Annotated in this window: 56 protein-coding genes, 1 tRNA gene and 1 pseudogene (1 of these 58 cut by a window edge); 24 read left to right on the top strand and 34 right to left on the bottom strand. The window is 63.7% G+C overall.

Annotated features, from left to right (window positions below; genetic code table 11):
- On the top strand, window positions 1-633 hold the 3' portion of the coding sequence (locus tag AC1RT2_RS28620; protein ID WP_493107418.1) for an FAD binding domain-containing protein. It extends 165 nt beyond the left edge of the window; 633 of the gene's 798 nt are visible here — the last part of the coding sequence; its start codon lies beyond the left edge, outside the window; it ends in the stop codon at window positions 631-633.
- A 244-nt stretch (window positions 634-877) separates the two neighbouring features.
- Window positions 878-2092, top strand: a complete 1215-nt coding sequence (hemA, locus tag AC1RT2_RS28615; RefSeq protein ID WP_493107416.1) for a 5-aminolevulinate synthase — start codon at window positions 878-880, stop codon at window positions 2090-2092.
- Between the two features lie 16 nt (window positions 2093-2108).
- On the opposite strand, the gene dxr is transcribed toward hemA, so the two are convergent.
- Window positions 2109-3284 carry a 1-deoxy-D-xylulose-5-phosphate reductoisomerase gene (dxr, locus tag AC1RT2_RS28610; RefSeq protein ID WP_493107414.1) on the bottom strand — a complete coding sequence of 392 codons (1176 nt, stop codon included), beginning with the start codon at window positions 3282-3284 and terminating at the stop codon, window positions 2109-2111.
- A 189-nt stretch (window positions 3285-3473) separates the two neighbouring features.
- On the opposite strand from dxr, the gene AC1RT2_RS28605 reads away from it, so the two are divergent.
- Complete coding sequence (locus AC1RT2_RS28605; RefSeq protein ID WP_493107412.1) at window positions 3474-4190, top strand: META domain-containing protein; 717 nt, start codon at window positions 3474-3476, stop codon at window positions 4188-4190.
- A gap of 24 nt (window positions 4191-4214) precedes the next feature.
- Window positions 4215-4595 (top strand): CAP-Gly domain protein, encoded by a 381-nt coding sequence (locus AC1RT2_RS28600; RefSeq protein WP_069060864.1) that lies wholly within the window; start codon window positions 4215-4217, stop codon window positions 4593-4595.
- A 22-nt stretch (window positions 4596-4617) separates the two neighbouring features.
- On the opposite strand, the gene AC1RT2_RS28595 is transcribed toward AC1RT2_RS28600, so the two are convergent.
- Window positions 4618-5532: a LysR substrate-binding domain-containing protein gene (locus AC1RT2_RS28595; protein ID WP_493107410.1), complete on the bottom strand. Its 915-nt coding sequence runs from the start codon at window positions 5530-5532 to the stop codon at window positions 4618-4620.
- Between the two features lie 198 nt (window positions 5533-5730).
- Here AC1RT2_RS28595 and katG point away from each other — a divergent pair, with 198 nt between their 5' ends.
- Window positions 5731-7947: a catalase/peroxidase HPI gene (gene katG, locus AC1RT2_RS28590; RefSeq protein WP_493107408.1), complete on the top strand. Its 2217-nt coding sequence runs from the start codon at window positions 5731-5733 to the stop codon at window positions 7945-7947.
- Between the two features lie 51 nt (window positions 7948-7998).
- Here the strand turns inward: katG and AC1RT2_RS28585 are convergent, their stop codons facing one another.
- The 7 genes from AC1RT2_RS28585 to AC1RT2_RS28555 form a co-directional block, all read right to left on the bottom strand.
- Window positions 7999-9093, bottom strand: a complete 1095-nt coding sequence (locus tag AC1RT2_RS28585) for an ABC transporter ATP-binding protein (protein ID WP_493107406.1) — start codon at window positions 9091-9093, stop codon at window positions 7999-8001.
- A 3-nt stretch (window positions 9094-9096) separates the two neighbouring features.
- On the bottom strand, window positions 9097-10140 hold the full coding sequence (locus AC1RT2_RS28580; RefSeq protein ID WP_493107404.1) for an NAD(P)-dependent alcohol dehydrogenase: 1044 nt from the start codon (window positions 10138-10140) through the stop codon (window positions 9097-9099).
- Between the two features lie 18 nt (window positions 10141-10158).
- Window positions 10159-10971 carry a carbohydrate ABC transporter permease gene (locus AC1RT2_RS28575; RefSeq protein ID WP_493107402.1) on the bottom strand — a complete coding sequence of 271 codons (813 nt, stop codon included), beginning with the start codon at window positions 10969-10971 and terminating at the stop codon, window positions 10159-10161.
- Complete coding sequence (locus tag AC1RT2_RS28570) at window positions 10968-11831, bottom strand: carbohydrate ABC transporter permease (protein ID WP_493107400.1); 864 nt, start codon at window positions 11829-11831, stop codon at window positions 10968-10970. Before AC1RT2_RS28570 ends, AC1RT2_RS28575 begins: the two co-directional genes overlap by 4 nt.
- Before the next feature lie 66 nt (window positions 11832-11897).
- Window positions 11898-13175, bottom strand: coding sequence for an ABC transporter substrate-binding protein (locus tag AC1RT2_RS28565; RefSeq protein WP_493107478.1), 1278 nt, complete (start codon window positions 13173-13175; stop codon window positions 11898-11900).
- Window positions 13176-13378: 203 nt separating this feature from the next.
- Window positions 13379-14368 carry an AraC family transcriptional regulator gene (locus AC1RT2_RS28560; RefSeq protein ID WP_493107398.1) on the bottom strand — a complete coding sequence of 330 codons (990 nt, stop codon included), beginning with the start codon at window positions 14366-14368 and terminating at the stop codon, window positions 13379-13381.
- Between the two features lie 7 nt (window positions 14369-14375).
- Window positions 14376-14452, bottom strand: a tRNA-Arg gene (locus AC1RT2_RS28555).
- 160 nt (window positions 14453-14612) lie between these two features.
- Between AC1RT2_RS28555 and AC1RT2_RS28550 the strand changes: the two genes are divergently transcribed.
- On the top strand, window positions 14613-14843 hold the full coding sequence (locus AC1RT2_RS28550; protein WP_261005638.1) for a hypothetical protein: 231 nt from the start codon (window positions 14613-14615) through the stop codon (window positions 14841-14843).
- A gap of 63 nt (window positions 14844-14906) precedes the next feature.
- Here the strand turns inward: AC1RT2_RS28550 and AC1RT2_RS28545 are convergent, their stop codons facing one another.
- Complete coding sequence (locus AC1RT2_RS28545; RefSeq protein WP_493107396.1) at window positions 14907-16067, bottom strand: M20 aminoacylase family protein; 1161 nt, start codon at window positions 16065-16067, stop codon at window positions 14907-14909.
- 131 nt (window positions 16068-16198) lie between these two features.
- Here AC1RT2_RS28545 and AC1RT2_RS28540 point away from each other — a divergent pair, with 131 nt between their 5' ends.
- Entirely contained in the window at window positions 16199-17311 is a 1113-nt protein-coding gene (locus AC1RT2_RS28540; protein ID WP_069060854.1) for a D-alanyl-D-alanine carboxypeptidase family protein, read from the top strand.
- Window positions 17312-17326: 15 nt separating this feature from the next.
- Entirely contained in the window at window positions 17327-18496 is a 1170-nt protein-coding gene (locus AC1RT2_RS28535) for a CobW family GTP-binding protein (protein WP_493107394.1), read from the top strand.
- Between the two features lie 3 nt (window positions 18497-18499).
- On the opposite strand, the gene AC1RT2_RS28530 is transcribed toward AC1RT2_RS28535, so the two are convergent.
- The 5 genes from AC1RT2_RS28530 to AC1RT2_RS28510 form a co-directional block, all read right to left on the bottom strand.
- Complete coding sequence (locus AC1RT2_RS28530) at window positions 18500-18748, bottom strand: sulfurtransferase TusA family protein (RefSeq protein WP_493107392.1); 249 nt, start codon at window positions 18746-18748, stop codon at window positions 18500-18502.
- Window positions 18745-20274: a L,D-transpeptidase family protein gene (locus AC1RT2_RS28525; protein WP_493107390.1), complete on the bottom strand. Its 1530-nt coding sequence runs from the start codon at window positions 20272-20274 to the stop codon at window positions 18745-18747. Before AC1RT2_RS28525 ends, AC1RT2_RS28530 begins: the two co-directional genes overlap by 4 nt.
- A gap of 253 nt (window positions 20275-20527) precedes the next feature.
- On the bottom strand, window positions 20528-21481 hold the full coding sequence (locus tag AC1RT2_RS28520) for an acetyl-CoA carboxylase carboxyltransferase subunit alpha (RefSeq protein WP_069060850.1): 954 nt from the start codon (window positions 21479-21481) through the stop codon (window positions 20528-20530).
- Between the two features lie 76 nt (window positions 21482-21557).
- Window positions 21558-22505: a site-specific tyrosine recombinase XerD gene (locus tag AC1RT2_RS28515; protein WP_493107387.1), complete on the bottom strand. Its 948-nt coding sequence runs from the start codon at window positions 22503-22505 to the stop codon at window positions 21558-21560.
- Window positions 22502-22651 (bottom strand): hypothetical protein, encoded by a 150-nt coding sequence (locus tag AC1RT2_RS28510; RefSeq protein ID WP_150129992.1) that lies wholly within the window; start codon window positions 22649-22651, stop codon window positions 22502-22504. The genes AC1RT2_RS28515 and AC1RT2_RS28510 overlap by 4 nt, the downstream gene beginning before the upstream one ends.
- A gap of 153 nt (window positions 22652-22804) precedes the next feature.
- On the opposite strand from AC1RT2_RS28510, the gene AC1RT2_RS28505 reads away from it, so the two are divergent.
- The 3 genes and pseudogenes from AC1RT2_RS28505 to AC1RT2_RS28495 form a co-directional block, all read left to right on the top strand.
- Window positions 22805-23383, top strand: coding sequence for a shikimate kinase (locus tag AC1RT2_RS28505; protein ID WP_493107385.1), 579 nt, complete (start codon window positions 22805-22807; stop codon window positions 23381-23383).
- A 10-nt stretch (window positions 23384-23393) separates the two neighbouring features.
- Window positions 23394-24521, top strand: coding sequence for a 3-dehydroquinate synthase (gene aroB / locus AC1RT2_RS28500; RefSeq protein ID WP_493107383.1), 1128 nt, complete (start codon window positions 23394-23396; stop codon window positions 24519-24521).
- A gap of 209 nt (window positions 24522-24730) precedes the next feature.
- Window positions 24731-25438: pseudogene (locus tag AC1RT2_RS28495) on the top strand (transporter associated domain-containing protein); the annotation flags it as partial.
- Here AC1RT2_RS28495 and AC1RT2_RS28490 read toward each other — a convergent pair.
- Window positions 25439-25720, bottom strand: a complete 282-nt coding sequence (locus AC1RT2_RS28490; protein ID WP_493107381.1) for a BolA family protein — start codon at window positions 25718-25720, stop codon at window positions 25439-25441. It lies immediately after the preceding pseudogene.
- A 120-nt stretch (window positions 25721-25840) separates the two neighbouring features.
- Here AC1RT2_RS28490 and AC1RT2_RS28485 point away from each other — a divergent pair, with 120 nt between their 5' ends.
- From AC1RT2_RS28485 to AC1RT2_RS28470, 4 genes are all read left to right on the top strand, one after another.
- Window positions 25841-26464: a J domain-containing protein gene (locus tag AC1RT2_RS28485; protein ID WP_493107379.1), complete on the top strand. Its 624-nt coding sequence runs from the start codon at window positions 25841-25843 to the stop codon at window positions 26462-26464.
- A 123-nt stretch (window positions 26465-26587) separates the two neighbouring features.
- Window positions 26588-27586, top strand: a complete 999-nt coding sequence (cobS, locus tag AC1RT2_RS28480) for a cobaltochelatase subunit CobS (RefSeq protein WP_069060844.1) — start codon at window positions 26588-26590, stop codon at window positions 27584-27586.
- A gap of 18 nt (window positions 27587-27604) precedes the next feature.
- Window positions 27605-29506, top strand: coding sequence for a cobaltochelatase subunit CobT (gene cobT / locus AC1RT2_RS28475; protein ID WP_069060843.1), 1902 nt, complete (start codon window positions 27605-27607; stop codon window positions 29504-29506).
- 31 nt (window positions 29507-29537) lie between these two features.
- Window positions 29538-30539, top strand: coding sequence for an esterase-like activity of phytase family protein (locus tag AC1RT2_RS28470; RefSeq protein WP_493107376.1), 1002 nt, complete (start codon window positions 29538-29540; stop codon window positions 30537-30539).
- Between the two features lie 190 nt (window positions 30540-30729).
- Here the strand turns inward: AC1RT2_RS28470 and AC1RT2_RS28465 are convergent, their stop codons facing one another.
- The gene (locus tag AC1RT2_RS28465; protein ID WP_493107374.1) at window positions 30730-31368 is read right to left on the bottom strand and encodes a VUT family protein; all 639 of its coding nucleotides are present in this window, start codon (window positions 31366-31368) and stop codon (window positions 30730-30732) included.
- Between the two features lie 171 nt (window positions 31369-31539).
- Window positions 31540-31839 (bottom strand): 50S ribosomal protein L28, encoded by a 300-nt coding sequence (gene rpmB / locus AC1RT2_RS28460; RefSeq protein ID WP_069060840.1) that lies wholly within the window; start codon window positions 31837-31839, stop codon window positions 31540-31542.
- Between the two features lie 257 nt (window positions 31840-32096).
- Here rpmB and AC1RT2_RS28455 point away from each other — a divergent pair, with 257 nt between their 5' ends.
- Both AC1RT2_RS28455 and yddG read left to right on the top strand, forming a co-directional pair.
- Window positions 32097-32873 carry a DUF3108 domain-containing protein gene (locus tag AC1RT2_RS28455; protein WP_493107372.1) on the top strand — a complete coding sequence of 259 codons (777 nt, stop codon included), beginning with the start codon at window positions 32097-32099 and terminating at the stop codon, window positions 32871-32873.
- Between the two features lie 35 nt (window positions 32874-32908).
- Window positions 32909-33787: an aromatic amino acid exporter YddG gene (gene yddG, locus AC1RT2_RS28450; protein ID WP_069060838.1), complete on the top strand. Its 879-nt coding sequence runs from the start codon at window positions 32909-32911 to the stop codon at window positions 33785-33787.
- A gap of 1 nt (window position 33788) precedes the next feature.
- Here the strand turns inward: yddG and AC1RT2_RS28445 are convergent, their stop codons facing one another.
- Both AC1RT2_RS28445 and gloB read right to left on the bottom strand, forming a co-directional pair.
- A complete protein-coding gene (locus AC1RT2_RS28445; protein ID WP_493107369.1) occupies window positions 33789-34211 on the bottom strand; it encodes a cupin domain-containing protein in 423 nt (140 codons plus the stop codon).
- A complete protein-coding gene (gene gloB, locus AC1RT2_RS28440; protein WP_493107367.1) occupies window positions 34211-34981 on the bottom strand; it encodes a hydroxyacylglutathione hydrolase in 771 nt (256 codons plus the stop codon). The genes AC1RT2_RS28445 and gloB overlap by 1 nt, the downstream gene beginning before the upstream one ends.
- Window positions 34982-35072: 91 nt before the next feature.
- Between gloB and AC1RT2_RS28435 the strand changes: the two genes are divergently transcribed.
- Together AC1RT2_RS28435 and AC1RT2_RS28430 are read left to right on the top strand one after the other, a co-directional pair.
- Window positions 35073-35822: a class I SAM-dependent methyltransferase gene (locus tag AC1RT2_RS28435; RefSeq protein WP_069060835.1), complete on the top strand. Its 750-nt coding sequence runs from the start codon at window positions 35073-35075 to the stop codon at window positions 35820-35822.
- A gap of 64 nt (window positions 35823-35886) precedes the next feature.
- Window positions 35887-36822, top strand: coding sequence for a prephenate/arogenate dehydrogenase family protein (locus AC1RT2_RS28430; RefSeq protein ID WP_493107365.1), 936 nt, complete (start codon window positions 35887-35889; stop codon window positions 36820-36822).
- On the opposite strand, the gene AC1RT2_RS28425 is transcribed toward AC1RT2_RS28430, so the two are convergent.
- On the bottom strand, window positions 36819-37826 hold the full coding sequence (locus tag AC1RT2_RS28425; protein ID WP_493107363.1) for a DUF2125 domain-containing protein: 1008 nt from the start codon (window positions 37824-37826) through the stop codon (window positions 36819-36821). The two genes, AC1RT2_RS28430 and AC1RT2_RS28425, sit on opposite strands and share 4 nt — an antisense overlap.
- 182 nt (window positions 37827-38008) lie before the next feature.
- On the opposite strand from AC1RT2_RS28425, the gene AC1RT2_RS28420 reads away from it, so the two are divergent.
- On the top strand, window positions 38009-38560 hold the full coding sequence (locus AC1RT2_RS28420) for a gamma-glutamylcyclotransferase (protein ID WP_493107361.1): 552 nt from the start codon (window positions 38009-38011) through the stop codon (window positions 38558-38560).
- On the opposite strand, the gene AC1RT2_RS28415 is transcribed toward AC1RT2_RS28420, so the two are convergent.
- The 4 genes from AC1RT2_RS28415 to ftsE all read right to left on the bottom strand — a co-directional run bounded on the left by AC1RT2_RS28415 (window position 38561) and on the right by ftsE (window position 41890).
- The gene (locus tag AC1RT2_RS28415; RefSeq protein ID WP_493107359.1) at window positions 38561-39349 is read right to left on the bottom strand and encodes a lysophospholipid acyltransferase family protein; all 789 of its coding nucleotides are present in this window, start codon (window positions 39347-39349) and stop codon (window positions 38561-38563) included. It lies immediately after the preceding gene.
- A 77-nt stretch (window positions 39350-39426) separates the two neighbouring features.
- Window positions 39427-40143, bottom strand: coding sequence for a YdcF family protein (locus AC1RT2_RS28410; RefSeq protein WP_069061603.1), 717 nt, complete (start codon window positions 40141-40143; stop codon window positions 39427-39429).
- A gap of 84 nt (window positions 40144-40227) precedes the next feature.
- A complete protein-coding gene (locus AC1RT2_RS28405) occupies window positions 40228-41235 on the bottom strand; it encodes a cell division protein FtsX (protein WP_493107357.1) in 1008 nt (335 codons plus the stop codon).
- Window positions 41228-41890: a cell division ATP-binding protein FtsE gene (ftsE, locus tag AC1RT2_RS28400; protein ID WP_083242940.1), complete on the bottom strand. Its 663-nt coding sequence runs from the start codon at window positions 41888-41890 to the stop codon at window positions 41228-41230. The genes AC1RT2_RS28405 and ftsE overlap by 8 nt, the downstream gene beginning before the upstream one ends.
- 199 nt (window positions 41891-42089) lie before the next feature.
- Between ftsE and AC1RT2_RS28395 the strand changes: the two genes are divergently transcribed.
- The 3 genes from AC1RT2_RS28395 (at window position 42090) to AC1RT2_RS28385 (ending at window position 43920) form a co-directional block, all read left to right on the top strand.
- Window positions 42090-42758, top strand: coding sequence for a hypothetical protein (locus AC1RT2_RS28395; RefSeq protein ID WP_493107355.1), 669 nt, complete (start codon window positions 42090-42092; stop codon window positions 42756-42758).
- A 99-nt stretch (window positions 42759-42857) separates the two neighbouring features.
- The gene (gene hpt, locus AC1RT2_RS28390) at window positions 42858-43403 is read left to right on the top strand and encodes a hypoxanthine phosphoribosyltransferase (protein WP_069060828.1); all 546 of its coding nucleotides are present in this window, start codon (window positions 42858-42860) and stop codon (window positions 43401-43403) included.
- 157 nt (window positions 43404-43560) lie between these two features.
- On the top strand, window positions 43561-43920 hold the full coding sequence (locus AC1RT2_RS28385) for a response regulator (RefSeq protein ID WP_069060827.1): 360 nt from the start codon (window positions 43561-43563) through the stop codon (window positions 43918-43920).
- A 55-nt stretch (window positions 43921-43975) separates the two neighbouring features.
- Here the strand turns inward: AC1RT2_RS28385 and AC1RT2_RS28380 are convergent, their stop codons facing one another.
- From AC1RT2_RS28380 to argH, 4 genes are all read right to left on the bottom strand, one after another.
- On the bottom strand, window positions 43976-46612 hold the full coding sequence (locus tag AC1RT2_RS28380; RefSeq protein ID WP_493107353.1) for a TIGR02302 family protein: 2637 nt from the start codon (window positions 46610-46612) through the stop codon (window positions 43976-43978).
- Window positions 46613-46732: 120 nt separating this feature from the next.
- On the bottom strand, window positions 46733-48001 hold the full coding sequence (lysA, locus tag AC1RT2_RS28375) for a diaminopimelate decarboxylase (RefSeq protein ID WP_069060825.1): 1269 nt from the start codon (window positions 47999-48001) through the stop codon (window positions 46733-46735).
- A gap of 12 nt (window positions 48002-48013) precedes the next feature.
- Entirely contained in the window at window positions 48014-48199 is a 186-nt protein-coding gene (gene lptM / locus AC1RT2_RS28370) for an LPS translocon maturation chaperone LptM (RefSeq protein WP_444799497.1), read from the bottom strand.
- A 105-nt stretch (window positions 48200-48304) separates the two neighbouring features.
- Complete coding sequence (gene argH / locus AC1RT2_RS28365) at window positions 48305-49708, bottom strand: argininosuccinate lyase (protein ID WP_493107350.1); 1404 nt, start codon at window positions 49706-49708, stop codon at window positions 48305-48307.
- A 24-nt stretch (window positions 49709-49732) separates the two neighbouring features.
- Between argH and tlpA the strand changes: the two genes are divergently transcribed.
- Complete coding sequence (tlpA, locus tag AC1RT2_RS28360) at window positions 49733-50407, top strand: thiol:disulfide interchange protein TlpA (protein WP_493107348.1); 675 nt, start codon at window positions 49733-49735, stop codon at window positions 50405-50407.
- 167 nt (window positions 50408-50574) lie between these two features.
- Here the strand turns inward: tlpA and AC1RT2_RS28355 are convergent, their stop codons facing one another.
- The 5 genes from AC1RT2_RS28355 to AC1RT2_RS28335 all read right to left on the bottom strand — a co-directional run bounded on the left by AC1RT2_RS28355 (window position 50575) and on the right by AC1RT2_RS28335 (window position 55448).
- Window positions 50575-51597, bottom strand: coding sequence for a sulfate/molybdate ABC transporter ATP-binding protein (locus tag AC1RT2_RS28355; protein WP_444799494.1), 1023 nt, complete (start codon window positions 51595-51597; stop codon window positions 50575-50577).
- Complete coding sequence (gene cysW, locus AC1RT2_RS28350; protein ID WP_493107345.1) at window positions 51594-52490, bottom strand: sulfate ABC transporter permease subunit CysW; 897 nt, start codon at window positions 52488-52490, stop codon at window positions 51594-51596. Before cysW ends, AC1RT2_RS28355 begins: the two co-directional genes overlap by 4 nt.
- A gap of 2 nt (window positions 52491-52492) precedes the next feature.
- Entirely contained in the window at window positions 52493-53323 is an 831-nt protein-coding gene (cysT, locus tag AC1RT2_RS28345; protein ID WP_493107343.1) for a sulfate ABC transporter permease subunit CysT, read from the bottom strand.
- A 123-nt stretch (window positions 53324-53446) separates the two neighbouring features.
- A complete protein-coding gene (gene cysP / locus AC1RT2_RS28340; protein WP_069060818.1) occupies window positions 53447-54430 on the bottom strand; it encodes a thiosulfate ABC transporter substrate-binding protein CysP in 984 nt (327 codons plus the stop codon).
- Between the two features lie 145 nt (window positions 54431-54575).
- Window positions 54576-55448 (bottom strand): 3-hydroxybutyryl-CoA dehydrogenase, encoded by an 873-nt coding sequence (locus tag AC1RT2_RS28335; RefSeq protein ID WP_069060817.1) that lies wholly within the window; start codon window positions 55446-55448, stop codon window positions 54576-54578.
- Window positions 55449-55678 lie beyond the last annotated feature (230 nt).

Below are 55678 nucleotides of genomic sequence, written 5' to 3'. Positions count from 1 at the left end.
GACCTCAAGGGCATCTCCGTCAATGACAGCCGGGTCCGCATCGGTGCCGGCACGACGCATGCCGAGGTCGCTGCCTCGGGCGAGCTCAAAGCCGCCTGCCCGGCTGTCTGCCACCTCGCATCCCTTATCGGCGACCCGCATGTGCGCCATATGGGAACGATCGGCGGCTCGACCGCCAACAACGATCCCGCTGCCGACTACCCCTCCGCCATGCTGGCGCTGGGGGCGACGATCGTCACCAATGCGCGGGAAATTCCCGCCGACGACTTCTTCACCGGGCTCTTCGAGACGGCGCTGGAGGACGGCGAGATCGTCGTGGCGGTCACCTTCGACGCGCCCGCCAAGGCCGGCTACGCCAAATTCCCGAACCCGGCCTCGCGCTATGCGATGACGGGCGTCTTCGTGGCAAAGGCGGGAGATGGCGGCGTGCGGGTGGCGGTGACCGGTGCCGGCTCCGACGGCGTGTTCCGTCATGCCGGACTGGAACAGGCGCTTTCCGCCAACTGGTCGGCGGATGCCGCATCCGGTGTGACTGTCGATGCCTCCAACCTGCTCTCCGATATCCACGGCAGCGCAGAGTATCGGGCGAACCTCGTGAAGGTCATGGCCAAGCGGGCGGTCGCGGCCGCCTGACTTCCACGAAAAAGCTGAAACTGGTTCGATTAAAAGGGCGGTTGAGGCCGTCCTTTTTTCATGCAGACTTGACATGCATCAACAGGAAATGGCCTTTGGGTGCCTAAGATACTTTGGAATGGTTCAAAGGTGGCGCCGATTTGCCGCAGCGGATACCGTTGCAGCGAAAGGGCGTCTGATATAGCCGATTGAACGACCGCCAACGACGATGGTGTCCGGCATCTGACCGGACAGGAGACTTCGGATGGACTTCGAGACCTACTTCAAGAACGAGCTGGATGGCCTGCATCAGGAAGGCCGCTACCGCGTTTTCGCCGACCTGGAACGCCAGAAGGGCAGCTTTCCGAAAGCGACCCGCTACACGGCGGATGGTCCGAAGGACGTCACGGTCTGGTGCTCGAACGACTATCTCGGCATGGGCCAGCACCCGAAGGTCATCGAGGCGATGAAGCTCGCAATCGACCAGTGTGGCGCCGGTGCCGGCGGCACCCGCAACATCTCCGGCACCAATCATCATCATGTCCTGCTCGAGCGCGAACTCGCCGACCTGCACGGCAAGGAATCGGCGCTGCTCTTCACCTCGGGCTACGTATCCAACTGGGCCGCCCTCGGCACGCTCTGTTCGAAGATCCCCGGCATCATCTGTTTCTCCGATGCCGGAAACCATGCTTCGATGATCGAGGGCATCCGCCACTCGAAATGCGAGCGGGTGATCTGGAAGCATAACGACCTGAAGGATCTTGAAGCCAAGCTCGCTAGCGCCGACCCGAAGGCGCCGAAAATGATCGCCTTCGAATCGGTCTATTCGATGGATGGCGACATCGCTCCCATCAAGGACATCTGCGACCTTGCCGACAAATACGGCGCAATGACCTATCTCGACGAAGTGCACGCCGTCGGCATGTACGGCCCGCGCGGCGGCGGCATTGCCGAACGCGAAGGCCTGATGCACCGCCTGACCATCATCGAAGGCACGCTCGGCAAGGCGTTTGGCGTGATGGGCGGTTATATTACCGGCTCGACCGCGCTTTGCGATTTCGTCCGCTCGTTTGCCTCGGGCTTCATCTTCACGACCTCCCTACCGCCGGCGATTGCAGCCGGTGCCTGCGCCGCCATCCGCCATCTCAAGGAAAGCCAGGTCGAACGTTTCGCCCATCAGGAGCGTGTACGCCGCCTGCGCTCGGCGCTTGACCGCAACGGCATCCCGCACATGCCGAACCCCAGCCACATCGTGCCGGTGATGGTGGGTGATGCCGCCAAGTGCAAGTGGATCTCGGACCTGATGCTCGACAATTTCGGCATCTACGTACAGCCGATCAACTATCCGACCGTGCCGAAGAAGACCGAGCGCCTGCGCATCACGCCGACGCCGCTCCACACGGACGCCGACATCGACCACCTCGTGAGCGCGCTGCATTCGCTCTGGTCGCGCTGCGCGCTGGCCCGCGCCGTCGCCTAAGCGAACGTAAGCGAAATTATCCGATAAGCCCGGCGGCGACCCGTCGGGCTTCTTCGTCTGCGGCAAAGACATCATCCATGGAAGAGGCCACCGGCAGATGGGTGAGCCTGTCCATCACCTGCTCGGCAATATCGGCCATCGACAGGAAACCGAGACGCCTGCCGACGAAGGCGTGGAAGGCGACTTCCTCCGCCGCATTCATGATCGCGCCCTGCAAGCCACCACGTTCCAGCGCTGTGCGAGCGAGACGCAAGGCCGGGAACCGGTCCTCGTCTGGCGCCTCGAAATCGAGCCGCGAGAGTTTTGCAAAATCCAGCCGGTCGACATTCAGCGCCGAGCGCGTCGGATAGGTCAGCGCATAGCCGATCGCCGTGCGCATGTCCGGTGCACCGAGCTGCGCCAGCACCGAACCGTCGACATACCCGACCATCGAATGGATGATCGACTGCGGATGCACGACAACCTCGATCTGGTCCGGGCGCACATCGAAGAGGTGCTTCGCCTCGATCATCTCCAGCGCCTTGTTGAACATCGAGGCGCTGCCGATCGAGATTTTCAGGCCCATCGACCAGTTGGGATGGGCGCGTGCGATATCGGCCGTGACGCCTGCCATCTGCTCGCGGCTCCAGGTGCGGAACGGGCCACCGGAGGCTGTCAGCACGATGCGCTCGACGGCGTGGCGCTGGTCGTCTTCCAAGGCCTGGAAGATCGCACTGTGTTCGCTGTCGACCGGGATCAGCCGCCCGCCGCCCTGCGCGACGGCCTGCACGAAGAGATCACCGGCGGAGACGAGGCATTCCTTGTTAGCGAGCGCGATATCCGCGCCGCGCTTCGCCGCCGCAAGCGTCGGCGCAAGACCCGCCGTGCCGACGATCGCCGCCATGACCCAGTCCGCATCGCCGGACGCCGCTTCCAGCAGTGCCGAGCGCCCGGCCGCCGCCTCGATACCGCTGCCGGAAAGTGCGTCCTTCAGATCCGCGTACCGACTCTCGTCCGCCGTCACCACGAGGCGCGCACCGCAGTCGCGCGCCTGCGCGGCGAGCAGCTCGATATTGCCGTTGCCGGTCAGCGCCACGACCTCGTAGCGCTCGCGCCCGCCGAGCTGGCGCACCACGTCGAGCGTGCTGGTGCCGATGGAACCTGTCGAGCCGAGAATGGTGATGCGGCGTTTCTGCCGCGCGTCCGGAGCCATGATGTTTTCCGCGGTTTTCTTGTTTTCTACAAATGGCTCTACAGGCGAAAGACGCCTGCAACAAGTCATCGAAATGCTGTAAAGCGAAGGCATGGCCGGTCTTCTGGAACCCGCGACTTGACCTTTTCGCCCGGTCGGCCATAACGTCCCGGCAAAGCGGTCTTCCGCCTGACGCGATTGGAGAAATCTGTGCACCGACGCCTGAGAGTATGGACCCTCGCATGCCTCGCCCTTTGGGCGGTGGCCCCGGCCTATGCCGACGAGCCGGTCCCGGGTGGTCTCGGCGGCACCTGGCTTGCCGAAGATATCGGCGGCAACGGTGTGATCGACGACCTTCAGACGACGCTGGAAATCAAGCCGGATGGATCCTATGGCGGCAATGGCGGCTGCAACACCTATCGCGGCAAGCTGAAGGTACAGAATGGCAATATCGCCTTCGCCCCCGCCGCCGCGACGCGCAAGATGTGCGCGCCCGCCATCATGGACCAGGAGCAGAAGTTCTTCGACACGCTCGGCACCGTGACCTCGTGGCGCCTCGAAAACGGCATCCTACACCTGACCGGCAAGGAAGGCGCCCCGGCGATCCGCCTTGCAGCCCTCAAGAACAACACTGACATCGTCATCCGCCTGCCCGGACCGGAACAGAGCGTGGCGCGCGAGACGCTGAACTACCAGTGTGACGCCGACCAGCGTGTGGTGGTCGAATACATCAATGTCGGCGCCAATTCGCTCGCCGTTCTGCGCATCGCAGACGAGACGATCATTGCCTCCAACGTCATGGCCGCCTCCGGCGCCAAATATACCGGCGGCCGCTACGAATGGTGGACCAAGGGTGACGAGGCGACGCTTTACGACCTGACCAAGGGCGAGAACGCGCCGGGCGTCAACTGTAAGAAGACCGGCTGAACCGGAACCGAAGAGGGACACGACATGCCCACATTCCAGGTCGGACAGAAGGTCGTCTGCGTCAACGATCGCTTCAAGAACGTCTCCATCGACCAGGGCATTCGCAAGGGGCAGGTCTACACGGTCCGCTGGGCCGGGCACTATCGCCACTATGTCGATGGCGATTTCTACGGCATCAAGCTGATGGAACTCTATCGCGGCAACGATGACGGGCCGGAGGGCTATGGCGCCACCGACATGCCCTTCCGCGCCAGCCGCTTCCGCCCGCTGGTCAGCGACCGCATCCGCAGCATGCTCGGCATAAAGGCGCCCACGCCGAAGGTCGTCGCCAAACCATCGGTCGTTCCGTCGATCAAGACCAAGCCGCGTGTCGTGACGCCCGAGCGCGAGAAGGAAGACGTCTGATCGTCTTCGTCCGGCGCGCACCTCACGCCTGCAAACCCGGCCTGACGACGTCGCCGGCCGACTGACGCACCACTTCGGAAATCTGCAAAAGCTGTTCTGCAAGAGGGCTGGTCTTACGCCAGATCATGCCGATCGTCCTGGACGGTTGCGGAGCATTGAAGCGCGCGATCGAAACGGTCGCCGAACGGGTTTCCACCGCCACGGCCATCTCCGGAATCAAGGTGATGCCGATACCGGCGCCGACCATCTGAACCAGTGTCGACAGCGAACTCCCATCCATCAATTCCCGCGGGCGCTCCGTGTTCACCTTGCAGAAGGACAGCGCCTGCTCGCGAAAACAATGCCCTTCCTCAAGCAGGAGCAACCGCATTTCGCTCAGCATGTCGCGATTGGGAACCGGCTTCCCCTCGTCCTTGCCGGGCCGCACGAGCACGAAATCCTCGTTGAACAGCGCCACTTCGGTCAGCGATGGCTCGGAGACCGGCAAAGCGACGATTGCGGTATCGAGGCGGCCCTCCGTCAATTCCTGGACCAGTTTCGCGGTTTGCGTTTCCCGCACATGGATGTCGAGCCCGTCATAAAGCCGGGTGAGATTGCCGATGATCGCAGGCAGCATATAGGGCGCGACGGTCGGGATGATGCCGATCCTAAGGCGCCCCGCCAGCTGGTTCCTGGCCGCCCGCGCCACGTCACCCAGTTCGTCGACCGAACGCAGGATTTCCCGCACGCGCACGAGAAAGGCCTCGCCAAAGTTGGTGAGCCGGACCTGCCGCGCGCCGCGCTCGAAGAGGTCGCTGCCGAGCTCCTTTTCGAGTTCCTTGATCTGCGTCGATAGTGCCGGCTGGGAAATCGAGCAGGCATCGGCGGCTCGTCCGAAATGATTGTGGCGCGCCATCGCTTCAAAATAGCGCAGTTGCCTGAGGGTAAAGTTCATCATAACCTTATCTTATCGCGCCCATCAATAAATCAAACTTAAATTTATGCCGGCCTTTTGCTAAGTCCCTATGTAAGGAGATGAACCTCAGGTCATCGCCCAGGGCGGGCGCGTCTTTTCGCATCCGCCAACACAACTCGGCCCCGGAGACGTGCCAAGGCCTCCGGCGGAACACCATTCAGATCAGACGGGAGAACAATCATGGATACGAAAGTCGAAACCGCGGGCAAGTGTCCGGTCGCCCATGGCGGGCGCATCGCAGCAGATTCGTCCATGCGGTCGAACCGCGACTGGTGGCCGAACCAGCTGAACATCAAGCTGCTGCACCAGTATTCCGCCCTGTCCAACCCGCTGGGTGAACAGTTCGATTATGCCGCCGAATTCAAGACCCTCGACTACGAGGCCCTCAAGGCGGACCTGCGCGCCCTGATGACCGATTCGCAGGATTGGTGGCCGGCAGACTTCGGGCACTACGGCCCGCTCTTCATCCGCATGGCCTGGCACAGCGCCGGCACCTACCGCATCTTCGACGGCCGCGGCGGCGGCGGCCAGGGCCAGCAGCGTTTCGCGCCGCTGAACAGCTGGCCGGACAACGTCAACCTCGACAAGGCCCGTCGCCTGCTCTGGCCGATCAAGCAGAAATACGGCCGGAAAATCTCTTGGGCCGACCTGTTCATCCTCACCGGCAACGTCGCATTGGAATCGATGGGCTTCAAGACCTTCGGCTTCGCCGGCGGCCGCGCCGACGTCTGGGAGCCAGATGAAAGCACCTATTGGGGTTCCGAGACCACCTGGCTCGGCAGCGACAAGCGCTTCACCGGCGAGCGCCAGCTCGACAAGCCGCTGTCGGCTACGCATATGGGCCTGATCTACGTTAACCCGGAAGGCCCGGAAGGTGTTCCCGACCCGCTGGCAGCCGCACGCGACATCCGCGACACCTTCGCCCGCATGGCAATGGATGACGAGGAAACCGTAGCCCTCATCGCCGGCGGCCACACCTTCGGCAAGACCCATGGTGCGGGTGACGCAAGCCTCGTCGGTTCCGACCCGGAAGCTGGCACGATCGAACAGCAGGGCCTCGGCTGGGACAACAAGTTCGGCACCGGCAAGGGCGCCGACGCGATCGGCAGCGGCCTGGAAGTCACCTGGACGTCGACGCCGACGCGCTGGACCAACAACTTCTTCTGGAACCTTTTCGGCTACGAATGGGAACTGACGAAGAGCCCGGCCGGCGCCCACCAGTGGAAGCCCAAGCACGATGCCGGTGCGAACTCGGTGCCGGACGCCCACGATCCGTCGAAGCGCCATGCCCCCGCGATGCTCACCACCGATATCGCGCTGCGCGCCGACCCGGCCTACGAGAAGATCGCCCGCCGCTTCTACGAAAACCCGGATGCGTTTGCCGACGCCTTCGCTCGCGCCTGGTTCAAGCTGACCCACCGCGACATGGGCCCGCGCGCCCGCTACCTCGGCCCGGAAGTGCCGCAGGAAGAGCTGATCTGGCAGGACCCGGTCCCCGCCGTCGATCATCCGCTGATCGATGCCGCCGATATCGCTAGCCTGAAGCAGACGATCCTTGCTTCGGGCCTCAGCGTATCCGAACTCGTCTCGACCGCCTGGGCCTCCGCCTCGACCTTCCGCGGTTCGGACAAGCGCGGCGGTGCAAACGGCGCCCGCGTCCGCCTCAGCCCGCAGAAGGACTGGGCGGTCAACCAGCCGGCCCAGCTTGCCAAGGTTCTCGAAACGCTGGAAGGCATCCAGAAGGCGTTCAATGACGCGGCGAGTGGCGGCAAGAAGGTCTCGCTGGCCGATCTGATCGTGCTCGGCGGTTCCGCGGGTATCGAGACGGCGGCAAAAGCTGCCGGCCACGCTGTCGACGTGCCCTTCACGCCCGGCCGCACCGATGCGACGCAGGACCAGACCGACGTCGAATCCTTCTCCGTGCTTGAGCCGGTTGCGGACGGTTTCCGCAACTACGACACGTCGGATGCGAGCATTCCGGCAGAAGCCCTGCTCATCGACAAGGCCAATCTCCTGACCCTCACCGGTCCGGAACTGACGGTGCTGCTCGGCGGCCTGCGCGTGCTCGACATCAACCATGGCCAGTCCCAGCACGGCGTCTTCACCAAGCGCCCGGGCGCCCTCACGAACGACTTCTTCGTGAACCTGCTCGACATGGGAACCGCCTGGAAGGCCGCATCGGACGACCAGACCGTCTTCGAAGGACGCGACCGCCAGACCGGCGACGTCAAGTGGACGGCCACCCGCGCCGACCTCGTCTTCGGCTCGAACTCGCAGCTGCGCGCCTTCGCCGAAGTTTACGGCGAAAGCGACGCACAGGAGAAGTTCGTCAAGGACTTCGTTTCGGCCTGGAACAAGGTGGTCAACGCCGACCGCTTCGATCTCATCCGGTCTTAAAGAAAAGCGGGCGCGGCTGGTCTCCAGCCGCGCCCGTCTTATTTACCGCGATTACACAGCCCGCAGCAGAGACATGCCCGAGGCCCGGTCGAAGAGATGCAGGGCCTCTTCCTTTGCGGAAAATGCGACCGGCGTGCCCGCCTTCGGCCGCACCGTTGCCGGAACCAGCGCGCTGACCTCCTTGCCGCCGACACGGAAGGACACGAGGGCGTCGTCCCCGTGGAACTCGACGAGGTCGATGACACCCGCAAGCCTGTTGGCAGCGCCTTCCACGTCCTCGCCTGCGACGAGCGCCGAGGGCCGCACACCTAGCGTGACAGCCTGCCCCTCCCTGAGATCGAAGCGCGCGCGGGACACCGTGAAGCGGACACCATCGCCGTCGAGCCGCCATGTCTGCGCATCCGCATGCGCTGTCACATCGACAAAGTTCATGTTGGGCGTGCCAATGAAGCCGGCAACGAAAAGCGTGCGCGGCCGCTCGTAGATTTCCGCCGGCGTGCCGACCTGCTCGATTGCGCCGCCCTTCATCAGCACGATCCGGTCGGCCAGCGTCATCGCCTCCAGCTGGTCGTGCGTGACATAGACGGTCGTCGTCTTCAGCGCCTGGTGCAGGCGCGCGATCTCGACGCGCATGTGGTTGCGCAGCTTGGCGTCGAGATTGGAGAGCGGTTCGTCGAACAGGAAGACCCGCGGCGTCTTGATCATGGCGCGCGCAATCGCCACGCGCTGCTGCTGGCCGCCGGAAAGCTCCGTCGGCTTGCGCGAAAGGTATGGTTCCAGCCCGAGCGTTCCGGCCACGGCCTGGATGCGACTGTCGATCTCCGCCTTGTCGACCTTCATGCGCTTCAGGCCAAAGGCGATGTTGTCGTAGATCGTCATATGCGGATAGAGCGCGTAGTTCTGGAAGACCATCGCCACGCCGCGGTCGCGCGGCTCGAGATCATTGACGACGCGGCCGGCAATCGAGACCTCACCGCCGGAAATGTCCTCCAGTCCCGCGATCATGCGCAGCAGCGTGGATTTCCCGCAGCCGGATGGCCCGAGGAAGACGACGAATTCGTGGTCCGCGATCTCCAGGTTGAAATCGCGGATGACGTTGACGACCCCATAGGCCTTGTCCACCCCGGCACAGACAATGTTCGCCATCAGTCAATTTCCCCCTTGTACGCGGATTTGCAGCTTCACATCCGTTGGCCGCGCCTCGGCCGCGCGCTCGAAGGCAGCGACGCTGTCGTGAAAGGCATAGGTGCCGGTGATCAGCGGCTTCAAGTCAACCTTGCCGGAAGCGATCAGCTCCAGCGCGCGGTCGAAGACATTGGCGTAGCGAAACACCGTCTCGACGCGGACCTCCTTGGAGATGGCGCCCGGCACGTCGAAGCGCACGGCATCGACCGGCAGCCCGACCAGCACGACGGCGCCGCCCGGCCGCACGAGATCGAACAGGCCCTCGAAGGCTTTTGCGCTGCCGCTCGCCTCGAATACCACGTCCGCACCCCAGCCCGTGGTCGCCTTGCCGATAGCCGCGGCGAAGGTTGTTTCCCTGAGGTTCACCGGCTCGATGCCCGGATAGGCCGCAGCAATAGCTAGTTTTTCCGCGCTGAAATCGGAGATCAGCACGCGGCTGCAACCGCCAGCCAACGCCGCCAGCGCAACCATGATGCCGATCGGCCCGGCACCGATGACCGCTGCCACATCCCCCGGCACGATGCGCGCGCGCGCCGCCGCCTGCATGCCGATGGCGAAGGGTTCGACCATAGCTCCCTCTGCAAACGAGACGTTGTCCGGCAGGCGATAGCTGAAAGCGGCGGGATGCACCGCATAGGGCGTAAGAATGCCATGCACCGGCGGCGTCGCCCAGAAGCGCACCGCCGGATCGACATTGTAGAGGCCGAGTTTCGAGGCGCGGGAGGACAGGTCCGGGATGCCCGGTTCCATGCAGACCCGGTCGCCGACTGCAAGGTGACAGACGTTTTCGCCAACCGCGACGATCGTGCCCGCCGCCTCATGGCCGAGCACCATGGGCGCGCGCACCACATAGGGACCGATCGCGCCATGGGTATAGTAATGCACGTCGCTGCCGCAGACGCCAACCGTGTGGATGGCGATCTTCACATCGTCCGGCCCGATTGCCAGCGGAAGATCGATATCACGAAGGGCAAGCACACCCTTTTCTTCGAGAACCAAGGCTTGCATGGTTTAACTATCCTGTCGTCAATTGCTCTTGCGCCGGAAGGCATTGTTGAGGAGGCCGCTCAGGATGCCGATGAGCAGGAGCGGCGGGATGGAAAGCAGCACCACCGAGGCATTGAGGATGCCCCAGGGCACGTCACGGCCGAGCTGAGTGAGTTCCGAGGCGACGATCGGCAGCGTCTTGGCGTCCGAGGTCGTCAGCATCAGCGCGATCAGGAACTCGTTCCAGACCAGCACGAAGGCGAACGCGACGGCTCCGATCAGCGAACGTGAGGCAATCGGCAGCGCGACCAGCAGGAAGACCGCATAGGGGCCGTAGCCATCGACACGCGCGGCCTCCTCAACCTCCTTCGGCACCCTGGCAAAGGCCGGCACGCCGAGCCAGATGACGGTCGCCAGCGTCAGCAGCGTATAGGTGACGATCAGCGACAGCCGCGTGTCGTAGAAGCCGAGATCGAGCCAGATGACCATCAGCGGGATGGCGACGGCCACCGGCGGCAGGAAGCGCAGCGACAGCACGAAGAACTGGATGTCGGCGGACCAGCGGTTCGGATAGCGCGCGATGGCGTAGGCCGCCGGCAGGCCGAGCAGGGCACCGATGAGGACCGAGCCGCCGGCGATGACAAGCGAGTTGACGAGGCCGGCCGAAACGCTCTCCCGCCCCAGCACATAGGCGAAATTGTCGAGCGTCGGCGTGAAGAAGAAGAGCGGCGTCGGGGTGACGATATCCACCCGGTTCTTGAAGGCATTGATCACCGTCCAGACCATGGGGAACACCGCGGAGAAGACGGCCAGATAAAGCACCGACCTGCCGAGGAAGCGCGAGAGGCTCATGGCTTCACCCTCTTCCAGATCACCGTGAAGATCACCGTCGTCGCGACCATCATCAGCACCGCCATGCTCGAGGCATAGGAGATGCGGCCCGACTCGATGAAGCCCTGCGAGAACGCGTACATGTCGAGCGTTTCCGTCGCGATGCCGGGGCCGCCACGGGTCATGACATAGATGAGGTCGAAGGCGCGCAGCGACTCGATCATCTTGATGAAGGTGAGCGAGATGAGCGGCGCCTTCAGCATGGGAATGGCGATGTGGGCATAGATTTCCCAGCTGCGCGCATGGTCGAGCCGGGCGGCCTCGAAAGGCTGCGGCGGTAGGGTTTCCAAGAGCTTCAGCACGATGACGGCGAAGAACAGGCCCCATTGCCAGACATCGACCAGCGCCACCGTCATCAGCGCGGTCACCGGGCTCGACAGGAGGTCGAGCGGCTGGCCGGTGATTGCCTTGTAGGGATAGGTGACGATGCCATAGAGCGGATGGAAGGCGAACTTCCACACGAAGGCCGCCGAGACACGCGGCAGGATGACCGGCACGAGGAAGAGCAGCGTCATCACGGTGCGCATGCGGGCGGAGGCGAACTCGAAGAGCAGGATGCCGAGCCCGACCGCGACGAGAAGGGTCAGCGTCACCGTGACGACCTCCCAGGTCAGCGACACGCCGACGGCATTGAGGAAACGGCGATCAGAAAACAGATCGAGATAGTTCTGGAGCCCGACGAAGCTGCCGTCGGGACGGCTGAGCTCGCGGTTGCGGAAGGAAATGTAGATGGCATAGGCCGTCGGCACGAAGGCAAGCACCGCGAGAATGGCAAGCGGCGGCACTAGGAAGACGGCGGGCAGGCTGGTTCTGGTTTTCATGGATGTTCCCTCAGGATTGCGCGGCCGCCGTCTCGGGAGGCGAAAGCGGCCGCGCGGCTCAAAGGCTTACTGGCTGCGGGCGACGAGGTCCTTGGCGAAGCCTTCGAGTTCGTTCAGGCCATCCTTGATGTCCGTGCGCGAGCCGGCGATCAACTCTTCCAGAATGATGCCCCAGCGGTCGCCGAGATCCGGCCACAGCGGGCTCTGCCAGAAGTTGACGGCGGTGACCTTGCCGGTATCGGCCAGTGCCTGGCCGAGATCCGGGCCATAGAGTTTGGCGAAGGTGTCGCTCGTCATGATGCTTGTGCGATTCAGCTCGCTGAACTGGTTGGCTTCAAGACGTCGCTGCTCGTTTTCCTTCGAGGTCGCCCAGGCGATGAACAGGCCGGCACAGGCCTTAGAAGCCTCGTCCGCATTGGCCTTAGTGCCGATCGCGAGGCCGTGGCCGTAACCACCCCCGGTCAGCGGCGTCGGCGGCGGCAGGTAGCCCACCTTGCCGGCAACCTGCGAGGACTTCGGATCGATCGCCATGCCGACGAGCGGTGTGGATTCGATCAGGATCGCAACCTGGCCGGAGGTGAAGGCGCCGGTGGATTCGTCCCAGCCGCCGGTCTTCGTGCCGGGTGCGGAATACTGGAAGAGGTCGAGATAGGTTTCCGTTGCCTTGATCGCCGCCTCGCTGTTGAACTTCGGCGTGGTGCCATCGAACCACTCCCCGCCGAAGCCCTTGAAATAGGGCATCCAGCGCCAGACATTGGCACCCGAACCGCGCTGGCCACGCAGTGCGATACCGTAGATGCCCTTGTCCGGCTGATGCAGGGCCTTGACCGCGGCCTTCAGCTCATCGAGCGTCGTCGGCGGCTTGATGCCGGCAGCCTCGAGCAGGTCCTTGCGGTAGACCATCAGGTCGCCGCCCCCGGTAATCGGCGCAAACCAGACCTTGCCGTCATAGGTCGCAACCTTCTGCCGGCCGGGGTCGAAATCGGCATAGTCGTATTCGCTCGGATAATAGTCCGTGAGCGGCGCGACCCAGCCGGAGGACGCGAAGAGCGCGATGTTCGCCTCGTCAACATAGTACACATTGTATTTTCCGATGGTGGATGCGTCCGCCTTGGTCTTGGCGCGGCGATCGTTCTCGTTGAGATAGTCGATTTCGAAGGACGCGCCGCCGCTGAGCTTGGCGAATTCGTCCTTGTAGTCTTCGAGAAGCGTCAGCCCGTCGCGCGGCTGGGCAAGAACGCGGATCGTGTCGGAGCACTCCGCGGCGAGCGCGATCGACGAGACCGAGCTGGCAAGAAGGCATGCGTAGGCGATGCTCGAAACGAGCGTCTTCACGGTTTTCATGGACATGAACCTCCCCTAAGGATTCGATGGTTGGCGCGACGCAACCTCCTCGCGCCGGCGTCAATCTGACAGCGAATATCTTCGCTAATGCTGATACTAGCGGAGGAAATGCGGCGAGCTAGCGCGCGCCATGCGGCGATTCTATACTTTAATGCGAATTGTTATGCTGCACTGCGGAAAAACCCTCCTGCATGCGCAAGGTTTCATCGGATTGCGACGACATCGTCGCGCAATGACCGGCGATGCGGCGCGAGCCGCCGATAGGCCGACGGCGTCATGCGGTGTTGCCGCAGGAAGGTGCGGTTGAAGTTGGAAATGTTCAAATAGCCGACCTCGAAACAGATGTCGGTGATCGGCATCTCGCTTTCGGCCAGGAGCTTGCAGGCCTGCCAGATGCGCAGCTTGTTGACGTGGTCAGTAAAGGTATTGCCAGTGTTCTTCTTGAAGAAGCGGGAAAAGGCACTTTCGCTCATGCCGGCAAGGTCCGCCACGTCGGAGAGGCGGATGTCGGATGCGAAGTTGCGATAGATAAACACCAGCGCCCGCTGCAGCACGTCCAGCGTTTCCGCATCGAGCTTCGGCGAATATTCCGGGGACGAGAGGATATCGAACTCGGAAGAACTACCCAGCAAATCGAGCAGTTGCAGGAACAGGGCAAGCCGCGCCATCCCCCTCGTCTCGCCCATGCGCTCGACAAGATCGACACCCTTCGCCAGCGTCCCGCCATGGAAGACGAGCCCACGCTGGGCGCGCGCAAAAAATGTCTCGAGCTGGGCGAATTCCGGCAGAAGCCGTGTCGCCTCGCGGATCCGGTCGGGATGAAACTGGACGACGATATCGCGCCCCTCGATGATCTCCCCGGGCGCCGTCATCGTCACCCAGTCATGCGGCAGATCGCTGCCGATGACCGTGAGATAGTTCGCGGAAAAGGCCCCGATATAGTCGCCGACAAAGGCGACGCCGCCGCCCTTGCGGATCAGATGGATCTCGAACTCGGGATGAAAGTTCCAGACATTGCGCTCCCACGGATAATCATCGAGCCGCCAGAGAAAACTCTCGTCGGCCCCGGTGATGATGTGCTCGAAGGTCGGCGGGCTCGACGCCAACGGAGACGGCCTTGCCTCCGGCTCGTCATCACGGTCGCGTTTTCCACCCAGGATCTGCAAGGCCTGCTCCGCAATATCGGGCGCCATGTTTCTTTGGTGATCCCGCCGCGATTCGAACGCGGGACCCCCAGATTAGGAATCTGGTGCTCTATCCTGCTGAGCTACGGGACCACTAACTGCACCCATACAAAAGCCGGGGCTCGAAGCCAAGAGATTTTCCGCGCGAACGTTCACGCGTTCCATGCGGAACAGCGCGACGGGACGCGCCATGCGACAGTCAGGTCATCGGATGGAGATGGCTCCACCCAACAAAACCCCAAGGAGACTGTCGATGCGCAAGATCATGCTTTCCGCGGTCGTCGCAACCGTAGCGGCACTTTCCTTCGCCGCGCCCTCGCAGGCCGGCGGCTTTTCGATCGGTTTCGGCTTCGGCCATGGCTGGGGCCACGGCGCCCACGTCACCATCAGCGACGACTATGGCTACGACTGCTTCTGGAAGAAGGTGAAGCGCTACGACAAGTGGGGCAACCTGGTGATCAAGAAGATCCGTGTCTGCCACTGATCGCACGTGTCCAATCCCCCCCGCCTCGCCCGGCTGACGTCCCTGCAGCCGGGCTCTTTTTTGTCAGGCAGCGAGCCGGCTTTCGGCGAGTTTCACCCAATAGGTCACGCCATGCGGGATGGCGTCGTCGTTGAAATCGTAGGCCGGATGGTGGAGGCCTGCCGTATCGCCGTTGCCGATAAAGATGAAGGCGCCGGGACGGGACAGCAGCATGTAGGAAAAATCCTCGCCGCCCATCATCGGATCAAGCGCCGGATCGACGGCGGCCTCGCCGGCAATCTCCTGAGCGACGGCGACCGCATGGCCGGTTTCTTCCGGATGGTTTGCCGTGACGGGGTAGTTGCGATGATAGCCGACCGTAATCTCCGCGCCGTGCGCAGCCGCAAGACCCGCGCAAATCTGGCGGATACGGGCCTCGGCCTCCTCGCGCATCTCCGCGCTCAGCGTTCGCACCGTGCCGGCAAGCTGCGCCTGCTCGGGAATGACGTTGTGGGCGAAGCCGGCGTTGAACTTGGTGACGGAGACGACGAGCGAGGCGATCGGATCGGCAACACGCGACACGATGGTCTGGAGCGCCGTCACGACATAGGCGCCGATGACGATCGGATCGACCGTCTTGTGCGGCAGCGCCGCATGGCCGCCGCGGCCCTTGACCGCGATGACGAACTCGTCGGTCGCCGCCATGATCGGCCCCGGACGCGTGCCGAAGGAGCCGACCGCCATGCCCGGCAGGTTGTGCATGCCATAGACCTCGGCAATGCCGAAGCGCTCCATCATGCCGTCCTTGACCATTTCGTTGCCGCCACCACCGCCTTCTTCGGCCGGCTGGAAGATGACCGCGACATTTCCGGAGAAGTTGCGCGTCTCGGCAAGATATTTTGCCGCGCCTAGCAGCATGGCCGTGTGGCCGTCATGACCGCAGGCATGCATCTTGCCCTTGACCGTCGAGGACCATGGCTTGCCGCTGGTCTCCTCGATCGGCAGCGCATCCATATCGGCGCGAAGGCCGATCGTACGTCCCTCGCCCTTGCCGCGGATGAGGCCAACGACACCGGTGCCGCCGATGCCAGTCACGATTTCGTCCACGCCGAACGCGCGCAGCTTCTCCGCCACGAAGGCAGCCGTTTTCTCCACCGCGAAGAGGATTTCCGGCTCGCGATGGATTGTTCGGCGCCATTCAGCGATTTCGTCCTGCATTTCTGCGGCGCGGTTGAGAATGGGCATACGTTTTTCCTGTCCTACTTGGCCGGAAATTTGGCCATCTGCATTCGATGGCTTTGCCATCACCGTGCCATATAGGTTAAATAGGGCGACGGTTCGAGACAACTCCCGATTTCGAGGACACACCCTTGCAGATGAACGGACGAACGACGCGCCGGAGCGCACGGCTTTTGAGCCCCGCCCTGCTCCTGGCAGCCTCCCTTCTGGCCACGACAGCAACGGCCGCCCCGCGCATGCTGGTGGACGTCAACACGCTCCAGGTCATCGAGCACGAAGATGCCTTCCAGCGCTGGTATCCCGCCTCCCTCACCAAGCTGATGACGGCGTACACGGTGTTCCGCGCCATCAAGGCCGGCGAGCTGTCGCTGGAAAGCCCGGTCGTGATGAGCAAACATGCCGCCGCCGAGCCGCCGAGCAAGATGTATTTCAAGCCCGGCCAGAAGATGACGCTCGACAGCGCACTGAAGATCATTCTCGTCAAATCGGCAAACGACGTGTCGGTCGCCATCGCCGAATCGATCGCCGGTTCCGAGCAGGGTTTCGTCGACCGCATGAATGCCGAGGCCGCCCGCATCGGCATGAGCTCGTCGCACTTCATCAATCCCAACGGCCTGCCCGGCAAGGGCCAGTACACGACAGCGCGCGACCTTGCCGTTCTCGCCGTGACGCTGAAGCGCGAATTCCCGCAATACGCGCCCTATTTCGCACTGGAAGGGTTTACGACCGGCAAGAAGCAGTACCCGAATTTCAACATGCTGATCGGCCGCTTCGATGGCGCCGACGGCATGAAGACCGGCTTCATCTGCGCCTCTGGCTTCAACCAGGTGTCCTCCGCCACCCGCAACGGCCGCAGCGTCGTTTCCGTGGTGCTTGGTTCGGACAGCCTCGGCGCTCGCGCCGACATCTCGGCCGGCATGCTGGAGAAGGGCTTGACGATGCGCGCGGGCAAAGTGCCGACGCTCGGCCAGCTCCGCCCCTATGGCGAAACACGCGACATCGTCACCGACGTCTCGCAGGAGATCTGCTCGAAGCACGCCGCCAAGGTGCGCAGCGAAGGCCGCGACGAAGCCGGTCGCCAGAAGCTGGTGTCACCCTATATCCACGAGCTGGACCGGCCGCTGAAGTTCGTCTTCGCCGGCCTTCTGAACGGCGAAGCGGCGAAGACGGCCGGCAACGACAAAGTTGCCTCAGGCGACATGGGCGATGTCGCCAATGTGCCGATCCCGATCCCGCGGCCCACTTACTGATTGACAGGAAAGACCATGACCCTCGCTGAGCGGCGCGTGCCGGTTTCCGTGCTCACCGGATTTCTGGGCGCAGGCAAGACGACTTTGCTCAATCGCCTGCTGAAGGACCCGTCGCTCACCGACACGGCCGTCATCATCAACGAATTCGGCGAAGTGGGCATCGATCATCTGCTCGTCGAGCAGTCGAGCGACGGCATCATCGAACTGTCCGACGGATGCCTGTGCTGCACGATCCGCGGCGAGCTGGTCGACACGCTGGCCGACCTGATGGACCGCATGCAGACGGGCAAGATCCAGCCGCTGAAGCGCGTGGTGATCGAAACCACCGGCCTTGCCGATCCTGCTCCCGTGCTGCAATCGGTCATGGGCAATCCGGTGCTCAGCCATTCCTTCACTCTCGATGGGGTGATCACCGTCGTTGACGCCGCAAACGGCCTGTCGACGCTCGCCAACCATCCGGAAGCGGTCAAGCAGGTCGCCGTCGCGGACCGTATTCTGATCAGCAAGACCTCACTTGTCGACGCGGCGACGGTGGAGGCGGTGAAGCGGGAGATCGCCGCGCTCAATCCGCGCGCGACCGTATCAGACGCCGATACGCCCGGCCTGGTCGGTCCGGACCTGCTGGCCAACGGCCTTTACGATCCCGGCAGCAAGATCCCGGACGTCCGACGCTGGCTGCACGAGGAAACGCACGAGCATCATGATCATCATGATCATGGGCATCACCATCATCACGACCACCATCATGACCATGGGCATCACCATCACGGCCATAGCCATCAGCACGCCCATGACGTGACCCGCCACGATGCCACGATCCGCTCCTTCAGCATCGTGCACGATCGTCCGGTCGATCCGATGGCGCTCGACATGTTCATCGACCTGCTGCGCTCCGCGCACGGCGAAAAGCTGCTGCGCATGAAGGGCATCGTGCTGATGTCCACCAGCCCGGAGCGTCCGCTGGTGCTGCATGGCGTGCAAAGCGTCTTCCATCCGCCGGAGCGCCTACCCGCCTGGCCGGAAGCAGCGGACCGCCGCACGCGGCTGGTGCTGATTACCAAGGACCTGCCCGAAGCCTTCGTGCGCGACCTCTTCGACGCCTTCACCGGCACACCGAAGATCGACCGCCCGGACCGCGCCGCCCTGGAGGACAACCCGCTCGCCATACCGGGCCTGCGTCTTTAGAGCTTAAGCTTTCTTGCGAATCAGGAAACGGTGTCCCGCTTCGACGCGCTCGCTCGCTTCGAGCGCGTGGCCGTCCTCATGGCAGAAGTGGGGAATGTCGATGACGGCCAGCGGATCGGTGGTCTCGACCCAGAGCGCTGCCCCTGCCGTCATCGACGACAGGCGTTTGCGCGTCTTCATCACCGGCAGGGGACATTTCAGCCCGCGCAGGTCATAGACCTCGGGGCCATCGCGACCAGCCGCGATGGTCATTTCTGCCAGAATTTCCAGAAGGGTTTTTCCGCCTTCTTCTCGACGACTTCGACATTGGCGTTATCGCCCGGCACCGCGAGGGCGCCAGCGCCTTCCGCCGGGCTCTCCACACGCTGGCCGGCAGTCTCGGCTACAGAGGTTCGCGCTTCCTTGCGCGTCGCCTGCTGCTGGCCGGTTTCGCTCGTCACCTGCTGTTGCGTCTGCTGGGTCTGCTGCGTCACGGTTGGGACAGGCTCACCCTTGCGCGGCTCTTCGTCCTTCACCCAGATCTTCCAGAAAGGCTTGGGCTCTTTCTTCTCGACGACCGCGACGCCGGGATTTTCCTCCGGCACCGGCAGAGCGCCCTTGCCTTCCGCCTGCTTGGCCGCCTTCGCGGCTGCAACGTCCGCGGCAAAAGCTTCTGCTTCCTTGATCTTCTGCTGCTCGGCCGCAAGCTTGGCCTCTTCAGCCTCGCGCACGGCGCGTTCCGCAGCCTCGACCTTGCGCTTTTCCGCTTCTTCGGCCTTGCGTTTTTGCTCGGCGATTTCGTGCGCCGTCATCAGCTTTCCGGCATCGAGCGAATTGCCGGTCGGTGCATAGGCAAGTTCGCGGCCCTTGCGCTGGTCGGCGACGATCGCCTTGCGCTGGGCTTCCGAGGGCTCGATCCAGACCGTGCCATTATATTTCTGCATCGCCGTTGCGTAGGCGGCGGCATAGGTCTTGTTGTAGCTGTTCAGTGCCACTTCGAGGGCAGCGGGCGTCGTTGTCGCCGGGCAGGCGCCGGTCGGCGAGAAGGGCTTGTCAGACTGCTGGTTGAAGACATACTTCTTCTCGCAGACATTGACCTCGGGCGGCCGCTTGGTCAGCTCGAAATGGTCGTAGCCGACCTTCAGCATCTTCCAGAATTCGATATGCGGATTGTCGCGGTGGCGCGCCATGTTTTCCGCGGTCATGCGGAAGGGGAACGCCTGAAGCTGGATCGTCGACTGGCCGCCGCCGAAGGCGTCGCGCGCAAAGGCGAAGATCTCCACCATCTGCTCGTCGGTCATCGAATAGCAGCCCGACGACGAGCACGCACCGTGGATCATCAGATGCGTGCCGCTCGCCTTGTTGGCGCGGTCGAAGGTATTCGGATAACCGGTGTTGATCGCGAGATAGTAGCTCGAATTCGGGTTCATGTTCGCCTTGGAGAGCGGGTAGAACCCTTCCGGCGCCTGGCGGTCGCCTTCCTTGGTCTTCGGGCCGAGCTTGCCGGACCAGGCGCAGATCTTGTAGTTGCGCACCAGCTTGAAGCGGTTCGCCCGGTCAGCCTTCCAGAGTTCCAGCCTGCCCTCTTCCTTGAAGATGCGCAGCAGCATCGGCGAGGAACGGTCGATGCCCATCGAGGAAAGCTTGCCCAGTACCGCCGACGACAGCTGGTAGTTGGTCTTGTTGGAAACCTTCGTGATATCGACGTCGACCTTGTCGAACGTGTCAAGCGTCTCGTTGGTGCAGCCGCTAGCGGCCACAGCGAGGAGCGATACAGCGGCAAGAACAGTCAGGCGCATTCGAAAGGTCCGTCAACAGTCGTCAGATCGCGTGCCGTCACGCCGGCTCGGCGGACGCGCAGTGGTAACCGGCTTATACTTCATAAATTCTTAACCGGAAATTTTTTCGCGCGCTGCCGGAAGACCGCAACGTTTCAGACACAAGGATTATGGCCGAGATTGGGCGGTGGCGGCCCAAGGGCCGCCAATCGGCAACAATTCGCCAGAGACAACCGCCATTTGCAGCCCGGCATGGACCGAACGGCGATTGGTCTTAGAGCTGGCGTCCGATGTTGAGGTAGCGCTGGCGACGGTCCTTGCGAAGCTGGTCGCCCGGCTTGGCGCCGAGGTCCTTGAGTGCCGCCGCGATGACATCGCCGGTGCGGGCGATCACAGCCTGCGGATCACGATGCGCGCCGCCGACCGGCTCCTGGATGATGCCGTCGATGATGCCGAAGGCCTTCAGGTCTTCCGCCGTGATCTTCATGTTGCTCGCCGCTTCCTTGGCGCGGGTGGAATCGCGCCACAGGATGGAGGCAGCGCCTTCCGGCGAGATCACGCTGTAGATCGCATGTTCCAGCATGTAGACGCGGTCGCCGGTCGCAATGGCGATCGCGCCACCCGAGCCACCCTCGCCGAGCACGACGGAAACGATCGGCACGCGGACATTGAGACACATTTCGGTGGAACGGGCGATGGCTTCCGCCTGGCCGCGCTCTTCCGCGCCGATGCCCGGATAGGCGCCGGCAGTGTCGATCAGCGTGATGATCGGCAGGCCGAAGCGGTCGGCCATTTCCATGACGCGAATGGCCTTGCGGTAGCCTTCCGGCCGTGCGCTGCCGAAATTGTGCTTCAGGCGCGACTTGGTGTCGTTGCCCTTTTCCTGGCCGATGACGGCGACGGCTTCGCCGCGGAAGCGGCCAAGACCAGCCTGGATCGCTTCGTCCTCGGCAAACTTGCGGTCGCCGGCAAGCGGCGTGAACTCTTCAAAGAGTTGTGCTGCATATTCCAGGAAGTGCGGGCGCTGCGCGTGGCGGGCGACCTGCGTCTTCTGCCAGGGCGTCAGCTTGGAATAGATGTCGGCCATCGCCTCGCGGGCGCGGACCTCCAGTCGGCCGACCTCATCCGTCGTGTCGATGCTCTCATCTTCTTCGGCGAGCTTCCTGAGCTCGTGGATCTTGCCTTCCAGATCCGAGATGGGCTTTTCGAAATCGAGGTAGTTGTGCATGAGATGCGTTTCCGATCGTTTGCTCAAACCGCGCCAGGATGCCGTCGGCCAGGGGCCGGTCGCACCGAGAGGGGTCCTAATCCTGTTTTTTTGCCTGTTTGGCAAGAGGGTGATGGGTTTGAACGAGCTGGTGGAGCCGTTCTTCCAGTACATGTGTATAGATTTGTGTCGTCGAAATGTCCGAGTGGCCAAGCAGTTCCTGCACGGCACGCAGGTCCGCGCCGTTCTGCAGCAGATGGCTGGCGAAAGCATGGCGGAGCACATGCGGCGACAGCGTCGAAGCGCGGATGCCGGCGCGGCCGGCAAGGGCCTTCAGGTCGCGCGCAAACACCTGCCGCGCCAAAAAGCCCTCCTTGCTCTGGGCCGGAAAGAGGAAGCGGCCTGCCGCCGGATCGTCGCCGATCTCCGCTGCCAGCGCCTCGCCATAGATTTCCAGTGCCGAAACGGCAGCGCGCGACAGCGGCACCAGCCGCTCCTTGTTGCCCTTTCCCTTCACCACGAGGAACCGCCCCGTCTGCGCCAGCACGCTCGCCGGCAGGGAAACCAGTTCGCTGACGCGCATGCCCGTCGCATAGAGCAGTTCGACAAGCAGGTGCATGCGCCGTTTGAGGAGAAGATTGCCGCCGGGCTCCACCACTTCGGCTTCTGCCCGGGCAATGAGGCGGGAGACATCGTCGACGCTCAGCGTCTTCGGCAGCGAGCGCCCCTTCTTGGGCGCATCGAGAATACCGGTCGGGTCATCGCCGCGCAGACCTTCGCCATACAGGAACTTGAAAAACTGCCGGAGCGCGGAAAGCCGCCGCGCCTGCGACGACGCGGCAAAACCCTGCCTGGCGAGATGGCCGAGATAGGCACGCAGGTCGTCCGGCGTCGCCTCGGTCAGGCGCACGCTGCGTTCATTGAGGAAGGACCGCGCATCCTCCAGATCCCGCTCGTAGGACTGCAACGTATTCGCCGCAGCACCGCGCTCGGCGCTCATCATTTCGAGAAAAGACTCGACCTGAAGGGCGGAGGGGTCCCTCATGGCTGTGGATTCACGCGTTCGGAGGGGATGCGGATCGTCACCTCCCGCTCCGTCGGCTCGACAAAGGTCACCAGCGCCACCATCGTGCCGTAGATCGACCCGGCGATCACGGCACAGACGAACAGGAATCGGAAAAGGGTGGGCATGGCATTCTCCGGGACGATGCCTTCCTATATCGCCTCCGCCTATCTCAAGCGCAAGACCGGCCATACGCCGACACAAGAGATGAAGGCTCCGGCAGACTTGACGCTTCCGGCACTTTTGTCGATACGGAAGGGGACGAAACCCCGGAAAACGCAATGACCGAGCTGATCGAACCGGCCCCTCTTACGCTCGCCGAGCAGGCCCGGGCAGCGCTCGGCAAGCGCAACCTCGTCCTGATCGGCCTGATGGGCGCCGGCAAGTCGGCGGTCGGCCGCCTGACGGCGCAGGCGCTCGGCATTCCCTTCATCGATTCCGACCACGAAATCGAACGCGTCTCGCGCATGTCGATCGCCGATCTCTTTGCGGCCTATGGCGAGGCGGAGTTCCGCGCGCTCGAAACCCGGGTCATCAAGCGCCTGCTGCGTTCCGGCCCACGGGTCGTGTCGACCGGTGGTGGCGCCTATATCAATGAGAACACACGAAAACATATCCGGCGCGGCGGGCTCACCGTCTGGCTGAAGGCCGATCTTGATGTGCTGTGGGAGCGCGTCAACAAGCGCGACACCCGCCCGCTCTTGAAGACGGAAAACCCGCGCCAGACGCTCGAAAACCTCATGAACGCCCGCTACCCGATCTATGCGGAGGCCGATCTCACGGTCCTGTCGCGTGACGTTAAAAAGGAAACCATGGTGGAAGAGGTGCTCGCCGCGATCACCGCCGCCAGAAGAAGCTAACGAGATGACCATGACTGCCACTGCCACCGCCGGCCGCACCGTACGGGTCGAACTGGGCGATCGCGCCTACGATATCCTGATCGGCCCTGGCCTGATCGCTACAGCCGGCCGCGAGATCGCAAGCCGCCTCAAGGGCCGCAAGATCGCCGTCATCACCGATGAAAACGTCGCGCCGCTCTATCTCGATGGCTTCATGGCCTCGCTGAAGGCCGAAGGCATCGATTCCGTCTCGCTGGTGCTGCCGGCCGGCGAAAAGACCAAGAGCTTCGAGCACCTGATCAGCGTCTGCGACAGCGTGCTCGCTGCCCGCATCGAGCGCAACGACGCCGTCGTGGCACTCGGGGGCGGCGTCATTGGCGACCTCACCGGCTTTGCTGCAGGCATCGCACGCCGCGGCTCGCGCTTCATCCAGGTACCGACCTCGCTGTTGGCGCAGGTCGATTCCTCCGTCGGCGGCAAGACCGGGATCAACTCGTCGCACGGCAAGAACCTGATCGGCGTCTTCCACCAGCCGGATCTCGTGCTGGCCGATACGGATGTGCTCGACACGCTGTCCCTGCGCGAATTCCGTGCCGGTTATGCCGAGGTCGCCAAATACGGCCTGATCGACAAGCCGGATTTCTTCGCGTGGCTGGAAAAGAACTGGCAGGCAGTCTTTGCCGGTGGTGAGGCCCGCATCGAGGCGATCGCCACTAGCTGCCAGGCGAAAGCCGACGTCGTTGCCGCCGACGAGCGCGAGAACGGCCAGCGCGCGCTGCTCAATCTCGGCCACACCTTCGGCCACGCGCTGGAAGCCGCCACGCACTATGACAGCGCCCGCCTTGTACACGGCGAGGGCGTTTCGATCGGCATGGTGCTCGCCCACCAGTTCTCCGCCCGCATGAACCTTTGCAGCCCCGACGACGGCAAGCGTGTTGAAGCCCATTTGCGCGAAGTCGGCCTGCCGACGTCGATGGATCAGATTCCCGGCGGCCTGCCGCCGGCCGAAACCCTGATGGACGCCATTGCGCAGGACAAGAAGGTCAAGGGCGGCAAGCTCACCTTCATCCTGACGCGTGGCGTGGGCCAGTCCTTCGTTGCCGACGACGTGCCGCAGTCCGAAGTCGTCGCTTTCCTCAAGGAAAAACTGCCGCAATGAACAGCGATACGTCCATCGCGCTCGCTCCCTTCCCGTGGCTGCTGATCATCGTTGTTCTCGGCCTGATCCCCCTCGCCATTTTGATCTTCCGGTGGCAGACGCCGGTCGCCGCGCTTTGGCGCAGCCGTCAGGAAACGCGTGAAACGGAGGGTGATCGCCGGAACGGTCAAACCGCCCGCGACAACACTCCCGCAAGGACCGACCGCGAAAAGACAACGGGCGTGCTCGACCTCGACGCGCTGGAAGTCTCCGACATCATGATCCACCGCACGACGATGCGCGCGCTCAATGCTGGCGATCGGCCGGAGGAGATCGTCAAGGCGGTGCTGGAAAGCCCCTACACGCGCATGCCGCTCTGGTCGGGTTCGGTGGACAACATCGTCGGCGTGGTGCACGCCAAGGACCTCCTGCGCGCGCTGACCGTGCCGGGCGTCGAGCCGAAAAACCTCGACATCACCGAAGTCGCGCAAAAACCCTGGTTCGTGCCGGACACGACGACGCTCAAGGAACAGCTCGCCGCCTTCCTGCGCCGCAAGGAGCATTTCGCCACCGTGGTGGATGAATATGGCGAGGTGCAGGGCCTCGTCACGTTGCAGGACATCCTGAAGGAAATCGTCGGCGACATTTCCGACGAGAAGGACCTCGACATGCAGGGCGTGCGCCAGGAGGCGGACGGTTCGCTCGTCGTCGACGGCAGCGTCTCGATCCGCGACCTCAACCGCGCCTTCGACTGGGCGCTGCCGGACGAGGAAGCGACCACCATTGCCGGCCTCGTCATCCACGAATCGAAGTCGATCCCCGAAGAGCGCCAGGCCTTCACCTTCTACGGCAAGCGCTTCATCGTCATGAAGCGGGTGAAGAACCGCATCACCAAGCTGCGCATCCGCCCCGTCGAGCCGGAGCAGCCGCGCGGCTGATCACCAGCGCATCGGCTCGCCCGGTGCTGCCACCTCGACGGCAAGCGCATGCAGCCCGGCATCGAACTCCGCCTTCACCAGATCGTTGATCGCCCGGTGGCGCGCCACCCGGCTCATGCCGGCGAAGGCCGATGCCACGATGCGCACACGCATATGCGTCTCGCCTTCACCATCGAATTCCGGCTTGTGGCCGGCATGCAGGTGGCTCTCGTTGATGACCTCGAGACGCTCGGGCGAAAAGGCGGCACCGAGTTTTTCGGCGATGCTGGATTTCATGGACATGGGAAACCTTCGGCAGGGTGAAATCATGCGCCGCGACGCAGAAAAAGGGTCCCACAAAGCCAGCAACATTCCGCTTTGTCAATTCTTGTTGCAGGCCGTCCGGAACCCCATAATGGGGCCATGAAACTCGATTCCAAATACTTCGACCGCATTCGCACGAAGCGGCGCGTGGAGCGTCCCGAACGCTCCGCGCCGACCTGTCAGTGGGATGGCTGCGAGGAGAACGCCGTGCATCGCGCGCCCGTCGGCCGCAATGCCGAAGGCCAGTATTTCATGTTCTGCTTCGAGCACGTCAAGGAATACAACAAGGGCTACAACTACTTCTCCGGCCTCTCCGACGGCGAGATCGCCCGCTACCAGAAGGAAGCCATCACCGGCCACCGCCCGACCTGGACGATCGGCGTCAACAAGGCGTCCAAGAACGGCCCGGCACAGGGCACCGCGCGCTCCGGAACGGCCGGGGCAAATCAGCGCATCCGCGATCCTTTCGGCTTCGTCGACCAGGGCAAGGGACGTGGTCCGCGCATGGAACCGCGCGCCAGAAAGCTGAAAACACTGGAGGCAAAGGCCTACGACACGCTTGGTCTTGCCGCTACCGCGACGGCCCAGGACATCAAGACCGCCTACAAAGCCCTTGTCAAAAAGCATCACCCCGATGCAAATGGCGGAGATAGAGGCTCGGAGGAGCGTTTTCGCGCGGTCATCCAAGCATATCAATTGTTAAAGCAGGCCGGCTTCTGCTAGAGCATTTTTTCAGTCGGGCGGAATCGCCCGGTGCCGCACAAATGCGGTCAAACGGAAGAGCATAGTCGGCGCACAACAGGATATTGGGCAGACGCTCGGGTGGCGGCAGCCCACGGAGACGTGATGAGCAAGATGGATCTCGATATTTCCAACCTCCCCGATACCACGGTATCCGTCCGGGAGGTTTTCGGCATTGATACGGACCTTCGCGTCCCCGCCTATTCCAAGGCGGACGCCTATGTGCCCGACCTCGACCCGGACTACCTGTTCGACCGGGAAACCACCCTCGCCATTCTGGCAGGCTTCGCGCACAACCGACGCGTCATGGTCTCCGGCTACCACGGCACGGGCAAGTCGACCCATATCGAGCAGGTCGCCGCCCGCCTCAACTGGCCCTGCGTGCGCGTCAACCTCGACAGCCATGTCAGCCGTATCGACCTCGTCGGCAAGGACGCCATCGTCGTCAAGGACGGCCTGCAGGTCACCGAATTCAAGGACGGCATCCTGCCCTGGGCCTACCAGCACAATGTCGCGCTCGTCTTCGACGAGTACGACGCCGGCCGCCCGGACGTGATGTTCGTCATCCAGCGCGTGCTGGAATCCGCCGGTCGCCTGACGCTGCTCGACCAGAGCCGCGTCATCCGCCCGCACCCCGCCTTCCGCCTGTTCGCCACCGCCAACACGGTCGGCCTCGGCGATACGACAGGCCTCTACCACGGCACGCAGCAGATCAACCAGGCGCAGATGGACCGCTGGTCGATCGTCACTACGCTGAACTACCTGCCGCACGACCACGAAGTCAGCATCGTCGCCGCCAAGGTGAAGCGTCTCGCCTCCGGCAAGGACGGCCGCGACACGATCTCGCGCATGGTACGCGTCGCCGATCTCACCCGCGCCGCCTTCATCAACGGCGATCTTTCGACCGTGATGAGCCCGCGTACGGTCATCACCTGGGGTGAAAATGCCGAGATCTTCGGCGATCTCGCCTTCGCCTTCCGCGTCACCTTCCTCAACAAGTGCGACGAACTGGAACGCACGCTGGTTGCTGAACTGTACCAGCGCGCCTTCGGCGTCGAGCTGAAGGAAAGTGCCGCCAACATCGTGCTTGAGGCGACGGCCTGACGGTCGGGTAGGAAAGTCATGGCTGCTCGCGGAGACAATTCGAAGCCGAGGCCCGGCGGCGTGGTCGACATGGAGCCGTTCCGCCGTGCGGTAACGGGCTGCGTGCGCGCCGTCTCCGGCGATGCGGAGGTGGAGGTCACCTTCGCCAACGAGCGGCCCGGCATGACCGGCGAGCGCATTCGCCTGCCGGAACTGACCAAGCGCCCCTCGCCGACCGAAGTCGCGATCACCCGCGGCCTCGGCGACAGTATGGCCTTGCGCAAGGCCTGCCACGACGCCCGCATCCACGCGACCATGTCGCCGCAGGGTGCGGATGCGCGGGCGATCTTCGATGCCGTCGAGCAGGCGCGCGTGGAAGCCATCGGCTCCAACCGCATGCAGGGCATGGCGCAGAACCTCAACGTCATGCTGACGGAGAAATACGCCAAGGCCAATTTTGGCGCGATTACCCGACAGGCCGATGCGCCGCTCGAAGAGGCCGTCGCGCTGATCGTGCGTGAAAAACTGACGGGCCAGGTCCCGCCGGCCTCCGCCGGCAAGGTGCTCGATCTCTGGCGCGAGTTCATCGAGGACAAGGCCGCCAAGGACATGGCCGGGCTTTCCGCCGCCATCAACGACCAACAGGCCTTCTCCCGCGTCGTGCGTAACATGCTCGCCTCGATGAACGTTGCCGAGCAGTACGGCGACGACGAGACCGAGCCGGACGATTCGGAAACGCCCGAGGACGAGAACCAGCCGCGCAGCGACGAGCAGGAAGACAACGAAAGCCAGGAAGACGCCGGCGACGATTCCGCCCCCGCCGACGAAAACGAGACGTCCGACGAACAGATGGACGAAGGCGAGATGGACGGCGCGGAAATCTCCGACGACGATCTCGTCGAGGATGACGGCGACGACACGGAAACGCCCGGCGAAGTCCGCCGCCCGAACCACCCCTTCACCGATTTCAACGAGAAGGTCGACTACACGGTCTTCACGGAAGAGTTCGATGAGATGATTCTTGCCGAAGAGCTCTGCGACGAAGCGGAACTCGACCGGCTGCGCGCCTTCCTCGACAAGCAGCTCGCCCATCTTCAGGGGGCGGTGGGTCGCCTGGCAAACCGCCTGCAGCGCCGCTTGATGGCGCAGCAGAACCGCGCCTGGGAATTCGACCTCGAAGAGGGTTACCTCGACAGCGCACGCCTGCAACGCATCATCATCGACCCGATGCAGCCGCTCTCCTTCAAGCGCGAGAAGGACACGACCTTCCGCGATACGGTGGTGACGCTGCTGATCGACAATTCCGGCTCGATGCGCGGCCGGCCGATCACCGTCGCCGCCACCTGCGCCGATATTCTGGCACGCACGCTGGAGCGCTGCGGCGTGAAGGTCGAAATTCTCGGCTTCACCACCAAGGCGTGGAAGGGCGGCCAGTCGCGTGAAAAATGGCTCGGCAGCGGCAAGCCGCAATCGCCCGGCCGCCTCAACGACCTGCGCCACATCGTCTACAAGAGCGCCGATGCCCCGTGGCGCCGCGCGCGGCGCAATCTCGGCCTGATGATGCGCGAAGGCCTGCTGAAGGAAAACATCGACGGCGAGGCACTGATCTGGGCGCACAACCGCCTGCTCGCCCGCCCCGAGCAGCGCCGCATCCTGATGATGATCTCGGACGGTGCGCCGGTCGACGATTCGACGCTCTCGGTGAACCCCGGCAACTATCTGGAGCGGCACCTGCGCGCCGTGATCGACCAGATCGAGACACGCTCGCCGGTCGAGCTTCTCGCCATCGGCATCGGCCATGACGTGACCCGCTACTACCGCCGCGCCGTCACCATCGTCGATGCGGACGAACTGGCCGGCGCCATGACCGAGCAACTCGCCTCGCTCTTTGCCGACGAAGCGACCAGCCGACGCCCCGCCGGCCGCCGCCGTGCGGGCTGAACCGGCGCGGCAGTGGCGCCACGGAGGCTTCGTGTGGAGCCTCCCGGCTCTCGCTCTCGCCGTAGCACTCGCGCTGCCGCTGGCCCGACCCGTGGCGGCCGAGGTCATCGACCTGCCCGTCGTCAACCACGCCGTCTCGCAGTTCGCGCTGGGCTCTGAGAACAGCACCTTCGGCAAGCTCGAGTTTCTCGGCGGCATCAGCTATTCGTCGAGCAATCCGCTGCTCGGCGCCGTCTCGGCGATCCGCTTTCGCGATGACCAGAAAAGCTTCGTCGCCGTGCTCGATACCGGGCACTGGCTGACCGGCCGTATCGAACGCGATGCCGAGGGCCGGTTGAGCGGGCTTGCGGACCTGAAGACGCGCTCGATGTTCAACGCCGACGGCCAGGACGAGAACGTCAAGTACCAGATGGATGCCGAGGGCCTGGCGATCGGCAAGGGCGAACTGCTCGTCAGTTTCGAGGCGGTTCACCGCATCGACGTCTATCCGGATCCGGGCTTCCTGGACGCCAAGCCGTCACGCCAGTTGCCGCTCCCCTTCCCTCGCCGCGAATTGCGCAGCAATCGCGGCATGGAGACGCTGGCCATGTCGCCGGCGGCCGGCCCGCTCGGCGCCGTGCCGGTGACGGTCACGGAGCGCAGCCTCGATGCCGACGGCAATGTGCTCGCCGCCGTGCTCGACGGCCCGCTCGCCGGCACCTTCGCCGTAACCCGCAACGATCCCTGGGACATCACCGACGGCGCCTTCCTGCCGAACGGCGACCTGCTGCTGCTGGAACGCCGCTTCCGGCTGTCGGATGGCGTCGGCATGCGCATCCGCCGGATCGACGGCACGAAAATCCGCCCCGGCGCGGTGGTCGATGGCGAAGTGCTGATCGACGCCGATCTCAGCCACCAGATCGACAATATGGAAGGGCTGGACGTGGTGGCGGTGGCGGATGACGATATCCGCATCATCGTCGTGTCCGACGACAACCATTCGATTCTTCAGCGCAACCTGATGCTGGAATTCCGCTTGCCGAAGGCAAAATAAAAGCCGCCCGCGGAGTGCGGACGACTTAGCTTCTGGCGGAGGTCAAAAAACCTCTCCTTCGTCATGGTCGGGCCTGACCCGACCATCCACCAGCACGTCGCGGATGTGGATCCTCGGGTCAAGCCCGAGGATGACGTGGGATGCGTGATGCGATGACCCTTATTCCCTACAAGCGGCTCGTACACCCGTCTCAGACGGTCTTTTCGGCGCCCGGCATCGGCTTCAGCTTGCTCATCAGCGCGCCGTAGGGCAGCAGCATGACGAAACCGACCAGCACCTTCACGGAGAAGTCGCCAAGCGCCCACGAGATCCAGCGCGGGGCTTCCGCGGTGAGAACACCCAGCACCGGCGCCCATTCGATCGCGAAGGCATCGTTCGGCCCGAAGGCGGAGAAGGCCGGTGCGAAGGCGAAGGAGAAGAAGATCACCGTGTCGAGCGCCGAGCCGAACAGCGAGGCGATCAGCGGCGCGCGCCACCAGGTCTGCCGGCGCAGCTGGTTGAAGACCGAGATGTCGAGCAGCTGGCCGAGCAGGAACGCCGAGCCCGAGGCAATCGCGATGCGCGGCGAGGCGACGGCAAAGGAAAAGACCACGGCGACCAGGAAACCGGCGACGACGACGCGGCGCGCGATGCGCGGGCCGAACTGGCGGTTGGTGAGGTCGGTGATGAGGAAGGCGACCGGATAGGTGAAGGCACCATAGGTCAGGAGGTCGCCGAGATTGATGCCCAGCAGCGTGCCCGAAAGGGGGTATTGCACCAGCACGTTCGAGGCGACGACGACAGCCGTCATCAGGAGAACATAGAAAAACGTAATGCGATTCGCTTGCATTTTTTTACCCTGGGTGATGCCACCAGCTGGAGAACGGAAGCAATTCCGGGAAAAGTGTGAGACGGTTTTCCGTCCGGAACTGCGGAGAAGCAAAAGCACAACGCAAAGCATTGAGGCCTGCCCGGCAACCGGTCAAGCCTCAATGAAAACGCTTGAGCTTAGCGCCTGAAATCAGGCAGCAACTGCAGCGGCAGCGGTCTTCTTGGCGATCTGGCGGCGCAGCAGACGAGCGCGCATCGACAGTTCGTTCTCGCTGGCCTTCAGCAGGAAGGCATCGAGGCCACCGCGGTGCTCGACGGAGCGCAGAGCCGCAGCAGAAACACGAAGACGGTAACGCTGGCCGAGGGCGTCGGAAATCAGCGTGACATTGCACAGGTTCGGCAGGAACTTGCGCTTCGTCTTGTTGTTTGCGTGGCTCACATTGTTGCCCGACTGGACGCCCTTGCCGGTCAATTCGCAACTACGGGACATGGTACACCTATTTTTTCTTGGTTCTGGACAATACGTTTCCGGCACCGAAACCGGCCGCAGTCCATCTGGCCTTTTTGAGAAGTCGCGGTTCTATAGTCACACTCACCGGCGACGTCAAGCCAAACCTGCCGTTCACCTTGAATTCAGTTGCCAAAAGCCATGATTTGCAGGCAATAGCAAGCAGATCGAGAATGTGCCGCGGCGCAGAATCGCCGCAATGACGGGCTAGGCGGAGCGTGTCTATGGGAGCAGTGCAGATGAACGGGCGGGGTTGGATTGCTGGCGCTTTGATGTCGCTTGCCCTTGTGGGCAGCGCGGCACCGCTTTCGTCGGCCGAAATCGAGCACCGCACGGACTACAGTATCCGCCTCTCCGGCCTGCCGGTCGCCACCGCGACCTTCCGCTCGGCCTTCAACGGCGACCGCTACACGATTTCCGGCAGCATGCAATCGGCGGGCCTCGCCGATATCTTTTCCAGCACCAAGGGCACGACATCGGTTTCCGGCATCGTCAGCCGCGGCCGGCTGCACGCAACCAGCTATTCGGTGAACTACAAGAGCGGCAAGCGCAGCCGCGCCATAGACGTCACCTTCCGCAATGGCAACGTCATCACGGCCAGCATGGTGCCGCCGCGTCGCAAGCCGAAGAACTGGGTCCCCGTCTCCAACGCCGACATGCGGGCGGTGCTCGACCCGATCTCCGGCCTGATCATTCCGGAAGGCAGCCGCATCTGCCCGAAGACGCTGCCGATCTTCGACGGCGAATCGCGCCTCGACCTGAAGCTGACCTCCAAGGGCACCAAGTCCTATTCCACCAAGGGCTTCGAGGGCGAGGCCATCGTCTGCGGCATCCGCTTCGTGCCGAAGTCCGGCTACCGCAAGGGCCGCGACGACGTGGAATATCTGCGCAAGCTGAACACGATGGAAATCTGGTTTGCCAAGGCCGACGGGGCAAATGTATATGCTCCGGTCTATGTACAGATTCCGACCAGGCTCGGACCTGTCACCGTCTCGGCCACGCGCTTCGGCGGCTGACATGTCCCCGGTCGATGGACCGGGAGTGATAAGCCTTGAAGACGCGCGCAACCCTGATTGGTTTTTCGGCGATCCTGATGTGGTCGCTGCTCGCGCTCTTCACCGCGGCCTCCGGCAAGATGCCGCCCTTCCAGCTTTCCGCCGTCTGCTTCCTGATCGGCAGCCTGCCCGGCCTGATCGTTCTTGCCGCGCGCCCGGAGCGCATGCGCCTTCTCCGGCAACCGGCCAAGGTCTGGGTCACCGGCATTCTCGGCCTGTTCGGCTATCACTTCCTCTATTTCACCGCGCTGAGAAACGCCCCGGCTGTCGAGGCGGGTCTCATCGCCTATCTCTGGCCGTTGCTCATCGTCGTCGGCTCCGCACTGCTGCCGGGTGAGACCTTGAAGTGGAACCATGTCGTCGGCGCCTTCCTCGGCCTCGGCGGCACAGTGCTGATCGTCGGCCGCAACGGCTTTGCCTTCGACGAAGCCTATCTGGTGGGCTATGGTGCGGCCTTCCTCTGCGCCTTTACCTGGTCGGGCTACTCACTGCTTACGCGCCGCTTCGAGGCGGTCTCGACCGACGTGGTAACGGGCTTCTGCCTCGCCACCGCGATCCTCTCGCTGCTCTGCCACCTGATGCTGGAGACTACCGTCTGGCCGCAGACGAATTTCGAATGGCTCGCCGTCGCCGGCCTTGGCCTGCTGCCGGTCGGTGCTGCCTTCTATGCCTGGGATTTCGGTGTGAAGAACGGCGACATCCAGATTCTTGGCGCCGCAAGCTATGCCGCACCGCTGCTTTCGACACTGGTGCTGATCCTCAGCGGCTTTGCCGAGCCGTCCTGGCGCATCGGCCTTGCCTGCCTGCTGGTCACCGGCGGCGCGGTGCTCGCCGCCAAGGACATGATCCTGCGCCGGCGTGCCGCGACCGCCTGAGCTAGACGCCCGGCGCCCAGCCGGGCGGTGCCATCTCGAAGGACGAGAAGACGAAGCCGGGCGAGACCGTGCAGCCGACCAATGTCCAATCGCCAAGCGGCTCGGCCGATTGCCACCAGTTGGCCGGCACGATCAGCTGCGGGCGCTCGCCCGCGGCAAGATCCGGTCCCAGCACCTGCACGTCCGCCGACCTCTTGCCGTCGCTCAGCGACAATGCCAGCGGCCCGCCGGCATAGTGGTGCCAGATCTCGGCGGCATCCCGCACCCGGTGCCAGTGCGAGCGCTCGCCCTTCTCCAAGAGATAGTAGATCGCCGTCGAATGCCCGCGCTCGCCGCCGTCGACATCCCGGAATGTCTGCACGTACCAGCCGCCTTCCGGATGGCGCTCCATGCCGAGTGTCGCGATGATCTCCGCCGGTGTCATCAGAACCGGTCCTTGCGTGCGCGGATCTCGGCAAAAACCTCCGCATCGCTCGCCTTTTCCATGCCGAGATGGTGGCGGATGGCCGGATCGGCAGCGCGCAGGAACGGGTTCGTCGCCTTTTCCAGCCCGATCGTCGTGGGCGCCGTGAATGCCTCTGCCGCCCGCAAGGCCTCGATCTCCGCGACCCGCGTCAGAAGCGCGGCATTGTCCGGGTCGATGGTTTTGGCAAACCGGGCATTCGAGAGCGTGTATTCGTGTCCGAAATAGACGGTCGTTTCATCCGGCAGCGCAGCAAGTTTCGATAGCGACTCCCACATCTGCGCGGGCTTACCCTCGAACAGCCGGCCGCAGCCAAGCGCAAAAAGCGTATCGGCGGCGAACAGCAATTTGTCGTCGGGCAAGTGGAAGCAGATATGCCCCAACGTATGGCCGGGCGTCAGGATGACCTCGACACGGCGCCCGGCAAATTCGAAGCTGTCGCCGCCATCCACTTTCCGGTCGATGCCAGGAATACGTGGTGCCTCGCGCGCCGGCCCGATGATCGTGGCACCAAAACGCGCCTTCAGCGCGAGATTCGCTTCGATATGGTCGTTGTGGTGATGCGTCGTGAAAATGTGGCTGAGCGTCCAGCCCCGGCGGGCGAGCGCATCGAGGATCGGCCCTTCCTCCGGCGCATCGATACTCGCGGTGGCACCCGTCGCGGGATCGTGCAGCAGCACGCCGAAATTGTCGCTGCGGCAGGCAAAAAGGTCGATTTCCAGCGGGGTCATGGCAGGCTCCTCGTCACATCGGTCGGGCGGTCGGCGGGAATGTAAGGCAATCGGCCTTGAAGTCCATCGGCGTATCGCTCACATTCAGGCCATGCATGCCGATATCGTCGACCTCCGCGAATTCTACCACTCCCCGCTTGGCCGCCTCGCCGATCATTCGATCGCCATGGCGCTCACCTCGCTTTGGGCGCGCCTACCGGATGAGCGGCTGGTCGGGCTCGGTTATGCCGTGCCCTATCTCGAGCGGTTTCGCGCAGACACCGAGCGCACCTTCGCCTTCATGCCGGCCGGCCAGGGCGCCGTGAACTGGCCGCCGAGCGAGCTGTCCTCCACGGCACTGGTCTTCGACGAGGAACTGCCGCTGCCGGACGCCGCCGTCGATCGCGTGCTGATGGTGCACTCGCTGGAATTTGCCGAAAATCCGCGCGAGACGATGAAGGAACTGTGGCGCGTATTGGCGCCGGGCGGCCGCCTCGTCATCGTCGTGCCGAACCGGCGCGGCGTGTGGGCGCGCATGGAGCACACGCCCTTCGGCTCCGGTCGGCCCTATTCCCGCCGCCAGCTGACCGCGCTGCTGCGCGAGACCAATTTCACGCCGGGTGCCAGCGCCGAGGCGCTGTTCTTCCCGCCCTCGAAACTGCGCAGCGTGCAGAAGCTGCGCGGCGCCTTTGAGCGGCTGGGGCGCATGCTCTGGCCGATGTTTTCCGGCGTCATCATCGTGGAGGCGCAGAAGCGGCTCTATCAGGGCCTGCCGGTCGCGGCCCGCGCCTCACGGCGCGTCTTCGTGCCGGTGCTGGCCCCACAGGGCGTGCCGACGACCCGCGAGCGCGCGCCGCGCTGATCCCCTCGACAAACGCCAAGCCGCCCGCTAGAGCGAAGCCCAGCGGCAAAGAAGGGCGACGGGCATGACGGACGGACATTTCGACAAGATCGCGCTGATCGGCATCGGCCTCATCGGCTCCTCCATCGCCCGTGCGGTCAAGGCAAAAGGCCTCGCCAAAAACGTCACCATTTCCAGCCGCAGCCAGGAGACGCTCGACCGCGCCCGCGAACTGGATCTCGGCACCGACTATGTCCGCGATGCCGGCACGGCCGTCGAAGGGGCAGACCTCGTCATCGTCTCGGTGCCCGTCGGCGCCTCGGGCAAGGTGGCGGAGGAGATCGCGCCGCACCTCAAGCCCGGCACCATCGTCACCGATGTCGGCTCGACCAAGGCGTCGGTCGTGGCGCAGATGCTGCCGCATATGCCGAAAAACGTGCATTTCATTCCCGGCCACCCGCTGGCGGGAACGGAGCATTCCGGCCCGGATGCCGGTTTCGCAGAACTTTTCCAGGGCCGCTGGTGCATCCTCACCCCGGTGCACGGCACCGACAAGGAAGCCAAGCGCAAGCTCGCCGCCTTCTGGGAGGCGCTCGGCTCGAAGGTCGACGAGATGGACACGGAGCACCACGACAAGGTGCTCGCGATCGTCTCCCACCTGCCGCACATCATCGCCTACAACATCGTCGGCACGGCAGATGACCTGGAGACGGTGACGGAATCGGAAGTCATCAAGTACTCCGCCTCGGGTTTCCGCGATTTCACGCGCCTTGCCGCCTCGGATCCGACCATGTGGCGCGACGTCTGCCTGCACAACAAGGATGCCATCCTGGAAATGCTGGCGCGCTTTTCCGAAGACCTCGCCTATCTCCAGCGCGCCATCCGCTGGGGCGATGGTGAAAAGCTGTTCGACCTCTTCACCCGCACCCGCGCCATCCGCCGCTCGATCATCGATGCCGGCCAGGATACCGCCGCGCCGAACTTCGGCCGCCCCTCCGCCGACAAGAAAGATCAGGCTTAGAACGGCGGGATGAAGGCGATCGGGAAGAGGCCGAGATAGACGGTTCCGTCCTGCACGTTCAGCTTCACCACGGCGCGATCGCCGCCCGTCGACAGGCCCTGAATGACCTGCGCAACCTGTGCCGCCGTCTCCGCGATTTCCGGAAAAGCCTCCGAAATGCGATCGCGCCAGACCGTGATGCCGGCAATGTCGAGGTCGAGTGTGCCGGAGATATAGCCGTCATCCCCCACCTTGAGCGGGCCGGACAGCGTCGCGACCTTGCCGTCGCCGAGATCGAGCGACAGACGGCGCAGCTCCACGCTTGCCCCGAGCGGCACGTCGGCCGGCGGCCCCTCGGCCGAAACCCATTTGGCCGCATCCGCAATCGTCAGGTCGGCGGTGACATCGAGCGGTGGCAGCACCCGATCGCCGAGATCGAGCGACAGCGCATCGAACGACGCTGCGATGTCGAGCGCTTCGCCCGACTGGCGGATATGTTTTTCGCCATGCGTCGCGGCAATGCCGATCGAGACAGCTTCCGACGGCACATTGAGCCGGCCCTTCAGCCCGTCATAGGCGATCGACGCCCGGTCGAGGCCGTTCGTCCAGGCGGCGGCGCTGGCGCGCATCCGGTCCCAGTCGACGTCGAAGACGAGATCCGGCGTGACGCGCACCTGCGCCGGCCCATCAATCTCGATGACGCCATGACCCGGCCGGTAGACCTGCGCGGCAGAGCGAATCGCTCCAAAGGTCGCCGACAGCCCGGAGGGGCGATCATCGACACCGACCGAGTCGCAGAAGAGGCCGATGCGGAACGGAAAGCCGCGGACGGAAAGGTTGCTGCAGGAAACGGAATGCATGCCCTGCGCGGATGCGGCAAGCTGCTGGTTGAGTGTGTCCTTCAACCAGCTTGCGGCATAGAACCATGCACCCGTATAGAGCGCGATGAAGAGAACGACGGCAATGGCAAGCCGGACGAGTTTGCGCGTGACGCCCGATGTCTCGGCGTGGCTTGACGATGCCATGTTGTTCTCCAATGGTGACGGACAGAATTTGCCGATACGGCGTCAAAGCCGGCAATTGCGGCGGCTTTTAGAGTATGTGCAGCAAAAGTGCGAAGCGGTTTTGCGTTCGCGGCTACAACAAACAAGGGATAGAGCGCTTTCTCGGTTCGGAGAAACGCGGAAGTGCTCTGGAAATGGTCCAAGTGACGGTGGATATGAACGAATTCTGGGTTTTTGGCTACGGATCGCTGATGTGGAATCCGGGCTTCGAGTTCGAGGAACGGCAGTCGGCACACCTCTTCGGCTTCCGCCGCTCACTCTGCGTGCGTTCCTGGGTGCATCGCGGCACCGAGGAGAGGCCGGGCCTTGTGCTCGGGCTGGACCGCGGCGGTTCCTGCCGCGGCGTCGCCTTCCGCATCGCGCCGGAAAAGTATGAAGCCGTGGTCGACTACCTGCGCGAGCGGGAACTGGTGACCCATGTCTACAAGGAGCGCACGCTCTCCGCGACGCTCGGCGACGGACGCCGCATCACGACGCTTGTCTATATCTGCGACCGTGCGCACCAGCAATTTGCCGGCTCGCTGACGATCGAGGAAGCGGCGCGGACCGTCAGCGCCTCGATCGGGAAATCCGGTCACAACATGGATTATGTGCGCAACACGCTCATCCACCTGCGCGAGATGGGCATCCGTGACCATTGGCTGGAAGATGTCGGCCGCGCCGCGGAAAACCTCTATATCGCCACGCCGGCCTGATCAGGCGGCATGCGCCTTCAGCTCCGCCAGCCGCTGCACGGCGGTCGGCGGCAGAGGCAGCTTCGGATTCGCCGCGACGGTTTCGATCAACAGCTGGTCGCTCGCCGTTTCCATCACCTCGATGAGATGGGCGAGGAAGGCATCCGGATCCATGCCGGGTTCGATCGGCGGCAGGATACGCACCTTGAAATGGCCGGGATAGCGAATGAACTTGCGCCGCGGCCAGAACAGGCCCGGATGCATGACGACGGGCACGACCGGGACTTGCAGATCGCGGTAAAGGCGGGCGATGCCGTATTTGTACTCCGGCGGCGCGCCCGGCGGACGGCGGGTGCCTTCCGGATAGATGATGAGCTGGCGGCCAGCCTTCATCTCCACCTTGGTTTGCTCCATGACGGCCGCCATCACCTTGCCGCGCGCATTGCGGTTGACCGGCACCATGCGCTGCTTCTTCAGATACCAGCCGAACAGCGGGATCCAGGTCAGTTCGCGCTTCAGAATATAGAGCGGGTCGTCGAACCAGGGCAGCAATGCGTAGGCGTCCCAGAAGGACTGGTGTTTCGGGGCCACGATGTAGCTGCCTTGCGGGACATTCTCCAGGCCCTCGACGTCGAAGGTTGTCCCGACGATCTTGTCGAAGAGCCAGTGGTTGCTCTTCGCCCAGTTCTTCGCGACGCCATAGGCCTTCTTGCGCGGCAGCAGGAAATAGGCCGGCGTCATGATGATCATCTGTCCGATGAGGTTCAGGTAGAAGACGGCATTGAAAAGCACGGAACGGAAAACGATCATCGGGCAGCCTGTGAGCGGAACACGTGCTCTCGACCTACACGATAATCCGGGGCGGGGAAACTCCCGTCGCAGCGATCTCAACTGCCGGACAGGCCCGACATATCGCCACGAAGACCGGACCAGCTTCGCGCACCGATCACCGCCCGGATACGCGCCAGACTGTACTTGAGATATTCCGACAGCATCGCCTTCATCACGCCGGGCTGGCGCAGCCAGTTGCCGTTCCTGAGGTCCGAATTGACGACCGGATAGGCGATGAATTCCGTCTGCGGGTCGCTGACCCGCAGTTCCAGCAGGCTGCGCGGCATGTGGTAATTGTTGGTGACGACGAGCACCCGACGGAACTGGTGATCGCTGATCCAGCGCGCCGTCTCGTTGGCATTGCCGATCGTGTCCACCGCCTCGTAGCCCATGTCGACACAGCATTCGAAGAGCGCCGACGAACTCTGCGTGAGTTTGCGGATCTGCGTGCCGCTCGTTGTGGGGTTCACGCCGGAAATCAGCAGCCGCTGGCCGGCACCCTGCTTGAGCAGGCCGATCGCGCTGTCGATGCGCTGGTAGCCGCCGGTCAGAACGACGATCGCATCGGCCTTCGGATCCTGCGGCGCCTCCATCGAGGCCACGGTTTCGGCGAAATAGAGGAAACCGCCGGCCCCTGCTATGGCCGCAATCAGGATGAGGGCCAGAACGACGCGCACGGCGAGCCGGACGGGGCCTTTGCGTCGGCGCCGCCCCTCTCCTTCCGGCCGGACGCCCTGAGGCAGATCCGGTTTTGCCCGTTCCAGCGCGTTCATGATTCCGTCCATAGAATCCGATTGCGGCAACGGCTAGTCCGTTTCGCGGCGATGGTCCGCCCGTCTTGCATCATTTTTCCCGCGTCATGTGTCCGGCAGCTGGTCCGTTCGTGACGGGTCGGAGCGGATGAGGTCGATTTCGTGGATGGTCCGCATCACCGTGAAGCGGGCTGTCAGCGTCGTCAGCAGGGCAATGACGACGATCGTCCCGGCAATGCCGAGATAGCCGGTGAGCCCCATGGAAAACGTGCCGAAGAGAGCGGTCGCCTGGTCGCTCTGCGGGGTTGCGATCGAACGTCCCTGCCAGAAACCGGCAATCGCGAAAAACAGCGCCGCCAGAAAACCGCCGGCAAACGAGCCCTTGAGGCTGATCTTCAAAAAATGCTTCTGGAATTCGGAGGCGACGAAACTTGCCTCGGCGCCGACGAAATGCAGCACTTCGACGATATGCCGGTTGCCGGACAGCGCACCGCGCGTCGCAAAGACCACCGTCAGCACCATGGCGGAGAAGACGAGCACCAGCACGCCCGTGCCGATGAAGGCGGTGGTGCGCGCCATGGCGACGAGGCGGTCCACCCAGGTACGGTGGTCATCGAGGAAGGCCGTCGGGATTTTTGCCGCCAATGCTGTGCGCATCGCGGCGAAATCCGGCGGGCTCTGCTCGTCAATGGTGACGATGACGAGGCGCGGCACCGGCAGTTCGTCGAGGTTCAGCCCCTCGCCGAGCCACGGCTCCAACAGGCGGGCAGTCGCCGCCTTGTCGACGATGGTGCCGTCGCGGGTGCCGGAGAAGGTGAGCGCCAGATCGCGTGCATCCTTCAGCGCCTGCTCCATGTCGAGCGGATCGTCCGGCTTGATCTGGATGGTGATCTCGCGGGAAATCTGGCTCTGCCAGCTCGATGCCGTCGCGCGCACCATGTTGACCGCGCCGAAGGTAAGGCAGGCGAGGAAGGCCATGATGGCGATGACCAGCATCAGCGCATTGCCGGAGACGTTCGACGGCGGCACGATGGGGGCGGTCGGGCGTACACGCATTTCCAGCCGGCGGGCCGGCTGCGCATCCTCGGCGGTTTCGCGGGGGGTGTCAGTCATAGATGTCGAGCCGTCCCTGCGAGAGGATCATGCGTCGCGCCTGGTCCACCTGATCCATCAGCGACAGATCATGCGTGGCGATCACGACGGCCGTGCCGAGCCGGTTCAGTTCCAGGAAGAGGCTGAGCAGGCGGCGCGCCATCGGTGGATCGACATTGCCCGTCGGCTCGTCGGCAAGCAGCAGTTCCGGCCGGTCGATGAGGGCACGCGCGATCGCCGCACGTTGCTTTTCCCCACCGGACAGCACCGCCGGCAGCACGTTGATTCGCTCGCCGAGGCCGACCCATTTCAGAAGCTCGAGCACATCGGCGCGATAGCTCGATTCGTCCTTGCCGCGCACCCGGAGCGGCAACGCGACGTTCTCATAGGTGGTCAGGTGGTCGAGCAGGCGAAAATCCTGGAAGACGATGCCGATGCGCCGGCGCAGCATCGGCAATTCGTCGCGCGGGATGGTCGAAATTTCCCGGTCGAAGGTGCGGATGATGCCGCGCGTCGGCTGCAACGACAGGAACAGCAGGCGCAGCAGCGTCGTCTTGCCGGCACCGGACGGTCCCGTCAGGAACTGGAAGGAGCGGTGCGGAATATCGAAAGTCAGGTCGCGGAGAATCTCCGGCCCCATTCCGTAGCGCAGTCCAACATTCTCGAAATGAATCAATGGCCAATCCGGTTCTAAAAACGGTCATCCTTGCCCGCGTCAGCGGCACCTTAGCGGAGGTCGCATAGGAAAGCGGCTCTTTCACGGTCGGGTTTCCGAAGCATTAACCAGTATGGTTTACGTTTCGTAAGGATTTCATTCAATGCCCGACTTTTCGCGGATGATTTTGCGCGGAAACCGGCCAAGCGAGGAGTTCACGATGAACGCCTTCAGAGCGAAAAAACCGGCACAGGGCCGCATTGACCTCCTGCCGCCGGAACCCAAGGCACCCGCCCAGAAGCACGGCCAACGCCCCGTCGCCCGCCTGGAAGTGGTCGATGCCGATTTCGTCGTCATCCGCAGCGGCAACGCGCGAACCTCCAACGACAATCATCGCGCAGTTCGTCCGAAACCGTCCCGCGCCGCGTCAAAACATCTCTTCGTTCGCACCGCAGCGGCAAGCGCGCGGCTCTGCGAGGCCGGCTTGCAGCTTCTCTCCGGCCGCGCCTTCGCCGGCCTCGTCACGGCAAGCGTCATCTTTGTCTTCGCCTATGCCGGCGGTCTCTCGGCGCTGAAGGCAGCCTTGCCGACGGCCGAGCCAATCACGCCCCTTCGTGTCGCCGACGTCGTGGCGACCGTCGAGGATCAGAACGGCATGAAGGTGCTTTCCGTCTACGGCCGGATCGACAATGTCAGCAGCGGCACCCAGTCCATCCCACCGCTGGACATCGCCTTCGATACTGCCGGCACATCACGGCGCGTCGCCCTCGATAGCGAATCAATTGCGGCCGGTGGCAGCGAACACTTCGCACTGCGCATTCCGCATGGCGGCGGAAAAGTGCCGAAAGTCTCGGTTTCCCTGGCCGGCGAGGGTGCACCGGCCAACTGACTGTGCTAATCGGCTGCTTTGTTTCTCCGCAATTCCCGGCGCAAAACCGTTTCGCGCTTTGCTGGAATTGCCTTGATGTTACCAAGGAGCCGCCTCGCAATGCATATTGTTCGCGGAAAGAAGATCGAAACGCTCTATGATGCCGGGCAGATCGCCAAGCGCAACGAAGAGCTGGCAGCCCAGATCGCAAGCGGCCCGACGAAGGACCTCCTCGTCATCGCCGTCCTCAAGGGATCGTTCATCTTCGCCGCCGACCTGACGCGTGCACTGCATGCCGTAGGCCTCGCACCGGAAGTCGAATTCATCACGCTGTCGAGCTATGGCACGGGCACCGTGTCGCAGGGCGTGAAGGTCATCAAGGACATCGATAGCGACGTGCATGGCCGCGATATCCTGCTGATCGACGATATTCTCGAATCCGGCCGCACGCTCACCTTCGCCAAGGAACTGATGTACGAGCGCGGCGCGCGCAACGTCACCATCGCCGTGCTGCTCGACAAGCGCGAGAAGCGCAAGACCGACCTGGAAGCCGATTATGTCGGCTTCGAATGCCCGGATTATTTCGTCGTCGGCTACGGCATGGACGTGGCCTACGCCTTCCGCGAACTGCCCTTCGTCGGCATCGTGACGGGCGACGCGGACTGAGCAATTCCAGCAAAAGTGCTGAGCGGTTTTGCGTCCGGAATTGCGTCGCGCAAAAGTCCACCGCAGATTCCTCCACGCGCCGTTTACCGATCGACAAGGAAAGTCTGGTCTTTTCGTCAATAGACGAGGCCGGATGGATGGTCCGAAAGGGAAAATGATGGCGAAGATCCTGATCACCGAAGACGAAGATTCCCTTCGAATCTTCGTGGCGCGTGCCCTGCGGCTGGACGGCCACGAAACCGTCGAGGCGCCGGATGGTGCGGCCGGACTGGACGCCCTGACAGAGGGCGGCTTCGACCTGCTGCTTTCCGATATCCGCATGCCCGTGATGGACGGTATCGAGCTTGCCCACAAGGCATCCGCCGCCCACCCTGCGCTGAAAATCCTGCTGATGACCGGTTATGCCGAGCAGCGCGAGCGCGCGGACGACCTTGCGAGCAAGATCGTCGACGTGGTGAGCAAGCCCTTCAGCCTGCCGGACATCCGCCGCGCCGTGGCGCAGGCGCTCGCCGCCTGATCGCTGCTGGAAACCAATCCGGACGCGGATCGCGTCCGGTTTTCATGGAACTGCGTCACCGGATGCCGAGCAGGCGCTCCAGGTAATCCCGCTCGAAGCTCGGCGAAGAGCCGGTGCCAAGCCGGCGGCGGATTTCTTCGAGAATTTCCCGCGCCCGCTGGATATCGATCTCTTCCGGGATTTTCGTCGGTCCGCCGAAATCGGGGCCCTGCCCATTGACCGGACGCTCACGGCCGAGCGGGTCGCGGCCGTTGCGGCCGGCCTGCGGCATGCCCTCACCCGGCCCCTGGCCCTGCCCCATGGCCTGCATCTGGCTCATCATGTTCTGCGCACCCTGGCGCAGCGCTTCCAGCGCCCGACCCTGGCTGCCGACGGCTGATTCGCCCTGGCCTTGCCCAAGCGCTTCCGAGGCGCCCTTCATCTCGCGGCCGGCCTGGCCAAAGCCTTCGCCGGGTTCCAACCCCATGCCCTTCAACGCGTCCTGCACCTCACCGAGCTGCTTGCCGAGCGCATCCTGCTGCTCCTGAAGCTTCTTCAAGGCGTCGCGCAGCTGTTCGGCGGTCATCTGGTCGGTCGGCTGCTGGCCGGCGCCGTTGTCGCCTTGCTGTTGCTGCTGTTGTTCGCCGTCCTCGCCCGGCATCGGGTCGCCACGCTGCTGGCGGTCGCGCAGCGCCTGGTCGAATTGGAAGGTCTGCTCCATCAGCTGCTGCTGCTTCTGCATCAGCTCGCCGAGCTTATCCATCTGCTGGCGCATGGCGTCGTTCTGCTGCCCCTGCTGCCCCTGCTGGGGGCGGCCGGCCTGCAGGTTGTTCATCATGCGCTGGAGTTCGGAGAGCATCTGCTGGGCCTGATCACGCGCCCCGGAGCGCGCCAGATTCTCGATCTGGTCCATCATGCGTTGCAAATCCTGCTGGCGCAGGATCTGGCCCTGCTGCTGCGCATTCTGCTGCATCTGGCCGTTCTTGGCCGCCTGGCGGGCGAGTTCCTGCATATAGGCCTGCATCGCCTCGCGCAGTTCCTTCATCAGCTCGGCGATCTCGGCGTCGGAGGCATTGCGCTCCAGCGCCTCGGAGAGCGCCTTCTGCGCCTCGCGCAGGCGGCGATCGGCGAGCGACAGGTTGCCGTCCTCGATGCCGAGCGCGATTTCCCACAGGTAGTCGGCAGTCTCTCGCATCTGGTCGTCGGTGCGGGCAAGCTTCATGCGCGCGGCAGCCGATTGCAGCAGCAGGTAATGCGTGAGGTTCGGGATCGTCTCTTCCGGCCGGATCGTCAGCGCCTCGTTGAGCGCGATCGCGTAAGGCAGTTTGTTGGCATCGAGCGCAAAGACCTGCCGTTGCTCGGCGACGGCAGATGCGAGCGGCTCGAAGAAATTCTTCGCCGGCAGCACCATCTCGACTGGCTGGCTGCGCCCCTCCTGCCCCGCCGCATCCTTGGCGACGAGCGTGATCTTCACACGCTTGCCGGAGAGCGGATGTTCGGAGAGGTTGCGGCTCGTCGTGCCCTTGGCATCGCGCGCGCTGCGGCGCGGCAGGTCCAGCCGGTACTCCGGCAGCGGATAAAGCGGACGCGCGTCCTTCTGCTCTTCGACCGGCACGATTTCGGCACGAGCCTCCTGGAGCCCGTAATCGTCCTTGGCGATGAAGCTGATCTCCAGCGCCGAAGCCACGGTCTTCTTCGGGATACCGTCGAAGGCGATTTCAGGAACGCGGTCCGGAATGACGGAAAAAGTCCAGGTCCTGCCATCGACCGAAAGCGTGCCATCCTTCAGGATCTTGTAGTGCATGGTCCTGGCGCCATTGACGGCCGCGACCGGCACCTTGGCCACCGCCTCCGTCTTCCCAGCCTCGGCCTTCTCGTCCTTCGGTTTTTCTTCTTCCGGACGAATGGCGATGGCGGCAGTCTCGCCCGCAACCTGATAGCTCACCGGCTCGTCGCCGCTGCCGCCGGTGACGCGCACGGTCAGTTCGCTGAACTGCGGAATGCGGATGTCGCCCTTCGCGGCCTCGCTCGATTGCGCCTGTCCCGTTCCCGTGAGGAAGACGGGTGCGCGCGACGTGTGCGCCGGCGGCGTGACCCAGGCATCGATACGCACGTCCGGCGCCGTTTCGGCCGGCGCGCGAAACGACACGACGTCGGCGAGCAGGCCGCCACGGTTGGAATAGGAGAAGGCAAAGGCAACGACGACGAGAAGCACCGGTATGGCGCGCAGCGCATGACGGTCATGGCGGGCAATATCCGGCTCCGGCCCACCGGTGCGCAGCGTGCCGATCAAACGCGCCATGCGGGCCTGGTGCTCGCGCCAAAGCGCGTCGGCAAAGGCATCGCCGCCCGCCGGCCTGTCGTCCTGCACGCGGATCGCCTGGTGCGCCAGCGCGTTGCGCGCCTCGAGCATACGATAGGCATTGTCGATGGAGGGCCAGTCGATGCCGCGCAGGCGGGAAAGCAGCCCGACAAGGCCGAGCGCGAAGGCGGCAAGCGTCGCAACATGCAGCCAGAAGGGCACATGGCGGAAATAGCCGAACCAGGTCAGTGCCAGGAACCCGGCAACCAGCAGCACGATCGGCAACACGCGCGGCGCAAGCGCCTCCAGATAGAGGATGACCTGGGCGACAAGACGCTTGGCTGCGAGTTTGCGTGCCACCGGATTGCCGGTCGCCGTCGCCTCGCGTTGCCTTTCCGTGTCAATCGCCATCAGGTACCGCTCTCCGATGCAGGGTATCGAAGCTAAAAGATAACATGCTTTGTGGCGAAGACGAGGGCACGCGCAAAATCGTGATCGCGCGCGCGAACGGCATCCACGCTTTTGCGGACCTCAGGAGAGCCAGCTTGGCAGCGAGTCGAGCCCGATCAGCTCGTCATAGGACGGCCGTGGCCGGATGACGTGGAAGTCCGCGCCGTTCACCAGAACTTCGGGGATCAGCAGGCGGCTGTTATAGGTGCCGGCCTGCACTGCGCCGTAAGCACCCGCCGAACCGACGGCGATGAGATCCCCCGGCTTCGGCTGCGCCATTTCGCGGTCCTGCGCCAGATAATCACCGGTCTCGCAGACGGGGCCGACGACATCCGCCCGGATGCGCGGGGCGTTTGCCGCGGAGATGACGACCGGCTGGACTTCGTGCCAGGCCTCGTAAAGCGTCGGACGGATGAGATCGTTCATCGCCGCATCGACGATCACAAAGGTCTTCTCGCCGCCGTCCTTCACATAGATCACCTCGGTGACGAGGATGCCGGCATTGCCGACGATCAGGCGACCGGGCTCGGTGACGATCTTGCAGTTGAGGCCCTTGAGCTGGTTCTTGACGATCTCGGCATAGGCATCCGGCAGCGGTGGCGGCGCATTGTCCGTCTTGTAGGGAATGCCGAGACCACCACCGACATCCACATGATCGATCGTATGGCCGTCGGCGCGCAGCGTATCGACAAGTTCACGCAACAGCTTGAAGGCATCTTCAAAGGGCTGCAGCTCGGTGATCTGGCTGCCGATATGCATGTCGATGCCGGTCACCTGGATGCCGGGCAGGGTCGCGGCGCGGGCATAGACGGTGCGCGCGCGCTCCCACGAAATGCCGAACTTGTTTTCCTTCTTGCCGGTCGAGATCTTGGCATGGGTGCGTGCGTCGACATCCGGGTTGATGCGGAAGGAGACATGCGCGACCTTGCCGGCCTTCACGGCGCGGGCATTCAGGACTTCCAGTTCCGGCTCGGATTCGACGTTGAAACAGTAGATGCCGGCCTCAAGCCCGAGATCCATCTCGCGCGGCGTCTTGCCGACGCCGGAGAACATGATGCGGGAGGCCGGAACGCCGGCGGCAAGGGCGCGGCGCAGTTCGCCTTCCGAGACCACATCGATGCCGGCGCCGAGCCGGGCGAGCGTCTTCAGCACCGCCTGGTTGGAGTTCGCCTTCATGGCGTAGCACACCATGGCGTCGACACCGTCGAAGGCCTTGGAGAAAACCTTGTAGTGGCGCTCCAGCGTGGCTGTCGAATAGACGTAGAATGGCGTGCCGACCGCCTTGGCGATGTCCGGAACAGGCACGTCCTCTGCGTAGAGGATGCCGTCGCGATGCTCGAAATGGTTCACGGGTGTTTTCCGTCAGAGAAGGGGGTCGAGAATGAAGGGCTTGTCTTCGATCTGCTCGACCTTCTTGCCATCGATGGTCTTCACGACCGGTTTTGCGCCGCCCGGCAGGTCGAGATCGCCCTTGCGGCCGCAGGCAGTGAGAACCGCTGCGGAAAGGCAGAGCACGAGAGCCAGCCTGCCGATATCGATGCGTGTCATGAAGCGTTCCCTGGAAACTCGGGTGGTCGGGTGGGCATCATCCTTAGCGAATTCGCCCGCCCTTGTGCACCCTTAATCTGCTGATGAGTCCTGCAAGCAACCTAATCAGTTCCGCTGCCGCCACCAGGCGATCTGCTTCCTGACTTCGGAAGGTGCGGTGCCGCCATAGCTCTTCCGGCTGGCGACCGAGGCCTCGACCGTCAGCACGTTGAAGATATCAGCGGTGATCGAGGCGTGGATCGCCTGCAGGTCCTCCAGCGACAATTCGGCGAGGTCGCAGCCCTTGCTCTCGGCAAGCGCCACAGCGCGGCCCGTCACATGGTGGGCGTCGCGGAAGGGAAGCCCCGCCTCGCGCACCAGCCAGTCGGCAAGGTCGGTGGCGGTGGAATAGCCGGAGCCGGCCGCCGCCTTCATCTTGTCTGTGCGGACCGTCATGTCGCGCACCATGCCGGTCATCGCGGCAATCGCCAGTTCGATGCTTTCGGCCGCGTCGAAAACCTGTTCCTTGTCTTCCTGCATGTCCTTGGAATAAGCGAGCGGCAGGCCCTTCATGACGGTGAGCAGCGCGATCAGCGAGCCGTTGATGCGGCCGGTCTTGGCGCGCACCAACTCGGCGGCGTCCGGGTTCTTCTTCTGCGGCATGATCGAGGAACCGGTGGAGAAGGCATCCGACAGGCGGATGAAACCGAACTGCGGCGTCGACCAGATGACGATCTCTTCCGCAAGGCGCGACAGATGCACCGCGGCGATCGCGGCGATCGACAGGAATTCCAGCGCAAAATCGCGGTCCGACACGGTGTCGATCGAGTTGCGCGTCGGCTCGCGGAAACCGAGCGCCTTGGCCGTCATGTGCCGGTCGATGGCATAGCCGGTGCCGGCAAGTGCTGCGGCGCCGATCGGGCTCTCGTCGAGATGTTCGATGGCGTGGCGCACGCGCTGGCGGTCGCGGCCGAACATTTCCACATAGGCCATGCAATGGTGGCCGAAGGTTACCGGCTGGGCGGTCTGGAGATGGGTAAAGCCCGGCATGACGGTATCGGCATGCTCTTCGGCGCGGTCGAGGAAGGCGGCGATCAGCCCGGTCAGTGCCTTTTCCGTCTTCTGCAGCTCTTCCTTGACCCAAAGGCGGAAATCGAGCGCCACCTGGTCGTTGCGCGAGCGGGCGGTGTGCAGGCGCCCGGCGGCCGTGCCGATCAGCGTCGCAAGGCGCGCCTCGACATTCATATGGATGTCTTCGAGACGGCGCGAGAACTCGAACTGGCCGCTTTCGATCTCTGACAGGATCGTGTCGAGACCGTGAACGATCTTTTCCTTATCGTCCGCCGAAATAATGCCCTGATGGGCGAGCATTTCGGCATGCGCCTTTGAGCCGCGGATGTCCTGGGCGTAAAGCTTCTTGTCGAAGCCGATGGAGGCATTTATCTCCTCCATGATCGCATCCGGTCCCGAGGCGAACCGGCCGCCCCACATCTGGTTCGAGGATTTCGTCTCGGAATTGCCGTCAGCCATGGGATGCTTATCCTGGAGAAAGAAATGACAGTGAAGAAGAAACTCGGCCTGCCCGCCACGAAGCTGATCGCCATCGCGGGACTGGCCGGACTTCTCGCCGGTGGTGCAGCGATATACGTGAAGGAAAGCCTGTCTGGCAATGGCGCGGTCGCCTCGGCCGATACCGCCGCCTGCGCCCTCGCCTCCGAAAAAGCAGCAGCGATCACGCCCTTCTCCAAGGGCCAGGTCGCCGCCATGCGCAACGTCGACGAACACCGCCCGCTGCCCGATCTCGTCTTCGACGGACCGGACGGCAAGAAGAAGACGATCGCCGATTTCGCCGGCAAGACCCTGCTGGTCAATCTCTGGGCCACCTGGTGCGGCCCGTGCCGCGAGGAAATGCCAGCCCTCAACGCGCTCGAAAAAGAGCTCGGCAGCGACAAATTCGAGGTCGTGGCGATCAACATCGACACGGGCGACGACGAGAAGCCGAAAGCCTTCCTCAGCGAAACCGGCGTCAACGACCTCGGCTACTACCGCGATGCCTCGATGGGCGTCTTCAACACGCTGAAGAAGGAAGGCCTCGCCTTCGGCCTGCCCGTCACCCTGCTGATGGACGACAAGGGCTGCCTGATCTCCGCCATGAACGGCCCCGCCGCCTGGGACAGCGAGGACGCCAAGGCCTTGATCAACGCCGCGCTGGCGACACCGAAGAGCTGAACGAAGCACGCACGACGGGTGGGGTTCCCCCTCACCCCGCCTCCGCTTCGCTCGGCGGACCTCTCCCCGCTGGGGAGAGGGGAGTAGAGATGTTGCGGCATGTCCCTTCTCCCCACGGGGAGAAGGTGCCGGCAGGCGGATGAGTGGGCTTGTTTCCGGCGATGCCGTCAAGCCGCCGCGTAGACGCGCGGCCGGCGGATGTCGATGAAGCCTTCCTCGCCCTTGCGGTGCGGGAATTCCGGCGCGGTATCGAACTCGACGGCCTGACCGCTGCCGGTCATCGCCAGCACGCGGCGCGAATCCGGCCGGTCGATGACGCGCAGGATACGCGCGGCTATGCCGTGGCCGTGCTCGCGCCAGCTGACATCCGCCGGGCGGAAGAGGATCTGCCCGCTGCCATCAGCCACGCCTTCGGCGTCGAAGGCAACTGCATCGACATAAGCCTTGCCGCCGCGGATATCCGCATCGAGCTTGTTGGCGTCGCCGAGAAAATTCATCACGAAAGCATCGGCCGGGTTGCGGCAGACCGCTTCCGGCGTGCCTTCCTGTACGATCTTGCCCTTGTTGAGAATGACGACGCGATCGGCGAGGTCGAGCGCCTCTTCCTGGTCGTGCGTGACGAAAAGCGTGGTGATGCCGAGCTCGTCATGGATTTTTCGAAGCCAGCGGCGCAGGTCGCGGCGCACATTGGCGTCGAGCGCGCCAAAAGGCTCGTCGAGCAGCAGCACGCGCGGATCGACGGCAAGTGCGCGGGCAAGTGCCACGCGTTGGCGCTGGCCGCCGGAAATCTGGGCGGGGAAACGGTCCTTGAGACCGCTCAGCTGTACGAGGTCGAGCAGTTCCTTGACCCGCTCGGCAATCGCCTGCGGCGAGCGTTTCACCTTGGAGACCTTCATGCCGAAGGCGATGTTCTCGCCCACCGTCATGTGCGGGAACAGCGCGTAATGCTGGAAGACGAAGCCGACGCCGCGATCGCGCACCGGAATATCCGTCGCGTTCTCATCGCCGAAATAGATCGCACCTGCATCGGCATATTCGAGGCCGGCGACCATGCGCAGGATCGTCGTCTTGCCGGAGCCGGACGGGCCGAGCAGCGCTACCAGCTCGCCGCTACCGATATCGAGCGAGACGCCGTGCACGGCACGAAACGTCTCGAACTCCTTGACCACATTGTCGAGGCGGATCTTCAAGGCTTGACCTCCGGAATGATGCTGTCGGCGCCGGCAAGGGCTGCGGGGCGCTGGACGCGCCCTGCGCCCCGCCGCTCCAGCGCCACTTTGACGACGAGCGTCACGATGGCGAGGCAGGCGAGAATGGATGCGGCGGCGAAGGAGCCGGCCGCGTTGTAGTCGTGATACAGCAGCTCGATATGCAGCGGCAGCGTGTTGGTCTGGCCACGGATGTTACCCGAGACGACGGAGACCGCGCCGAACTCGCCCATGACGCGCGAATTGCAGAGCACGACGCCATAGAGCAGCGCCCATTTGATGTTCGGCAATGTCACGGAGAAGAAGGTCCGCCAGCCGCTCGCCCCGAGCGATGTCGCCGCCTCTTCCAGATCACGCCCCTGCGCCTGCATCAGCGGAATCAGCTCGCGCGCCACGAAAGGTGCCGTCACGAACATGCTGGCGAGCACGATGCCGGGCAGCGCGAAGAGAATTTTTATCTCCATCGATTGCAGAACCGGACCGAACAGGCCCTGCAAGCCGTAGACGAAGAGATAGGCCACGCCCGCGACAATCGGCGAAACCGAGAAGGGCAGCTCGATAATGACGGTGAGCAGCCGCTTGCCGCGAAAGTCGTGTTTGGTGATCGCCCAGGCGGCCGCCACGCCGAAGGCCGTGTTGATCGGCACGGCGATGAGCGCGGTGATGACCGTCAGCAGGATGGCGTGGCGCGTATCCGGGTCGGCGATCGACTCGGCGAAATAGACCACGCCGCGCGAAAACGCTTCGACCGCGATGACGACCAGCGGCGCGACGATCATCAACCCGACGAACACGAGCACGATGCCGAGCAGCGAACGACGGAAGACCGTGTTGTCGCCAACGCGCGGTGGCTTGCCTTTTCTGTTGTGCACCATGGTCAGCCCCGCACCGTGTAGCGCAGGGCGCGCGCCTGCATCAGGTTGGTGATGGCGAGCATCACGAAGGCCGTCAGCAGCATGACGGAGGCGATCGCGGCGGAGGCCGGATAGTCATATTCCTCGAGCCGGATGAAAGCGAGCAGTGCGGTAATTTCCGTCGAGAACGGCTGGTTGCCGGCGATGAAGATGATGGCGCCGAACTCGCCGAGGCTGCGCGCGAAGGAGAGCGACACGCCGGCGAGCAGTGCCGGTGTCAGAAGCGGCAGGATGACGCCGACGAAGATCGAGAGGTCGCTGGCGCCCAGCGTCTGCCCGGCCTCCTCCAGCGCCGGGTCCAGCTCTTCCAGCACCGGCTGCACCGTGCGCACGATGAAGGGGATGCTGGTAAAGCTCATCGCGACGATAATGCCGAGCGGCGTATAGGCGACCTTGATGCCGAGCAGCGACAGCGGCGCGCCAAACCAGCCGTTGGTGGCAAACAGTGTGGTGAGCGCAATGCCCGCAACCGCCGTCGGCAGCGCGAAGGGCAGGTCGACCAGCGCGTCGACCAGCCGGCGGCCCGGGAAGCGATAACGCACCAGCACCCAGGCGAGCGCCATGCCGAAGACGAGGTTGAAGACCGTTGCGGCGAGCGCACAGAGCACCGTCACGCGGTAGCTGGCAAAGGCGCGCTCCGACGAAATGATGCGCCAGTAATCCGCCGGCCCGAGGCTTGCCGCCTTGAAGACGAGCGCAGCCAGCGGCAGCACCACGATGATGGCCACATAGACAAGGGTGATGCCGAGCGCGAGCGGCAATCCGGGCAGTACACGCCGTCTCAAAGCGCGCATCCTTTCTCAAGCAATTCCAGGAAAAGGGCGTGGCGTTTCCGACCGGATGCGTCGCGCTTTTCATGCCAACAACCGGCGGGCTCCATGCCCGCCGGTTGCCGGAAAAACAATGGCTTTGGGCGATCAGCGGCTGCCGTAGATCTTGTCCAGCGTGCCGCCTTCAGCGAAGTGCTCTTCGGAAATCTTCTTCCAGCCGCCGAAGACGTCATCGACGTTCACGAGGCGGATTTCCGGGAACTGGTCCTTGAATTCGGCGGCAACCTTTTCGTCATGGACGCGGTGGCCGAATTCAGCAGCGATCTTCTGGCCTTCCGGCGCATAGAGGAAGTCGAGGTAGGATTTTGCGAGGTCCCGGCTGCCATGGCTGTCTGCCACCTTGTCGACAATGGCGACAGGGAATTCGGAGAGAAGCGAGACCGACGGCACGACGCTCTGGAACTTGTCTTCACCATACTGCTTGGCGATCGACTTGGTTTCGGCTTCGAAGGTGATGATCACGTCGCCGATTTCGCGCTCGACGAAGGTCGTCGTCGCCGCACGGCCGCCCGTGTCGAAGACCGGCACATTGTCGAAGATCTTGGTGATGAATTCCTCGACCTTGGCCGGATCGTCCTTGAACGCTTCCTTGGCGTAAGCGGTGGCTGCCAGGTAGGTGTAGCGCGCATTGCCCGAGGTCTTCGGGTTCGGGAAGATGACCTTCACGTCGTCACGGGCAAGGTCTGCCCAGTCCTTGATGTTCTTCGGGTTGCCGGCGCGCACCAGGAAGGACGGGAAGGAGTAGAAGGGCGAAGCATTGTTCGGGAATTTCTGCTGCCAGCCTTCGGCGACAAAACCGTTCTTCACGAGGAAGTCGATGTCCGTCACCTGGTTGAAGGTCACGACATCGGCTTCAAGGCCTTCAACGATGGCGCGTGCCTGCTTGGAGGTGCCGCCATGCGACTGGTCAATGGTGACGCCCGGATGCGCCTTCACGAAGGCTTCGTTCTCAGCGGCAAAAAGCTCGCGCGCCACGTCATAGGAGGCGTTCAGCAGCTTGTCGGCGGCGTGCGCGGAGAACGGAGCGGCGAGGCCGAGGAGGGCCACGCCGAGAAGGAGCAAACGTTTCATCTGAAAAACCCCGAATGGAAATTGAATTCGGGCAGACAATACCGGGCGGAGGCGTGCGATCCGAGGTATCTCCTGCCGCGGCTCCTGCGGCAGGCGAAACAATTTTCCCTGAAAGGGACGGCTCGGGGAATCTCCAGCCTGACCGTCAGCGGGTCGGGACCGGAACCTCGCCGCGGTAGTCGTAGAAGCCGCGGCCGGACTTGCGGCCGAGCCAGCCGGCTTCGACATATTTCACCAAGAGCGGGCACGGGCGATACTTGGAATCGGCGAGCCCGTCATGCAGCACCTGCATGATCGAAAGGCAGGTGTCGAGGCCGATGAAATCGGCAAGCTGGAGCGGGCCCATCGGATGGTTGGCGCCGAGGCGCATCGCGGTGTCGATCGCGTCCACCGAACCGACGCCTTCATAAAGCGTATAGATCGCCTCGTTGATCATCGGCAGCAGGATGCGGTTGACGATGAAGGCCGGGAAATCCTCGGCAACCGTGATCGTCTTGTCGAGCGAGGCGACGAAGGCCTTGGCCGCGGCAAACGTGCCTTCTTCGGTCGCGATGCCGCGCACGAGTTCGACGAGCTTCATGACCGGAACCGGGTTCATGAAGTGAATGCCCATGAAACGCTCCGGCCGGTCGGTGGCGGATGCCAGACGCGTGATCGAGAGCGACGATGTGTTGGTGGCAAGGATCGCTTCCGGCTTCAGCACGGAACAGACCTGGCCATAGATCTTGCGCTTGACGGTCTCGTCTTCGGTCGCCGCCTCGATGACGAGATCGGCATCGGAGAGATCGTTGACGTCGGCCGAGCCCTTGATGAGCGCCATTGCCTTCTTGCGCTCGTCCTCGGTCATCTTGCCGGAGGAAACCTGGCGAGCGAAATTGCCGTTGATCGTTGCAAGGCCGGTTTCGACCCGTTCGGGCGACAGGTCGTAGATATGGACCTTGTAGCCTGCGACGGCCGCGACATGCGCGATCCCGCACCCCATCTGGCCTGCACCCACAATACCGACGTTTTTGATCATAGCGCCAACCGCCCCGTCATCTCATTCCGCGCCCCGATGGCACAAAAAAACACCGGGCCGGTCGAGCCGGCCCGGTGAAGTGATAAAGCGCTGCGACGCATTTTTCCAGTGAAATCCTCGTCGCAAAGCGCGACCTTGGTCGGCTCAGAGCGCCTTCTGCAACTCGGGCAGTGCCTCGAAGAGATCGGCGACGAGGCCGTAGTCGGCGACCTGGAAGATCGGTGCCTCCT

The organism is Shinella sp. GW821-FHT11G07 (assembly GCF_058808115.1).
The sequence above is the reverse complement of the archived record's forward strand: the minus strand, read 5'-3'. Positions and strand labels throughout refer to the sequence as shown.

Bases quoted from the DNA above. Each gene is read 5' to 3' on its own strand.
- AC1RT2_RS28455 (WP_493107372.1), top strand. From the start codon at position 32,097: ATGAACGGGCGGGGTTGGATTGCTGGCGCTTTGATGTCGCTTGCCCTT.
- argH (WP_493107350.1), bottom strand. From the start codon at position 49,708: ATGGCTGACGGCAATTCCGAGACGAAATCCTCGAACCAGATGTGGGGC.
- tlpA (WP_493107348.1), top strand. From the start codon at position 49,733: ATGACAGTGAAGAAGAAACTCGGCCTGCCCGCCACGAAGCTGATCGCC.
- AC1RT2_RS28565 (WP_493107478.1), bottom strand. From the start codon at position 13,175: ATGAAAACCGTGAAGACGCTCGTTTCGAGCATCGCCTACGCATGCCTT.
- hpt (WP_069060828.1), top strand. From the start codon at position 42,858: ATGCATATTGTTCGCGGAAAGAAGATCGAAACGCTCTATGATGCCGGG.
- cysT (WP_493107343.1), bottom strand. From the start codon at position 53,323: ATGCGCGCTTTGAGACGGCGTGTACTGCCCGGATTGCCGCTCGCGCTC.
- katG (WP_493107408.1), top strand. From the start codon at position 5,731: ATGGATACGAAAGTCGAAACCGCGGGCAAGTGTCCGGTCGCCCATGGC.
- gloB (WP_493107367.1), bottom strand. From the start codon at position 34,981: ATGACCCCGCTGGAAATCGACCTTTTTGCCTGCCGCAGCGACAATTTC.
- AC1RT2_RS28435 (WP_069060835.1), top strand. From the start codon at position 35,073: ATGCATGCCGATATCGTCGACCTCCGCGAATTCTACCACTCCCCGCTT.
- AC1RT2_RS28550 (WP_261005638.1), top strand. From the start codon at position 14,613: ATGCGCAAGATCATGCTTTCCGCGGTCGTCGCAACCGTAGCGGCACTT.
- AC1RT2_RS28545 (WP_493107396.1), bottom strand. From the start codon at position 16,067: ATGCCCATTCTCAACCGCGCCGCAGAAATGCAGGACGAAATCGCTGAA.
- AC1RT2_RS28380 (WP_493107353.1), bottom strand. From the start codon at position 46,612: ATGGCGATTGACACGGAAAGGCAACGCGAGGCGACGGCGACCGGCAAT.
- AC1RT2_RS28410 (WP_069061603.1), bottom strand. From the start codon at position 40,143: ATGAACGCGCTGGAACGGGCAAAACCGGATCTGCCTCAGGGCGTCCGG.
- AC1RT2_RS28485 (WP_493107379.1), top strand. From the start codon at position 25,841: ATGAAACTCGATTCCAAATACTTCGACCGCATTCGCACGAAGCGGCGC.
- AC1RT2_RS28415 (WP_493107359.1), bottom strand. From the start codon at position 39,349: ATGATCGTTTTCCGTTCCGTGCTTTTCAATGCCGTCTTCTACCTGAAC.
- AC1RT2_RS28465 (WP_493107374.1), bottom strand. From the start codon at position 31,368: ATGCAAGCGAATCGCATTACGTTTTTCTATGTTCTCCTGATGACGGCT.
- cysW (WP_493107345.1), bottom strand. From the start codon at position 52,490: ATGGTGCACAACAGAAAAGGCAAGCCACCGCGCGTTGGCGACAACACG.
- AC1RT2_RS28570 (WP_493107400.1), bottom strand. From the start codon at position 11,831: ATGAAAACCAGAACCAGCCTGCCCGCCGTCTTCCTAGTGCCGCCGCTT.
- AC1RT2_RS28430 (WP_493107365.1), top strand. From the start codon at position 35,887: ATGACGGACGGACATTTCGACAAGATCGCGCTGATCGGCATCGGCCTC.
- AC1RT2_RS28510 (WP_150129992.1), bottom strand. From the start codon at position 22,651: ATGCCCACCCTTTTCCGATTCCTGTTCGTCTGTGCCGTGATCGCCGGG.
- AC1RT2_RS28560 (WP_493107398.1), bottom strand. From the start codon at position 14,368: ATGGCGCCCGATATTGCGGAGCAGGCCTTGCAGATCCTGGGTGGAAAA.
- AC1RT2_RS28535 (WP_493107394.1), top strand. From the start codon at position 17,327: ATGACCCTCGCTGAGCGGCGCGTGCCGGTTTCCGTGCTCACCGGATTT.
- AC1RT2_RS28600 (WP_069060864.1), top strand. From the start codon at position 4,215: ATGCCCACATTCCAGGTCGGACAGAAGGTCGTCTGCGTCAACGATCGC.
- AC1RT2_RS28540 (WP_069060854.1), top strand. From the start codon at position 16,199: ATGAACGGACGAACGACGCGCCGGAGCGCACGGCTTTTGAGCCCCGCC.
- AC1RT2_RS28525 (WP_493107390.1), bottom strand. From the start codon at position 20,274: ATGCGCCTGACTGTTCTTGCCGCTGTATCGCTCCTCGCTGTGGCCGCT.
- hemA (WP_493107416.1), top strand. From the start codon at position 878: ATGGACTTCGAGACCTACTTCAAGAACGAGCTGGATGGCCTGCATCAG.
- AC1RT2_RS28335 (WP_069060817.1), bottom strand. From the start codon at position 55,448: ATGATCAAAAACGTCGGTATTGTGGGTGCAGGCCAGATGGGGTGCGGG.
- AC1RT2_RS28595 (WP_493107410.1), bottom strand. From the start codon at position 5,532: ATGATGAACTTTACCCTCAGGCAACTGCGCTATTTTGAAGCGATGGCG.
- AC1RT2_RS28585 (WP_493107406.1), bottom strand. From the start codon at position 9,093: ATGGCGAACATTGTCTGTGCCGGGGTGGACAAGGCCTATGGGGTCGTC.
- cobT (WP_069060843.1), top strand. From the start codon at position 27,605: ATGGCTGCTCGCGGAGACAATTCGAAGCCGAGGCCCGGCGGCGTGGTC.
- rpmB (WP_069060840.1), bottom strand. From the start codon at position 31,839: ATGTCCCGTAGTTGCGAATTGACCGGCAAGGGCGTCCAGTCGGGCAAC.
- AC1RT2_RS28395 (WP_493107355.1), top strand. From the start codon at position 42,090: ATGAACGCCTTCAGAGCGAAAAAACCGGCACAGGGCCGCATTGACCTC.
- AC1RT2_RS28575 (WP_493107402.1), bottom strand. From the start codon at position 10,971: ATGAGCCTCTCGCGCTTCCTCGGCAGGTCGGTGCTTTATCTGGCCGTC.
- AC1RT2_RS28425 (WP_493107363.1), bottom strand. From the start codon at position 37,826: ATGGCATCGTCAAGCCACGCCGAGACATCGGGCGTCACGCGCAAACTC.
- lptM (WP_444799497.1), bottom strand. From the start codon at position 48,199: ATGACACGCATCGATATCGGCAGGCTGGCTCTCGTGCTCTGCCTTTCC.
- AC1RT2_RS28580 (WP_493107404.1), bottom strand. From the start codon at position 10,140: ATGCAAGCCTTGGTTCTCGAAGAAAAGGGTGTGCTTGCCCTTCGTGAT.
- AC1RT2_RS28490 (WP_493107381.1), bottom strand. From the start codon at position 25,720: ATGTCCATGAAATCCAGCATCGCCGAAAAACTCGGTGCCGCCTTTTCG.
- AC1RT2_RS28515 (WP_493107387.1), bottom strand. From the start codon at position 22,505: ATGAGGGACCCCTCCGCCCTTCAGGTCGAGTCTTTTCTCGAAATGATG.
- AC1RT2_RS28385 (WP_069060827.1), top strand. From the start codon at position 43,561: ATGGCGAAGATCCTGATCACCGAAGACGAAGATTCCCTTCGAATCTTC.
- AC1RT2_RS28520 (WP_069060850.1), bottom strand. From the start codon at position 21,481: ATGCACAACTACCTCGATTTCGAAAAGCCCATCTCGGATCTGGAAGGC.
- AC1RT2_RS28405 (WP_493107357.1), bottom strand. From the start codon at position 41,235: ATGACTGACACCCCCCGCGAAACCGCCGAGGATGCGCAGCCGGCCCGC.
- AC1RT2_RS28445 (WP_493107369.1), bottom strand. From the start codon at position 34,211: ATGACACCGGCGGAGATCATCGCGACACTCGGCATGGAGCGCCATCCG.
- AC1RT2_RS28505 (WP_493107385.1), top strand. From the start codon at position 22,805: ATGACCGAGCTGATCGAACCGGCCCCTCTTACGCTCGCCGAGCAGGCC.
- cobS (WP_069060844.1), top strand. From the start codon at position 26,588: ATGAGCAAGATGGATCTCGATATTTCCAACCTCCCCGATACCACGGTA.
- cysP (WP_069060818.1), bottom strand. From the start codon at position 54,430: ATGAAACGTTTGCTCCTTCTCGGCGTGGCCCTCCTCGGCCTCGCCGCT.
- AC1RT2_RS28530 (WP_493107392.1), bottom strand. From the start codon at position 18,748: ATGACCATCGCGGCTGGTCGCGATGGCCCCGAGGTCTATGACCTGCGC.
- dxr (WP_493107414.1), bottom strand. From the start codon at position 3,284: ATGGCTCCGGACGCGCGGCAGAAACGCCGCATCACCATTCTCGGCTCG.
- aroB (WP_493107383.1), top strand. From the start codon at position 23,394: ATGACTGCCACTGCCACCGCCGGCCGCACCGTACGGGTCGAACTGGGC.